Source organism: Proteiniphilum sp. (assembly GCF_040307845.1).
Taxonomy (GTDB): Bacteria; Bacteroidota; Bacteroidia; order Bacteroidales; family Dysgonomonadaceae; genus Proteiniphilum.
Window position 1 is genome coordinate 1 of record NZ_JAWRIS010000012.1, and the last position, 57671, is coordinate 57671.

Consider the following 57671-nt stretch of genomic DNA (forward strand, 5'->3'; position numbering starts at 1 on the left):
CGGTCTTTCTGAACATAATCGGTTGCGCTTATTTTCCCTACAAGATACGATTTTTTTTCCTGATAGCAATGGGTTTTTGAACCCCGCTCGTGATATTTTTAGTAAATAATCTGTCCGCGACTTTTTAAAGTGGACTCAATATTTATACGCGTTATGTTTCTGCAAATTTAAAGGGCTGTCCCAGAACCCATCCCCTTGTTTTAGAGAAGGGGACAAGGTCCACGAAACCTTGTCCCCTAAAACAAATGAAACAAAGAGTGAAAAATAATTTCATGTGACTTAAAACATTTATTTGTGATGCTATTTCCTTCTCTAAATGTAACACATGAAAATTTGCACCTCTTGTAAATGCAAAAGAACACAGTTTACATTTGGCTGATATACCAAAATTGAATATTTTTCTCCATTATTTAGATATTTATCGGTAAAAGGCTCTCGTGCCTGTTGCTCAATAAAACATCCGAATCGATATCTATGTATAGTTGGCTAGTTGAACATAGGCATAACGTACCATTCTCCAATTCACCAGATCGTTTGATCCTACTGTTTCTCCGTTGAATCGTAATTATTACAGTTTCAGCCTTACGGAAACGATACTTCTTGCAGAAAGTAAAACCGATGTGGTCAAACCATCACTTGAAAAGGTAGCTGAAACGGACACCATGTCTTTTTCTTTTGTCGTTTCTACCGCACTGCCCTCCTTCACTTTACTGGGAGAAATAATCCGGGCGTTGAATCCTTTTTCTTTCATATTCAGCATTACAACCGTCATTTCTCTTCCATCTTCATTGACATAGGCTGTTGCCAACACATCCGGATCGCCTGTTTCCACCTTCACCCGTGTCATATTCGAGGCATACTGGGCATAATGGGACAAGATATAACCATCTTTTGCTATACCTTTGTCGTTAACTGAGACCGTTGAACCCGGGTCATCAATCATACCGCATTGTCCGCCGGAACGTTTAAGATACCAATACACATACGCACTGCAATAAGCTTCCATGCTCATGTGTATCTCTTTCCCAAAATTGTCTTGTTGAAACTTCCAGATGGCATCCAGATCCTTCCCTTCGTCGTTATGATACATTTCGGTCATCCACCATGTTTTGCCGGCTGCAGCCAATTTCCTGTCATACAATCCGGATACATAGTTGTACCTGTCTCTGACATAGCCGTTTTCCAAATCAATAAAACCCTGATACAGATGCCCGGCCAAAATGTCCGTATTGTTGAATGCCTCGGGATCATTTAGAATCGGATCTGAATATTCCGGATGGAAACCACAAGCCTCAGGCGCCATTAACTTCACCCCTGTTGCCCTGATTTGGCTACCGTATCCTTTCAAATAACTAACTATTTCTTCCGGCCTCCAGAAAAAACCCAGATCCGGTTCATTCTGCATGGACACAGCATATAGATTCACTCCCTGCCCCTTCATATAATTGATATACTTTACCAAATGATCAGTATAGGCCTGATAGTTTTCCGTTTTTAGTCGTTTATATTCCCTGTCTCCATCTTTAATTGTTTCAGACAAATCTTCAGGAGATTCCCATGGTGTGGCAAAAATGATTGTACCGTTTAGCTGTGCTAACTTGGCGCCTTCAATATCTGCCGACCAATCGGCTTCATTCGGATAAACCATCAACCGAAGGACAGTATATCCCAATCCACCGGGCCCGTACATTTTATTCATCTCTGTTTCAGTTATCATCTGGATCCAGATCTTCGGATTATACATTCCTCCGAATCCAACCACATGTTGATACCTGACTGTTGGGTAGAGGGTTACTGACAATGGAGTATATGCCGCTTCTTGCTCGATTTCCAGCATAGAACGTTCACCATTTCTCTTATTTACCAGAAAAATCTCCTGCGTACGACTTTCCAACGTGGAATTCCCGCTATACCTGATTTTTATCTGTGCATAATCTTTTTCATTACCAGATCTTTCCCCATTCGTTTGGGAAATATAGGTAACCATACCGATATCAGTATCCATGACGATTTCCCACTGGGTAGCCGACCACTCTATCATGATGATCACCTCTCCGGCTGACTGTGAAACCTCCAATGAAGTGCGCAAAAACTTCGCGTAAGAGGTGTCATTATCTATCTTATCATCAGAGCAACTCCAACTGAGCAGCGTCAACGCTATCAAACCAGATTTCAAATATAGATTCTTCATGTTGAATTGTATCTCGTTTCTCAATTGCTGAATAGACAGGACCGGTCATTCACATATATAAGCAACAACCTCCTATCTATCCAGTTCTTTTAGTGATTAAATTAATTTCTCGAATTATTATACGCCCGATTCTCAGGCAGGCAATACTACTTCTTCAAGCCGTCAGCAAATCCTCCATAAGTGGGTTTACGATAGTTACTCAAGTTCCAGAGTCCGATAGGCTCATCTGCCCGCCATCCGCTCTCCTTAGGACTGTCTGTCGGACTCCAGTGTGTAATACCATAACGTTGATTGGCCGGAATGATTTCAAAATATTTTTCAATGACAAATTTATAGAAATCAGCCATTAGCAGGTGCTGCTCAAAAGTGACGTCGGCTGTCTTTACCGTATTACCGTTCTCATCTACAAGTCCCATGTCCAACTCAGTAACTTTGATCAGTTTCCCTGTTTCAGCCATCAGTTCAAACATCTTTACAATATGTGCTTCTTTGCTTTCCTGAATAGCCGGATTCATAAAGTATGAAATATGCATCTGCGTTCCAATACCATCAATGACGGTTATACCATCTGATTCCCAGCGTTCAATCCACTTGATAAGACTTTTCAGTTTGTGGTTATTGTCCCAGTCCGATTCCAGGTTGTAATCGTTGACAAACAGTTTTATACCTGCAGGGCCATGCCTACGAGCCGACTCAATGGCAACGCGTACGAAATCTTCACCCAGATAATCCTGCCAGTAGAAGTCGTTCACGGCTTCTGCTTCCGGAACATTATTGACAGAATGGAGGTCATAGATTCCGTCGCCGTCGCCGTCGACACCGGAAATCGCTTCATTGACCACGTCCCAATCCGTAACGTAACCGTCGCACGCTTCCATCATACCGGCAATCCAGTTATCCATTGCCCAGGTAAGCGTATCGGCTTTCTCTTCCGGGGTAAGGGGTATCTTGTTTCCCGATTCTTCAATTTCAAAATAGATGTCATCGAAATAATAGGTGTTGGCTTCACCAAAGACAGAGAGGTTAAAAGCGATGGTGCTCATCCCCCCTTGATCCGGATTAATAGTTCCGGAATTGGTATATTCCTGCCATTCAGTTGTAACGTTGGGACTTCCCACCATTGCCCAATGTATATACCCCCCCGGATCCCCGTGGGCTTGTGATTCTATCAGGGCCGGTTTGTCTGCCCTGACTTTCATGCTGAAACGATATGGATCTCCTGCCTGAAACACGTAAGGGACTTTCACAAAAAACTGGGTGTCCCAGGGATTCACGGGATTATCGCCGGATTGAACCACGATGGATCGTCCTATCCCATCCGCACCCGTGCCCGCAGCACCCAAGGAGGCCTCTTTGGGGCCGTCTGTTCTTTCTGTCGCAAAAAAACTGGATAAATCGTTTCCTTCTACATCACTATTGCTTACCAGATTGTTCCACCAACTGACAGACGCAGATTCTGTGTGGGTTACCTTTACCCATTTTATCTCATACGTACCCACATAGTCTCCCGATTGCAGCATAACAAAGCTATTCTCAGCAACACCATTCAACTCAGCAGACACTTCCTGCCATTCACTTGTAAATAAAACCTTTACACTTTGCTGGTTTCCCCAATCACCTAAGGCCATATTAATTTGACCGGCAGTAGAACCTTTGATAAGTAATGTCACCTTATGCTTAGACCCTATTTTAGTAGGAATATCACCGGCTACATGAAACTGTATATCCCAAAAATTAGGCTGTGCTTCCGTATTAGTCACCATCAATACTCCATCCTGTACTTCCGGATTAACAGGTCCGCCAACCCAGCCGGTAAATCCTTCAACTGAATAATCCTTAATTCTATCTACTACCTCAACAGTTGCATCCGGATCAAATTCAATCTCCCTGTCAGCTATAATACCGTTCAGGAATTTAAGATTCTGTTGGGCATGCCATACCAGCGTATGCCCGTAAATGGAGGTATTCGCAGCTTGGGCTGCTGCTACAAACTGTATCACCTTTGAAAAATCCATTGAACCGTCATCTCTCACCACAGATGCATATTTCATGGCATTCCCGGCAGTCACTTGGTCAAAATTTGAATTCATGAACCGGTACAATGCTCCCAGTTTTGCATATTCATCTGCACTTACCCCGGCGCCCAACTTGAAAACGGGATTGGCATCCCGGTCGATATAGGTTTTTAGGGCATCGTAGTTGTCGAGATATTCATACAGTGCGATGCTCTCAGGCTTTTCTACATTAAAAAGCTGAGTGGTATCATCGACACACGAGCTGGTTATAACCAACAAACATAAGATAACTCTTATAAAATTATTTGTATGTTTCATATTTAATCGTTTTTACTTGGGAAGCAATTTAGTCCTTTAATGCAGTGGTAAACCATTCTGCTTTCATCCCTCTATCGCGAACGACAAGTGTATCGATAGTAGAGTAGCTTACTTTCTGAAAATCTGGAGGAAGATTTAATTTCGGAAAAGATATTTCTACTTCATACTCTACCTCATAATTCATAAATATAGCATTCCGGTCTTTATTTCCCCAGCTATTCTTATCACCTTTTTTCATGAATTCTCCTTTTCCGGATGCTGAGATGTTGAATATACGAACGCTATCATTAACGGAATATTCTGTAACCGGAGCCATTACCGTGCATTTTTGATTATCGTCGAAATTTAATTTAAGAGTAAAGCCCAGATCATGTCCCAACTTGCTGTAGTAGTCCATCGGAAATTCTATTTCTTTCAACGAGAGTGTGGTCAACTTGACTACTTCATCTTTTTCTATATATTCCTGATGACGTACGGACGTTTGTGTTGTTCCGTCTTTTTGTATAACATCCTTCCCTCTACGCAGATAGTTTGCATCATATTGGTTGATATATTTCACCGCATAAAGTATATAATCTTTAGGCTGTGTATCCCAATCTGACGATACGCTGCGTCTGGGATTATCAACAAGAGGAGTACCGGAAAGAATGGAGTCTGCATTGACCACTCCCGTTATTATGACGGGAATTACATAATTGGCAACCAATGATTTGGGATCATTGAAAAATGCTTCGGTCAATTGAACCGTTACACCTCCCAGGATGCTTCCCTTTTCAATCATTATTTTATCGGAAGAAAGGGAATAGTAATTGGAAGGCATGGGAATGACATCTTCCCCGGTATCGTCAAATACCAGGTTGCTGCAAAGAGAATTGTCCACACGAATACTGATTTCAACATCCTTATTGTTTGCATACACTCCTCCCATGGTTGCCATGATCTGGCATTTATACTCATTATCCAGGTTAGTGTCGAATACATCTTCACCTAGGCAGATGGTACGGATGGGACTTTGATATGCAAAATAGACGGCGGAGTACTCATAATCGGGAAACTCCCAATCACCATTTTCACAGGAGGTAAACAACCCGGTTATAAATGCCGCCAAAAGTGTTATATAAAATATCTTTTTCATTTTTTATCCTATTAAATATTCTGATTTTTTTTACCATCCTTTATTTTGAAGCAGATTACTGAACTTGATTACTTCGCCATAAGGTACGGGCCCGTAATACATATGATCCTGGTAAGCGCGTCTCTCTACCTGGGGTAAAATGGTGTAATTGCCTCCGCTGATACTCATGCCTTTTGCTGGTTCGGTGATATCCTTTTTCCAACGTCGGATGTCCCAGAACCTGAATCCTTCAAAGCAGAGTTCCAAGCGCCTTTCATTATGGATCAGCTCCCGCATTTTATCTTTGTCGCTTTTTACTGATTCCAGATAAGGGTCGCTGTTATCGATGCCTATTCCCGCTCTCTGGCGGATTGCTTTGATCACGTCGTATGCCGAATAACTGTTTGTTCCTGTACCGGTAGGCCCCCATGCTTCGTTTGCAGCTTCTGCATATCCCAGAAAAATCTCCGTATAACGAATAAATGGTTTGTAATGATAGGCAGGGGTTTCTGACTCGGGATTCGCGTTGACGGATTGATTCAACAGCTTTTTCATATAATAACCGGTTCTTGTTGAGGTTTCAGTCCTGTTCAGCGCATTGTTGTTGCTCCCATCCGCAGCAGTGGTGATCACTGTATTTTGCGGACCCGCGGTACTTCCGTTGTAAATAATATACAATACGAGACGAGGATCCCTGTTGACATAGGGATTGTTGGGATCATACCCGCTGTTGGGGTCGGTAATGGGTAGTCCGTTTACCATAGGAAAAGCATCCACCAGATTCTGTGTCGGATTCACACGACCGCTTCCAAACAGGGTGGGAGGATAGTTATCACGTTCCAGTATGACATTATTCTCCTTGTTCCCACGCCAGAGCATTTCTTTTGGGTTTGTACCGGCTGGAAGGTTCTGAATGGCAGCACTGTTTACATACCATTTGTTACCTTCCGGATCAAGCTGTCCTACTGGATTGCTTCCCAGTCCATTCAGCACAACAGCCATCCTGTTGGCAGCCTCTTCCCATGTAACATCCGCCCCATCACTGTAAGCGGGACTGGCGGCAAGAAGGGCTGCCTGTGCACGCACGGCCTTGGCAATGCGGGCACTCATACGGTTTTTTGCATTGTCCCCGAAGACACGGGTATACTGGCCGGCGGTTACTCCCTTTGTGCGGTATTTTTCGGGGACCTGACTGTCATCGTCAATAACGCCATAATCTTCCGGTAGTAACAGCAAAGCCGAATCTACATCGACATTGAGGTGGTCGAGACACTCTTGAAAAGTATTACGCGGCAAATTAAAATCAGAATAAAGATCTTCCGGTTCAGTAATAATCGGAATTCCCAATAATTGCCCATCAGTCGCCCATCCTGCATGATGAAGCAGAAGATGATACATATAAAGCGCCCGCATTCCAAAAGCATCACCTTTCATACGGTCTTTAAACATATCGGCAACCAACGGATCTTCCGCCCAGTTCACCTCATCGGCGATGTCGATAAATAAGTTCAGATATTGCCAGGAAGCACGTAAATTCTGCCATCGGTCCATGGGGTTGTTGTTCGCCCTCCAAGATCCGGTAGCCATTAAACGGTAGCCGTTGTTGGGATCGTTTGACACGGCATCGTCGGTAGCCACGTCGCTAAAAGACCAGAATCCCACCGGATTACTGATGTATGCATGGCCCAGCAGTCCGGTTGCCCATGCCGGCATATTATATAAGTCATTTTTGTCCTTATGGTTTTCAATCGCAGGCTCGAATATGTCCTGACAACCTGTCTGCACAGATAGGAATAAAACAAATAGGGTGATTATGGATATTTTATTTTTATTCTTCATGATTGTATTCATTTTCTGAGTATGTCATTAAAAAGTACCTATTACACCGATATTGTAAAAGCGCGTCTGCGGAGCACTTCCCACATTCATTTCAAAGTGCTTGCGTTCTTTTGAGATGGTGAGTAAATTATAACCACTCATATAAACACTGATCCCTTTGATAAACGATCCCTGTAAGGTGGTTTCCGGAATATCGTACGTTAACTGAAGTTGTGACAAATTCAACCGATCTGTTTTATATAACCAAAAATCGGAATTACGAAAATTATTATCACCGCTCGTGGTCGTGAGCCGGGGATAGGTTGCCGTATCTTTGGTCTCTTCAGTCCAGCGGTTCCGTACAATCTCAGAATATTTGTTATCACTACGTGCCCAATAGTAGGAACTGTTTTTAAAGCCATGTCCGCCAAAGAATCCGTCGGCCATGGCGAAGAAAGTGAAGTTACACCATTTGGCTGTAAAGTTGAGCCCTAAACGGAAGGGAGTATCCCAACGACCCAAAAAAACTTCATCGTTGGAGTCGATGATATTGTCCCCGTTCTGATCCTTATACTTGATATCACCTGGTCTTGGTTCCCCGAATTTTTGCTCCGGTGAGTTATCAATGTCGGCCTGATCATTGAAGAATCCAAGACTTTGCAAACCCCACAATCCATTCACCGGACGACCAATTGCAGTTTGATAATCAAAATCGATATTTTCATCCCGTCTGGCAGCCTCACTCATGAAATACATCCCATTCACACCCAACGTCAGATCTACCTCATTGACTGTTTCGTTCAAATATATGCTGAAATCAAATCCGGTGCGATTATCTATATTGTAGTTGATATAGGGAATGATGGAAGATGTCGGATAACCCACCTGATTGAAATAGATGGGATAGAGGGAGTTTGGCCGTACAATATCACCATCCATCTTGCCTCTGAAATAGTTGATGTCAAACGTCAGTAAATTATCCCAGAGCGAACCACGCAGTCCTGCATTGATCTCTTTTCGCTTTACAAATCTCATATTCATATTGTTACCCCTCTGAAATTCAGTTGCCGACTCACCTCCAAGATCTCCCCATGAATACCATCCACCTCGTTGTAAAATAGATTTATAGAGATAGTAACCCATAGGATTGTCGTCTGTTGCGATATCCATATCCTGACTGATAATACCACCGGAAATGGTCAACATCAGGTCACCAAAAGCGGTATTTTCGAAGAAATCCTCTTTTACCGGGCGCCAGCCAAGTGTCAATGTAGGTGAGAAACCGAGCCGGTTTCCTTCGGGCAGTTTGGCGGAATAGGGCAACGCAGAACTGAAGTCCACATAATATTTTTGTTGAAAATTATAGGAAGCCTGCAGCCCCAGATTCACATTTGTCAATCGGTGATACTGGCCGCTCTCTTGTCTTTGCCACGCATTTGCCACAATCATTCCGAACAGATTATGGTCACTGTTGAAGGTATGGATGTAATCGAACTGTCCGGAAAAATTGTAAGTGTAGCGATAGGCCGAATTACTAATAATCTCGTCACCGGACTTTCTATCGGTTCCGTATTGCGTAATACTGGCAATCATGTCGCTACCCGCATAATTGGTCCAGACCGGTGAAAAAGTGGCATATTCATTAAAATAACCCTGGTCATAGGTCGATGCGTAGTCAATACCGTACTTCGCGCGGAAATGCAAGCCCCGGATGAGTGATTTCAGGTTGATGTCAAAACGGGTGTTAAACTGAAACTGGCGACTCACAAATCTATTGTCACCGGCAGCGTAAGCATCCGCGATTGGGTTGGTGGGATTCAATTGAGTTCCTCCTAGAAAGTATTTGCCGTCAATCAGGTAATTACTGGTGTTGATAGTAGTCCAGGAGGGGGTGTCATTTTCCTCCAGATAGCTGAGTGGAATCAATGGCGATACACGGTTGGGGCGCAGACTCGACGCGTTTCCCCACCAATCTACCCTGGCGCTGTATGAGTCATAGAACGTGACGTTGGCATCGGCCTGTACTTTAAGATATTCCCGTAGATCCATATCCACGTTCCCGCGTACAAAGAGCCGACTAATATAATTATCCTTGCTGTTGCCCACTTTCAACAATGAGTTTTCACGGGAATATCCGGTGGTGGTGTAATATCTCACACGTTGATTACCGCCTGTGATCTCTACAATCGCTTCCGACCGATTGTACATACTTCGCAGATAGTCTGAGGAATACATATTCAAGTCGGGATAGCGGTATGGATTCTCGCCAGAAGCATGCCGGTAGATATCCTCTATGCTGTAACTGGGATCCAGTCCGTCATTCAGACGTGCCTCATTGTAGAGGGTCATATATTCGGCTGAGCCCAGATATTTCGGATAGGATTTTGGCGTATGAATCCCGAAATTGGTACGGATACGAATGTTCGGCTCACCGGCTTTACCCCTTTTGGTTGTGATTTGGATCACTCCCTTGGCGGCACGGCTGCCATAAAGCACTACGGCTGCGGCTCCTTTCAGCACCGTAATATGCTCAATCTCGGTAGGCAGCACATTGTTGGCGTCACGTACCATTCCGTCGATGACCACCAGGTATTCATCCATGCCCCAGATATTTCCGTTCACTCCACCGATCACATTTTCCACAAAGTTCAGACTATAGGTGGTATATGCTTTATTTGTCAGCTCTTCCACATCTATTGCGGAAATACCCCCCAAGAGGTCTTGTTTATCTATAGCGCGAAATGCGATCTCCACTTTTTTGTGTAGCGTATCATTTTCCAATCTCAATGCATCTGTATATCCCAACTGGGCAACAGCCTGCAGTATACTGAAAACGAAAAAGATACAAGCTACGAAACCAATATATATTTGTTTCATCTTCGTCTTTTTTTAATTATCTATCTGTTACCAACCCGGATTTTGGTAAAACTCCGGATATATGCTGACATCATCTGTATTGAAGGGAAGCCAGTAATGTTTACTCGTGAGGTTACGCGTTGTAATCACCTCTTCTCTCCAGTTCAGAACAGTATTTTCTTTTGGATTTATTTTTGTATCAAGCGGAGTTGCACGGTTAAACTCCTGTTTGGTCTTGATGTTGAAGGGATATTCAGTCAACAGGAGCCAGCGGCGAAGGTCATTGAAGCGATGTCCCTCAAATGCGAGTTCAACCGCACGTTCCCTACGAAGTTCACTCATGAAGCCTTCCAGAGTGGCAGTGTATTTCTCAGCTAAGGAGGCTACGCCAGCACGTTCACGGATGCTGTTTAACGCATCTGTTGCATTTTTAGAGAAATTAGCTGCTTTACCCGAGGGTGAACCATATCCTTGTGCTGCTGCCTCCGCATACATCAGATATACATCAGCCAGACGCAACCATGTCAGATGGAAATGGGCTGCATAGCTATATCCGTAGGTATTGTCCCAGATATTGGCTCCTAGTGGGATAAATTTATAGTTTAAGTACCCGGTGCGGCTAACACTTCTGGGATCATTCGTGTAATTGCCGCCGGTATGAAGGTTGGCATACCGCCATACTTCATCATTCGGATTGGTGATGGTTCCGGAAACTACTTTTACGCCGTCATAGATAATATCATGGTAGAACCGGGGGTCCCTATCTTTCCATGGATGTGTGCTGTCAAATCCTGATTCCGGGTCATTGAGGGGCATTCCGTTTACCATACCATAATAGTTAACATAGTTTGCGGCAGGTGCCAACACGATACCGTCACCCTGGGCGATGGGAGATGGCTGGTACGAGTTCATCTGTCGCCAATATGAATCAGGACCGTAAGTTGGGCTCCGTATAATCGCTTCGCTACCACCCGGCATCAGCCACTCTTGCTGCATGGTATAGAAAAGGGAAGAGTAGTTCTCAAAATCAACCAGGGCGTATTGCGTTTCACCGTTCTCCACCATGCTCAACACCTTGCCAAAAACGTCGGCGGCTTTCTTGCATATCTCCGCATCATAAGTACGGGGACCGTTGATACCATTTGCCATCAGGGGGCTTCCTGCGTACAGATAGGTCTTTCCAAGCATAGATAGAGCCCATATTTTATTAGCTCTCAGAGCATTGTTTCCAGCTGTGCGACGCCCGATCTCCGTATCATCCCAGTTAACCGGCAGAAGATCAGCGGCCTTTTGGAAATCAGAAGCCATCTTCTCCGCATTTTCCCTGTATGTTTCACGCGGGAGTGTGAGGGGTTCATCGCTGGGGAGTACGCTTTCAATATAGGGCAGGCCGCCCCAGTATTGTGTAAGCTGAAAGTAGAACCAGGCACGCATGAAGTATAATTGTCCGGCAATGATGTCTCTTTCATCCTGGCTGGCATCGGTCATTTTTCCTTCTGCCAGAGCTTTCAGTCCCATATTGGCCACGCGTATGCCATACCAGGAACCGCCCCATACAGATTTGTTGAAACGGTCGCCCTCAGGACTCCAATTCCTATCCAGAAAACTGGCTCCGTTACCGATGTAGTCACGATAGTTTCCCCTGTCGATACTGAATCCCATGAGGTATTCACCGTTCCCGATAGTCACCACTTCATCTTCACCCCAGTTGAATGAGCTGACCCAAAAGTGTTTTGCCAGGTCGGGAGTCAGATGATACATTCTTTCCACAAATCCCTGAAAATTGGTAAAGTTCTTGTAGGCATCGTCCGGTGAAATCACCGAGTCGGGAGCCTTGTCCAGATAGTCTGTGCATGAGACGACACTTAAAAAAAGTGATGTTGCTAATGCGTATAGATAATAGATAAATTTTGTCTTCATCATATATTATGGTTATAACGAGATTCTCAATCCTAAATTAAAACGTTTCTGCGTTGGATAAGCGGTATTTCCCCCGGTATTTGATTCCCGGTCATCCGGCATATTTGTCCACAAAAACAGGTTGTTTCCGTTCACGAATACTTTCAGGCTGTTCAACCCTACTTTTTTCAGCCAATCCTCCTGACTGAACGTATACGAAAGTTCTGCATATTTCAAACGGAGGTACGAACCGTCAAAAAGGAAACGGGTTCCGCTTGTATAGCCGCTGGGTATGGTTCCCCATCTGGGAAGCGGAACATCGGCATGCATATTGTCTTTCGACCAGTAGGTTCCTTCCCGGAAGGCGGTATTCCTTACCCCGCCTAAGCTGGAGAGCCCCACATAACGGGTTACATTGTTTACCCCATAGAATTGCACGAAAAAGCTCCACCCTTTGTAATCCACCCCAAACTGGCTGTTTATAGTATTTTGCGGTACATTGGTAAAACCATATGGAATATTGTCGAAAGAGGTGATGATCCCATCGGCATCATAATCGAGAAGAATATAGTTGCCGGGGATGCGGGCATCGTCCGATTCGTCGTGCCCGGTGGATCCATAAAGTTCATCCCAGTTGTTGTAATATCCGTAATCTACGTGTGCATAGGTCTGGTCTATCGACTTGTTGGCCGATTTTTGGTACTCCGGCTTCAGCAAAGGGTCGTCAGCTTCGATGATTTTGTTGCGGGCATGAGTATAAAAAACATTTCCCCACAAGCGCCAGTCGCGGTTTAGCGGTTTGTTCCAGCGCAGTTCCAATTCATAACCTTGTGTTTCCACTTCTCCCAAGTTGGCTGTCGGCGCAGTAGTTCCATAATAAGAGGGTACAGAGCGCCTGTCTCCTGCCAGCAGGATATTCGTTCTTTTTTCCTTGAAAAAGTCAACCGAACCCGAAATCACTCCGCCGAACAGCGCATAGTCGGCGGCTATATCCAGTTTTGTGGCTACTTCCCATTGTACATTGGGGTTTCCTACTTGCGATTCATAGTACCACTGGTAAGGACTCTGTGTAGGGTCAATCCCGGTCAGCGCCTGGTTAAAAGCCCCACCGTAGCTCCATACGTCCATATAGAGCCAACGATTGGCAAACTCATCCCATCCAATCTTGTCATCACCAATCTGACCATATGAAGCCCTGAATTTCAGCATATCCAACCATTTCAGATCAAGACTTTTGATCAGTGGCTCTTCAGAGAACATCCATCCTATTGCTCCTGACTGAAAGAAGGCAAACCGATATTCGGGAGCAAATTTCTCCGAACCGTTGTACGCACCGTTATATTCAAACATATACCGTTTGGCATAATCGTATGTTGTACGAAACACCCAGTTTTCCCGATAAATTGGGAGATTATTTCCTCGGGAATACTGTTCCCGGCTAAAATTACCCATGGCGCCGACAGAGTGATCTCCAAAGGTGTTGGTATAATTGAGTTGGCCGGAATAGTTCAGTCTGCGATAGGTTTCGTCGTTGTTAACCGATCCTGCGTCAATGAACCAGGCAATATTGTTCTGGTAGTCAAATTTATTGTTTCCGTCTACTGTGACATCGGTGTATACCTGTCCTGTTTCGGGATCTATCCATTTGTGGGCATCCTGTTCCCAGTCGTGGGTGTCATTGATACCGCGGTTTACCTCCCGAAAGCTGTTGTCAAATGCAAGTCTTCCATGCAACGAGAGTCCTTTGAGCAGGAATCCGAGATCCTGTTCAAGGGTAAAATCGGTATTGAGACGGTCGTTGGTGGTGTAGCCTATACCGCTGACACTCAGATTTTCCATCGAGTTAGTGGATGCCTGTGTAGGATTGGGATGGTAGTAGCCAAATGATCCGTCACTATATTTGGGCCTGAAGGCATCGGGCGAGATACCGTAAAAGGCAGCCCATACGAGGTTCTCGTAGTCATTGTAATTTGTTCCCTTGGTGACAGCGTGTGAACCCGATAAATTAACCCGTAGCTGGGTTGTTTTCGTCAGAGTGAAATCCAGGTTACTTCGGACATTAAAGCGGTCATACCCAAACCCGGTTTTATAACCGCGATTATTTTCAAATGTTTTATATAAGTCTCCCTCATGTGTATAATCCAAACTGGTAAAATATTTTACGAAACGGGTACCTCCGGAAACGTTCACATTCGCATTATAGGAGGTTGTGTAATCCCTTAACAACTCATCTACCCAGTCTACATTGGGATAGCGTTCAAATTCCTCGAGGTTGGCCGGCCACCGGTATTTATTGATGACATCCTGTGGACGGTAATTAGCCCATTGTTCCGGCGCGTAACCCAATTCATTTTCGATAACCTGGTTGCGTAACATCAGGGCGTCATAAGAGTCCATCAATTCCGGCAGCTTTGAATAGGTTTTCAGGGTGGTACTTACATTGATATCTACATTAGCTTTTCCTTCTTCCCCCCTTTTAGTGGTAATCAAAATTACCCCGTTTGCGCCGCGCACACCAAAAACAGCAGTGGCAGATGCATCTTTCAGTACGGAAATGGTAGCTACTGAGTTGATATCAATACCGGTCATGGGGCGTTCAATGCCGTCAACCAATATTAAGGGACCACCTCCGTTCCATGAACTTACACCACGAATGGTAATTTCCGGATCCTCTTCACCCGGTTTACCGGTAGTGGTCATGGTGACTACACCCGGCAGGTTACCTGTTAGCGCCTGCCCCAAACTGCTCACCCCTCCTGTACGTTCCAGCACTTTGCTGTTGGTCTGGGCAATCGCACCTACCACACTTTCTTTTTTTTGTTGTCCGAAGCCAACTACTATCACTTCATCCAGAAGCTGCATATCATCTGTTAATGTGATGGTCATTTTCCGGCCGACAATAACCGGCACTTCACGCGTTACCATACCGATAAATGAAACAATGAGCGTTGACTGCTCATTAGGCACATTCAGTATAAATTCCCCGTCTACATCGGTTACAGTACCAATAGCTTCATTTCCCATTACCCGGATAGTAGCACCGATAATAGGTTCCTCATTACTATCAATCACTAATCCTCGTACATTTATTCCATTTTGTGCCCATATCGGCAGACTGCCGAAAAGAGACAAAAGGAGTATAAAAAGAGAAGGGATCCTTTTAGATTGTTTTAATACATTTTTCATTACTTCAATAGTTCGTTAAAGAATTAATTTTTACTAAGCACCAATAGTTGCAAATTCTATGCGTTCTCCATAATTTTTCCATTTCAAATAATTTAATTAGAGGAATATTCAGGCCTTTAGAATAACAGCAAAAATAGAGGGTGGCTATCGAAACCCGCCCCATATTTTAAATATTATATTCCATATTTTAGATATTTCTTTAAAAGAAGGTTATTTATGATGATATTGTTAGAATATATCAATGTCTAAAATAGAAATATTGCTCAGGATATCACCTTCGAATAAAACCACCCTTTGGTATCATTCAATTTACAGTTTCATATTTTGTCGCATACAGACCGATGGTTGTTCCGGTAAAACCTCCGGCGTTGGCAGTAGATAATACTCGTGCCGGGATATCCTTTGATAATAGTTCCCAACCATCCTGATCTGCATTATAATAGAAATCATAATGAGTGCCTTTGGAAACGACCTTCAATTCAATCGGCTGATTATTCTTTAAGATCATTGCGTTTTTCGCTAAGATATTCCTCCCTGATTTGTCAACCTGTTCTATAAAAACTTCTTTTGTATCCCCATGTCCTTGCACCGCGAAAAATATATGGTGGTTCTCATCTTTAAAAAGTAAAATTCCCGCTACATCCTGAGAATCTGAAGGATTAAAAAACATCCGTGTGGTTGAAACGAATTGATGATGTTGCATTCTGCGGGAAAGAAAAGCAGGCGTTTCCTTTTCGGAGACTTTTATTCCGGATCCTTTCAGGGAAAGATAACCCGGATTTTCTTTTAATGAATACAATTCGCTTGCAGGCGCTCTCAAAGTCAACCATTCCATACCAAGGGTAGAAGTCTCAAACGGATCACACCATTCGAAGTTGCCCGGATTAGCATCCTGACCAGGGACAACCCCTTCCCTTTTCAATATCATGGGAACTAATTCATCACCCGTGGTCATGTATGGGAATCCCTCATCACTCCATTTAACCGGCATGATAAATGTTTCACGGCCTAAATTCTCGTATACATTGTCAATCGGCCTGCAAGCGAGGAATACAGCCCACCAGTCACCTTCTTTTGCCTGGATAAGGTCGGCATGCCCCACACAGGTTATTGGATAGGGGCGGTCTCCGGGTAAATGCCTTTGTGTTAAGATGGGGTTTTTGTCCCATGGCACAAAATTTCCCATTGGGCTATCTCCCCGAAAGATGACTTCCCTATGCCCCGGCCCCGTGCCTCCTTCAGCTGCCATGAGGTAATAACTTCCATTGATGTTATACATATGTGGCCCTTCTATCCAGATAGGTTTCTCAGCCAGGTTAACCCCTCCGTTTACAAGCATTTTCCAAGGACCAATGGTCTTATCTGTCTCTGTGTCGAATTCTCGGATCCGGATTGAACGGTGCCCATCATATAATTCTTCGCCATCCATGCCATCATTGTTGACGATGTAGGCACGTCCGTCATTATCAAAGAAAAAAGAAGGATCGATCCCTCCAACCTCCGGCAAATAAACAGGATCCGACCATGTACCGAATGGATCTGTGGTTTTTACGAAAAAATTACCCGCGCCTACATTGGTCGTAATCATGTAATAGGTCTGGTTGTGGGGATTATAACTGATATCCGGAGCAAAAATACCCCCACTCACACCTTGCCCCTGAAAATTATCCAATTGAGAAGGGCGATCCAGCACATGACCAATCTGCTTCCAGTTCACCAGATCCTTACTGTGAAAAAGAGGAACTCCCGGAAAATAAGTAAAAGTAGATGTTACTAAAAAATAATTCTCTCCGTCTGTACAAATGCTAGGGTCGGAATACCATCCGGGCAGAATAGGGTTATAAAAATGAGTCTTGTCCGGTAATGGGTTGTTCTTATAATAATCATCTTCTCCTGTATATGTAAAATAATCGAAGAAAGCTACCGAATTACCTGTAGGAAAATCTTTCTGGTTCAATTTGTCTTTACATGAACATAGAAAAAGTGTCATCCACATAAAAATAATCGCTCTGAATAAAAAATTACCGGAATTCATAAATTAATAGACTTTTAAGCAGTTTGATAAAAAATGTATTAGTAAATCACAAAATTATACCGTATCGCCCTGTCTGTTTTCCCCTTTTTAGATATTTAATTCCCTATTTCAGATATAAATCCTGTTTTTGTCACACTGCACCTGTTGCATGGAATATGGAACAGGTTATCGATATCACGGTGCCCCTGTGTCGAAGTCAGGAAAAAGAGGAAGGATTGGAAGCAGGTAATAATTCGGATATGAGGATTATACCGGTAACAGACATTGTGTATTCCATGGACGTATACTGTCCTATATGCAGGTAACCGGAAAGCAGGGTGAAATAAAGCCTATTTTTATTTCACCCTGGCTGAAACCGGTAGAGGTTATGGTCAACGCCCAATAGTTGAAGGGCAAGCTCAATTTTTAAAATAACAGGTTGATTCTTTCAGACATAAATATTATTTTGATTTTTTGCCCCAGTATGTTGCATTCAAATTTTTTTCAGTTCCGGCATATACAAATGTCACACGGCGTGGAGTAGCTTCCCAATCGACTTCGCGTTCAACGCACACAATGACGTTGCCCAAAGTGAGTTGTTTTTTTGATGCATTATAGTTCCAGCTGCCTGTGAGTGCACCCGACATGGTGCCATTGGCATTGAGCGTTAACGCAGAAGCGCTGCTTTGTTGCCCATAAGCATACTCCAGTTTAATATGCTCCCATGTTCCTACAAGCGAGTCCTTGGTTATGGTGCCGTAATCGGGGACGGCTGCATACCGTTGTGGCAATGCTATTGGCCACAAGTTGTCGGGTTCATCCGGAGAGGCAGGACACCAGACAATGCGACGTACGTGTCCCATCATAATGGCATTGGAGTAGGCGTTGCCATTCACGTTGGCAGGCAATCGTCCTTGCGACACATAGAACCATTCGTCGCTATTTTCCTTTTGGAAAATGGCACAATGTGACAGGCCTACCCATCCGTAGCTAAGATTGAAATTGTAAGGGTGGGTTACGATGGGGTAACAGTCGCCGCGTCCGTTGGTAAAGCTGCGCCCGGTGATATCGAGGTATGGCCCTTCAATGTTTGTACTTCTAACAACACGCGTATTATAAGGTATGTCGAGGCCATCATAGGCCATGAACAGATAATAGTAACCATCCTTATAAATTATTTCAGGGGCTTCGCTGCCCTGCCAACGCGACGAAGCGGTGCGTGTACCTACTCTCGCGCCATAACGGGTTGTCAGTTCACTCACACTGCTGGCGTAAGGTTCACCAAGGTGGTTGAGAGGCTTGCCTGTGGTCGCATCCAGTTGCAGCAGTGCCAGGCCGCTATGCCACGAGCCATATATGAGGTAGTGTTTCCCTTCGGGCGTCACAATATAGGTGGGATCAATGGCATTGTAGTAGAAATAGGCATTCCAATCCGATAAACCGGAGCGGCTGTAATTTTTGCCCCGATCGGACGATGAAGATACCACGTAACCCTTATCGACCCATTCCGCCCCGGCGGGATCGGTCGATTCGCACATACCGATAAAGGCGCGTTCCGTCCAGCTCCCGTCAAAGTTAGCTGTGGTATTGGCCTTACCCGTCTTGATATAGTTATTGATCACTATGCTGTAATACATTCGCAAGATATCCTTTCCGCCCACATTGACCCGGCGCACTACCGGTGCCCAGTAGCCATAATTTATATCCTTTTCGGCAATGGCTTCGAGCCCCATGCGTGTGCGGATGGCATTGAGCGAGTCGGCCACCCAGGCGGGAGCATCATAAAAGGGGCCGCCTACCCAATCCCAATTCACCAGATCGGTGGATCGCTTCCCCTGAAAATGTCCATGTCCTTCATGTTCATTCCCATATGAGGCATCGGTGCAGTACATGTAGTAATACCCATTGTAATAAGCAACAGACGGGTCGTGGACGTTGGCCAGGTTCCATTGGCTCCGTTTCGACCATGAGGCTATCGGCGAATAGTCGTCGGCGTAGGTCGGAATGGTCCATTCAGTTTCTCCACCGGGTTCTTCCTCTTTTTCCTGTACGATCTCATCTTCCTTACACCCTGCCAATAATAGAGCCATTATGCCGATGAATAAAAACAAAAAATACTTTAGTCTCATACCTGTGCTTTTTAAGTGAATGAACTTCCTTATCAACTTATATAGAAACGTTGACAAGGAAGTCTTTGTTATGTGTGAATACTCATTATTTTACGCGAGGACGAATATTCCACCTGGATTTAAAGGCGATAGAATTATCTTCATTCTTGTTTGCCGAATTACCTTCGAGGTTAGGGTTGGCATCAAGAGTGCCTTGAAATATGGGGAAATATTCATGTCCCTTATAGTAATATTGGAATGATGAAGCGGTGGCGGTTTCAGCGGTGAGTTCTTCGGTCGACGCTTTGCCGTCGAGCTTATAATAGCCATGCTCAATCAGTTGGTCCAGACGATCCTGGCTGTAAAAAAATCCCCATCGGAGCAAGTCGATCCCCCGTCCGTTTTCGCACCCGAACTCTTTCGGACGCTCCACATTGGCGATTTGTTCGAAGAGAGCGTCAGCAGTGGGGAAATCGGAAAGTTGAAGGTCTTTGAGTGCCACGCGGCGACGTACTTCGTTGATATAATTAATCGCCGTTTGGGTGGGACCATTGATCTCATTCTCGCATTCTGCAGCACGCAGCAGGACATCGCTATAACGCATGAGTCGCAAGTTGACGCCACAATGCAATCCGTTGGTAATGGTACTGTAGATATTATTTCTCGCATTGGTGAACTTCGCGATGGAAATACCACCTTGTGCATTGTTCGACAGGGGAGTCCTGATGATTTCAGTTTGATATACAATGTTACAGCGCGGATCTCCATTCGGATAGGCTGCCGTTTTCAGGCCGGTATAGCTGTTGTATTCCTCTTCGTAAGTAACCAGTGTCCAGTATAAACGGGGATCGAGAAAGCCATCTGTGCAGGTTTCTTTTCTGAACAGGTTGTACAACCAGGGCGAGCCGGCCAGGTCGCCCCAACTGCCCAGCTCCTGGGAAGCGTAGTTGCTTTCCACGGCGTGCCCTTGGGTTGCCTGGGAACTGATGTTTACCGGGGTCCACTCTTCGTCCGTACCTCCTGTGCCATAATCCATGAACTGCACTTCGAAGAGGCTTTCCGGGTTATTCTCGTAGGCGGCTCCTTCCCTGAAATTGTCGCCAAAATCGGCTGTAAGCGCATAACGTCCGTATTTGCCGGCGATGATGTCTTTCAATATCTGATAGGCTTCCTCGAATTTATGACGGAACATGAGCGCGCGGGCCATATATCCGGCAGCGGCACCGCATGTGGCACGGCCTTGCGCCCATTCACCCCCTTTGTCGCGTGAGGGAAGCATTGCCATCGCCTGGGAAAGGTCGATCTCTATCTGGTCAAATATCTCGTCCTGGGTATTGTTGGACGCATACATGGTGTTGATGTCGGAGTAGGACGCGTAATCTGTGATCAGCGGCACGGTCTGATAATAGGTCGACAAGTGGTAATATGCCAGGCCTCTGAGGAAGAGGGCCTGTCCGGCGATCTGATTGCGGGATTCTTCCGACATCTTGACTCCATCCACTTTCGACAATACGAAGTTGGTGCGGTTTACCACATGATACCAGTCACGCCATATCCATTGGTCGCCTATCCCGATGGTACCCGGTGAATTGAGGTTATCGTACTCCAAATACCATTGTTGGGATGAATTCCAAACTTCATCGCCGCGTACAGCATCCATCGTGTAACCCACCCGTGCAAATGTGCCTTCAAGGCGAATACGGTTATAACATGCGATGACAGCCTCATTGAGCTCCGACTCCGAATCGCCAAAATCATAAGTTGTCTGATTGTTCGGGTTTACAACATTGAGTGCGTCGTTGCAGGCAGCTAAGCCCCCGATAAGCAACCATATTATAAAGATTATATTCAAATGTCTCATATCAATAGCGTATTTAAATTATTGATTTAGAATGAAAAGTTTACACCAAACATAAATGTCCGTGGAGTCGGGTACGAAGAATAGTTGTAACCAGGCGTAAATGTGCCTCCGGCAAAGTCCGCGTTGTACCCCGTGTAGTTGCTCAGTGTGGCCAGGTTTTGGGCCGACACATATAGACGGACACTGTTCACATAGTTATTGAACCATCTGTCAGAGAAGTTATAACCCAGTGAGATGTTGGCAATTTTCAAATAGGCTCCATTTTGCAGGAAACGCCCGCTGAACATGTCGTTGGTGATTGAACCGGTAGATTTGTATGCCACGCGGGGCACATTGGTATTTGTGTTCTCCGGTGTCCAGGCGTTCAACAGCGCAACGTTCTTATTGAGTATGCCATAAGAGCTGCGCAAGGTGACGTCTACAAAATCAACCACCTTAAAACCTGCAGCTCCATAAGTGGCTATGCTCAGGTCAAAACCTTTCCATTCAAGGCGCGCGTTCAACCCAAAATGAACCTTTGGTATACCACTACCCAGATAGGCTTGGTCTTCGTTGGTGATCTCGCCATCGTTGTTGAGATCGGCATAGGCCACGTCTCCCGGTTGTGCCCCGGGTTGGTTGATATACAGGCCCTCCGCATTGACACGGTTGTCAATCTCCGCCTGCGACTGGAAGATACCTTCGTACACATAACCATAGAATGAACCTACTTCACGGCCTACCTCCGTGCGGCTGTAGCCATCGGTGCGCGGTTCTCCTGAAACACCCAGTTTCGTCACCTTGTTCTTGAGGGTGGAGAAGTTGGCGGTAACATCATACTTAAAAGCATTCCGACGATTGCGATACGTAACCAGGAACTCAAGACCGGAGTTTTCCATTGTAGCCGCGTTCATTGTCACCGTTTCGTTGGTGGCGCCCGCATTGGCCGGCACTGCCACACTGTAAAGCAGGTCTTCCGAGGTTGACTTGTACCAGTCGAATGTGAACTCCAACTGGTTGTTGAACATACCCAGATCGAAGCCGAAATCGAGCATCTTCTTCTTCTCCCACCGGATAGCCGTATTCACATAGTTTGAGATAGCTGATCCGGTGACCTTATTATTTCCAAAGCTATAAGTGTAGTTTCCTCTCGCCATGATATCCATATACTGGTATTCGCCTATGTTTTCGTTACCAAGCTCACCGTAGCTGCCGCGAAGCTTTAACAGGTTGATTAACGATGGATTTACGTTGAAGAAGTTTTCACGTTCGATACGCCAACCTGCCGATACCGAAGGAAACCAACCCCAACGGTCATCTGAAGATAGACGACTTGAACCATCACGGCGAACGGTTGCCGACAGGAGGTATTTCTCATCGAAATCGTAATTGATACGGCCAATATAGGATGCCAGCACGTGCTCACTTTCATAGGTTCCGGCGGCAGTCTCCTCAGCATTATTCACTTGCAAATAATAGGGCTCAGGCAGGTTAACCCCCTTGCCTGTGAGCGTGTGGTAGCGTTCGCGCTGGAAAGTCTGACCCACGACCATATTGATGTGATTGCGTCCAAAATTGCCATCGTAGTTGAGCAGGTTTTCAACCAGCGCGTCGCTGTAATTACGATAGCCCTGCGACAGAGTCTCATTGCTCTTCGACAAATAGTTCGTCGTGCTCTGGATAAATGCAGGCACAAAGGTAAAATCCTTTGCATATGTCTTGCTATATGACAAGTTGAGCTTGTAATCAAGCTTGTGATTTTTGCTCTCACGGCCCATCATCTCAATAAGATCCACATTTGCCGAACCTGAAGCGACAATGCGGTCAACCACAGCGTTTCTTTTCAAAAGACTATTGGTGAGTAAAACGTTGGTCACACGCAAATCGCCATGCACATCTTCATAATAGGTGCCAAAACCATAAGAGTCATAGGTGTATTGTGAAGCACCGGCAATCTTGTCGTCAAGCACCCAGGTCGACTCATCATAGGCCTTGATGGATGGAGGTAAAAGCAGAGCCGACGCCATCACGGGGAATTGCGCGCCATATAGCCCCTGCACGTACTCGTTGGCGTTGCTGAGCGCCATATTATCCTGATCGCTGTGGCTATACACCACATTCGTTTGGAATTTGACGAACTTAACATCCATGGTATTGTTCAGGCGGGCCGTGTAACGTTCGAAGTTTGGGCCGGCGCCTACCATCGTCCCTTCCTGGTTATAGTAATCGAGGCCGATGTTGTACGTATTGTTGGCGCCACCTCCCGAAATGTTGATATTGTGATTCTGTCGAATACCGGATTTGAACGCCTCATCAAACCAATTGGTGTTCACCACACTGGGATCAACATACTTTTCACTTACGGGATTATAGCCGGCAGGAACATCCATGCCACTATTGCCGTATGCCATGTTGACGTACTCTCCATATTGGTAGGCGTCCATCACATCATATACGCCACTCCTCACCCGGTCAACGCCAAAATAACCGCTGTAATCTATCTTCGCCTTCTTGTCCTTGGCGCCTTGCTTTGTGGTGATGATCACTACGCCATTGGCGGCACGTGAACCGTAAATCGCCGCGGCGGAAGCATCCTTGAGCACCTGGAGTGTTTCGATATCATTGGGAGAGAAGTCGCGGATGGTTGTTCCCATGGGCACACCATCTACCACGTAAAGCGGGGCAGTGCTTCCAAACGAACCGACCCCCCGGATACGTACCATAGGATCGGCACCCGGTTGACCATCAGAAGTTATTTGCACACCGGCAACCTTTCCCTCAAGCATCGTGGAGATGTTTGAGTGCGATACTTTCTTCAGCTCATCCGTATTGACAACAGCCACTGAACCGGTAAGGTCGACCTTACGCTGCGTGCCGTAACCGATCACCACTACCTGGTCGAGTTCTGTTAAATCTGACACCAACATGATGGCTCCGAGTTCCGTTTTCCCTCCAACGGATATTTCAACATTTTTGTATCCCACAAAAGATACTACCAACATGGCATCCGAAGGTACGGAAAGAGAAAAATTGCCATCATAATCGGTAACGGTACCGATGGCAGTACCTTTCTGTTGCACGGTCGCACCCGGAAGCGGGTCCCCATATTCGTCAACAACTTTACCTTTCACCGTTATCTCGCCGGCTTGCGTTATCAGTACCTGTCCGGCATTGCCGTTACCTTCTGCATAGGTAACCGGCGTAAAAGCCAGTAATCCTATCAGTATAAAAAATAGATATTTCATATGATTAAAACTTTTATTTTTTCACAGTGATTATTCTACAATTACGACGTAAGCCCCCTCGATGACGAGCGCGCAATTCAAGTCACTACTGTCAACTGTAATGCCCTCATACTTCTGGAAATGGGTCTCGCCGTTCACGTAAGTGACATTATAAAGCACATCGGCGGTATTGTCCCCTTTGTTGGTGACGGTGATGACCACCCTGGAGCCGTTTATGCTTGATGCGAACGTATCAAAATTCCAGTCAGACGCAAGGGTAGCTGTATCATAACCGCTGCCCCATCCGAAGTGATCCATACGAACCACGGCATATTCAGTCTTGTCGGCTTTGCGGAGAAGGGTACATGGGCTGTGCCAATTATTAAGGTTGTTGGAGTAGCAATACATGGTCAGGGTCTTGCTCTCACCCGATGCAACGGCATAGTCCTCAGAGAATTCTTCCCACCACGGGGTAGAAAAGTCGTTATAACCCACCTGGGCTATCCCCTTGACAAGTGTTACCGGGCAAGTGGTCGTTACCGTGCTTGTGGCTCCGGTGTAAGAAATAACGGCACCTTGAGAACCTTCAACTGCCGGGATCTCATCGAACTCCAGCGTTGAGTTGGCCACGACACCGGTTGTACCGTCGGAATAGGTGGCTGTAACTACCAGACCCTTCGTGTTGAACAATATCGGGTCACTGCCAAAGAAATAATATTGGGTTATGTTTGGCATAGTAGTAATTTCCAGACTTATCACGGGATTAGTTACTTCCAGGGTATAGAAAGTTGATACAGCCGGACCATAAGCTCCTTGCTTCGTCTTGCTGTAAGAGACAATAACGGTCTTCTTTCCAAGGGTAGACATGTCAGGTATCACCGTAAACGATATCTCTCCGGCACCCACCTGCTCGGAAGATCCGTCGGCATAAGTGACCGTTGCCGTCGCATCACCCCAGAAATCCTCATCACCGAATTCAACAAATTCAGGAGTACCTGCCACCGTAATTGAAACCGGCGCGACATCTTCCACAACAGTAATTTTCGAAGGTGTGAGGTAAGCTTCCTTCATCTCAAAATAGCTGCCGTCACAAACTAAGAAAGCTACGATATCCTTAGCCGCGGAAACCGGTTGCTGGTAAGTCATTTCCAGTTCTGTTCCATTTGTTCCGATTGCCGTGGCCGTCACAAACACATTCCCGGTAGCCGAATGATCAATTTCCAGAGTAACTTTAGCTCCTTGCATGGTAATGCGGAAGTCATTCCAGATATCACCATTTCCATCGGTGTCGGGATAGTTGTGGGAAATCATGGCGGCATCCCAGGCATACCCCTCGTCAACCATTTTTCCACCCCATCCATAGGCATCGGAACGAAGGACAAAGTATTCCTTGTAGCCGCTGGCATCACGGTCTGCCACCTCGTTGGTGACGGCGAGATTCCAGTTGTTCCAGTTGTTGATGCCGGAAGAGTGGTTTACAAACTCCAAATGCAATCGTTTGTTTGAAGGAATGGTAAAGTAATCAGAGAATGCAGACCACCAGGCAGCACTGTTATCTTCAGCACCGATAATCGGCGTGGCAATGTCGACGTAGATAGTATCTCCTGTGGACTGTTTGGCCTTTTCGGCCGCAATTGAATCGATTCTGTTCTGTAGGTCTGAGGGTGCATTGATGGAGTAATTCTCCAATTTTTCGCACCTCACTAAGCCAAATGCTGCCAATAGTGCCAGTACTGCCACGTAGAAGGTGCTCCTCATTAATTTAGCTGTTTTCATACGATTAAAATTATTAATTATATTTTTCACTGATTTTCGATATCTATTTTTACATGATTAAAAAACAGACTTTGAATTGCTGCAAAGATTTGAATAATTATGTTAACAATGGTGGACAAAAAAATCAATAAGGTGGAGAAATGAGCACTCCCCTCCCCATAACCTCTCTTTTGTCCACCATCTATGTTCATTTCTCTACCTCCCTGTTATAAATTGTCATTTTATTTGTAGATAAATAATAATAGCAAATATTATGAAGAAAAATTATTGTCGACTGCGATCCTATTATTTTATTATTACAGTTTCCATATCACTGTTATTGTTCTCCTGCAAACAAAAGCAATCATTCACCGTGACGGAGAAAATGCCGAACCCGTGGGCCGATAACTATATCCCCGTCTCTTCCATGGAACATTATAAAGAATGGGGCGCATACAATGTGCATGATCCGGCGATTAAAAAATTTGGCGATTATTACTATATCTATTCCACCGACGCGATTTTTGCGGAAGATAAAAAAGTGGCTGCAGAAAAAAATGTCCCTCTTGGATATATCCAGGTCAGGAGGTCGAAAGACCTCGTCCATTGGGAATTTGTAGGATGGGCATTTCCTGAAATCCCGCAAGAGGCGGTTGACTGGGTACATGCCAATAATTCAGGACAGGGAGCTACCAACATCTGGGCGCCTTATGTAATGAAAAAGGGTGATACATACAGGCTTTACTTCAGCGTGTCGGCATTCGGTAAAAAGACCTCCTGGATTGGCCTTGCGGAGTCTGATTCACCCGAAGGGCCCTGGGAGCAAAAAGGAGCAGTGGTGAAAACCAACGACAATACCCCCATGAATGCCATCGATCCGAGTGTGATTGAAGATGTAGACAACGGAAAGATATGGATGCACTACGGCTCATTTTTCGGAGGGTTGTATTGCGTTGAGCTCGATCCGGAAACAGGATTGACCATGGAAAAAGACAATCTGGGCCATCTGATAGCCCGACGGGCCAATTACCGGAAAGATAACCTTGAAGCGCCGGAAATCATTTATAATCCCGAACTGAAGAAGTACTTTCTTTTTGTATCGTACGATCCTTTGATGACTACCTACAACATCCGCGTGGGGCGGTCAGACAAACCTGAAGGTCCCTTTTACGACTATTTCGGGAAAAATCTGAATGACACCGTCAATAACTATCCTATCATAATAGCACCCTATCAATTCAACAATCATCCCGGATGGGCAGGAACAGGTCATTGCGGGGTGGTTGTCACAGATGCCGGAAGATACTTCATGGCCCATCAGGGGCGTCTGTCGCCACACAATCATCTGATGGTACTGCATGTCAGGGAACTTTTTTTCACACCTGACGGATGGCCGGTTGCTTCCCCCCAAAGATTCGCGGGTAACGAAAAGCGAAAAGTGGACAGGGAAATGGTTACAGGCAACTGGGAGTTGATCCGGATCATGGAACCCAAATACGAACGACAGCTTGAGGCAGGCCAGATAATGTGGGGAGAGGGAAGTTTAAAAGAGGAAGAATGGAACTATTCATTCCTTCTACAACTGAAGGATGACGGGAGCACCAATGACAATGGCTCGTGGAGTCTCAACGAAAAAAATCAGTCTGTCACATTGAAAATCGGCCAGGAGACCATCCGTGATTTATTCATCTTTCCGGGACACGACTGGGAAAACCAGGCACGGACAATACTGCTTACCGGGCTGGATGACAGGGGCCGCTCGGTATGGGGTAAACGAATAGAATAAAAATCTTTATGTCACAAAGAGAAATAATATCCTTTCTGGAGCAACCGATCGTATTTCTCCTTGTTGAATTTGTAATAGAATGCACCACGCTTTGAGTTTGACTTATCTTTGTCATCCTGTTTTTCAAGGATATCCATTTCCAGTATTTTTTTTCGGAAATTGCGCTTATCGAGCGAATTCTGATAAATGGCTTCGTACAGGGATTGCAATTGGGGCAAGGTGAACTTTTCGGGGAGCAGGTTGAATCCTAATGGCTGTGTGGCTGCTTTTCTCCTCAGTATGGCAATGGTATCCTCCAGCATTTGATTATGATCGAAGATCAATTTGCCTACCTTATCCAGCTCCTCCCAACGGGCATTGTGTATTTTACACAGTTCATCATCGAATAACTCAAGGTTAATGAGGGCATAATAAGCAATCGAGACAACGCGTTCCCCTTCGTCACGGTGAATATTTCCATATGTGCCTACCTGTTCCATATATACATCTTTAATGCCGGTATATTCATATAATACGCGCGAGACTGTTTCTTCCAGATCTTCGTCCGATCGCAAAAATCCCCCCATCAGGGTATCCTGGTTTTTCAATGGTTCGAATTTACGTTTCGAGACTAATAAATACAATTTTCCCTTTGTGAAACCCAATATGATACAATCAACCGATAGTAAAAATTTCTCTTGTTCTATATAAAACGGTGCCATTCAGAATATTTTTTGCGCAAAGGTACAATATATTTCACCAATCTCCGGTATCGGAATAGATGTAATACCCTCTCAAATGTTCATTCTGCAAAAATCATCCCGATATAATAACCTTAGTATTAGGTTAAAATAAATATTATCCGTTTTATGTTTTTAAACATATAAAAATAAGTGTCTAATACTACACTTATTATTAATTTTGCCACAGTAATTACGGAAAACTGTTTTTAACGCCAACAATAGTATTTTATCGTCATGAAGAAATTATTGACTCTAATATTAATGACTTGCCTTTTTCAGCACATTTCTGCCAATGATTTCATTATAGTGAGCCCGGATAGGAATTTGCAGGTCATGATTTTTCTGAAAGAGGGAGCTTTGAATTACAATGTAAGCTATAAAGGAAAAGCCATTCTGGAAGATTCACCTTTGGGTATGGTCACCAACGTAAGCGATTTCAGTCGGGACCTGGTATTTGTAGAGAAAAAGGAACAGGTTGTCAACAAGACATATAATGAGCCTAAGATAAAGCAAAGCCATGTGGAATATCGGGCTAATGAAGTGGTCGCCACCTATCAGACACCACAAGGGGAAAAGATCACTATCACGTTTCATGTCGGCAACAATGATATCGCGTTCAAATACACGTTAGCACAGAACGGAGAGACAGCCCGATGCATCGTTGAAAAGGAGTTGACCGGATTCAAATTTCCGCAGCAGACAACCACGTTTCTCACGCCGCAGGCCACGCCGATGATCGGTTGGATGCGAACCAAACCCAGCTACGAGGAGGAATATGTACCCGACGAGCCGGTCGGTACACCTTCCAAATACGGTGTAGGATATACTTTCCCCGGATTATTCCATGTGGGTGATAACGGCTGGGCGCTGGTTTCAGAGACCGGTGTCGGGAGCCTATACTGCGGGTCAAAATTAAGCGAAGGCAGCAAAGAGGGTCTTTACACCATTGCCTTTCCTGAAGAAGGTGAAAACAACGGTATTGGCAGCGCTTTTCCGGCGATTCCCTTACCGGGAGAAACACCGTGGCGGACCATTACCGTGGGGGACAACCTGAAACCGATTGTGGAGACCACTATCGCATTCGATGTAGTGGAACCGTTGTATGCACCTTCAATGGATTACCAGTTCGGACGTTCTACCTGGAGCTGGTTACTTTGGCAAGATGGGAGTATCAATTATGAGGACCAGAAAACGTTTATTGACCTCTCTGCAGAATTAGGATATGAGTTGGTATTGATAGATAATTGGTGGGATAGCCGCATTGGTCGTGAAAAGATAAAAGAGTTGGCACAGTATGCCGCTTCTAAAAATGTGGGTATCTGCCTGTGGTATAACTCAAACGGTTCCTGGAGCGATGCGCCACAGGGACCGAAAAACCGCATGAACACTTCCGTATCACGGAAAAAAGAGATGGCTTGGCTGAAAAGCATTGGAGCGAAAGGGATAAAGGTGGATTTCTTTGGCGGTGACAAACAGGAGACCATGAAATTATATGAAGATATACTGTCGGATGCCAACGATTATGGCCTGGCAGTGATCTTCCACGGTTGTACACTTCCTCGCGGATGGGAACGGATGTATCCGAACTTTGCGGGAAGTGAGGCAGTACTTGCCTCCGAAAACCTGATCTTCACCCAACACGCCAATGGCACTGAAGCTTACAACGCCACATTACATCCGTTTATCCGGAACAGCGTGGCATCCATGGACTTTGGCCCCGTTTTGCTGAATAAGCGCCACAACCGGAATAACGACGGTGGAACCGAACGCAAGACCACAGAGATATTCCAGTTAGCTACCGCCGTACTGTTCCAGACCCCTGTGCAGAATTTCGGTATTACCCCAAATAACCTGACCGAATTTCCCTCGTTCGTTATTGATTTTATGAAAGATATCCCCACTCTATGGGATGAGACAGTGTTTATCGACGGCTATCCCGGAAAATATGTCGTGTTGGCTCGTCGTCATGGTAAACAATGGTACGTGGCAGCTATCAATGCCGAAAAAGAAACCAGGAGACTGAAAGTGAAACTACCCATGTTCTCCGACACAAAAGTTGATAAGTATTCCGATAAAAAAGACCGTTCCCCACAGCTGGAGCAGGTGAACATCAAGAAGACCGGGGAAATCATTTTGGAGATGGAACCCGGTGGCGGAGTGATTTTGAAAACAATAAGATAAACATAACGATAAAAATCAGAGATTTATGAAATCAAAAAGAACATTCCAAGTAGCACTGCTACTGCTTACCGTTAGTATATCTGTTTCGGCACAAAACCGGTTGATCATCGAGGCCGACCGTGGACAAAACACCATTAACAGGCATATCTACGGCCATTTCTCCGAACATCTGGGACGCTGTATTTACGGCGGCTATTGGGTAGGCGAAGAGTCATCTGTGCCCAACACCCGTGGTATCCGCAACGATGTGGTCCAGGCCTTGAAAGATATCAGCATTCCCAACCTGCGTTGGCCGGGCGGTTGCTTTGCCGATGAATATCACTGGATGGACGGTATCGGTCCGCGCGAAAATCGCCCTAAAATGATCAATACCCATTGGGGTGGCGTTGTGGAAGACAACAGCTTTGGAACACATGAATTCCTTGACTTGTGCGAACAACTCAACGCGGAACCTTATATCAGCGGTAATGTGGGCAGTGGTACCGTAGAGGAAATGTCGAAGTGGATCGAATATATCACCTTCGACGGAGAAAGCCCAATGACCAATCTGCGGAAGCAGAACGGACGTGAAAAACCCTGGAAAGTGAAATTCTGGGGCGTCGGTAACGAGAGCTGGGGTTGCGGAGGTAATATGACTCCCGACTATTATTCCGACCTGTATCGCCATTATGCCACTTATTGCCGTAATTATGGCGACAATCGCCTTTATAAAATTGCCTGTGGCGCCAATGAAGCGGACTATAACTGGACAGAGACTGTGATGAAAAACGCAGGCCGTCACATGCAGGGGTTGTCTCTGCATTACTACACTGTGCCCCGAAGCTGGAACGACAAAGGATCAGCTATCAATTTCGATGAAAAAGAATATTTCACCACTATCGAAAAAACATTGTTCATGGAAGAACTGGTCACCAAGCATTCTGCCATCATGGATCGCTACGACCCACAAAAAAGAGTGGGGATGATTATCGATGAATGGGGCACCTGGTATAATGTGGAGCCCGGCACCAACCCCGGGTTCCTTTACCAGCAAAACACCTTGCGCGATGCCATCGTGGCGGGTATCAATCTGAATATCTTCAACAACCACAGCGACCGGGTACAGATGGCCAATCTGGCACAGACGGTGAACGTGCTTCAGGCTGTGATACTTACCGACGAGGAGAAGATGATACTTACCCCTACCTATTGGGTGTTCCATCTCTATAAGGTCCATCAGGATGCGACGCTTCTGCCTATCTCCTTTATCGGCAACAAGTACCGTCAAGGTGACAGGGAGATAGACGCGGTAAGCGTTTCCGCTTCGAAAGACGCCAGCGGTAAAATTCATATCACGCTGGTAAATGCCGACCCGAATAATGAACAACGCATCGCTACCCAGTTAGCCGGTGCATCGGTGAAGAAGGTGAGCGGCAAAATGGTCACTTCTGCCAAAATCAATGATTACAATAGCTTTGAACAACCGTCCAAGGTAACAGTGAGCGACTTCAAAGGGGCTTCACTTTCCAATGGCGCCCTTTCGATAGTCTTGCCTCCGAAGTCGGTGGTGATGGTTGAACTACAGTAATGTATACAACTAAAGACGAAGACATTTAGATATTTTGTGGGGATCCATAGCTCGTAATGAGCGTAAAAAGAGTTGTTAGCGAAGCGACTTCAACTCTTTTAGCGAATACGAGTGACAATGGGTCACAAAATATCGCCAGTCGGAGGATTTAGTTGTATAGATACCTTTCGTGAAACTTAAAGAAAATTCAATTTTCAATCACTTATTACAATGAATATAGAAGAATTGAAACAGCAGGTATTCCAGGCTAATCTGGATCTGGTGAAACACGGTCTGGTGATCTTTACCTGGGGAAATGTAAGCGGTATTGACCGGGAAAAAGGCTTGGTGGTGATCAAACCCTCCGGAGTGTCGTACGACGACATGAAAGCGGAAGATATGGTAGTCGTGGACCTGGAGGGCAATATGGTGGAAGGCAACCTGAAACCTTCGTCAGATACGCCTACCCATCTGGAATTATACAAAGCATTCTCTTCCATAGGCGGGATAGTACATACCCATTCAACCTACGCTACCGCATGGGCACAGGCGGGATGCGATATTCCCAACATCGGCACTACCCATGCCGATTACTTCAGCGGGGATATCCCCTGCACACGAGATATGACCGAAGCAGAGGTGAAAGGCGAGTATGAAAAAGAGACCGGTACCGTCATTATCGAACGTTTCAGTGAACTCAATCCTGCCCATGTCCCCGGTGTGTTGGTGAAAAACCACGGTCCTTTCTCATGGGGAAAAGATCCGCATGAGGCAGTTCATAATGCCGTGGTAATGGAACAGGTGGCAAAAATGGCTTTCATCGCCTATCAGGTCAACCCGAACCTCACCATGAACGATTTGCTCATCCAAAAGCATTTTTTCAGGAAACATGGTCCCGGCGCGTATTACGGACAGAAATAATGTTTCAGAATTAAAAATTAAAAATTAAGAATTAAGAACTTATAATTTATAACTCATAAACGTTCAATATTATGCAATTCAAAGATCAGGAAGTATGGTTTGTCACAGGAGCGCAACTCCTGTATGGAGGCGATGCGGTAGTAACCGTAAACGCCCATTCGGAAGAAATGGTCAAGGGACTGAATGATGCGGGGCTGCTCCCCGTAAAGGTGGTTTATAAAGGAACGGCCAATTCAGCGCCCGAAGTGGAAAAAGTATTCAAGGAAGCCAATACCGACGCGAAATGCATCGGTGTGATCACCTGGATGCACACCTTCTCTCCCGCCAAAATGTGGATCAGGGGGCTGATGAATTACAAAAAACCGTTGCTGCACCTGCATACCCAATTCAACAAGGAGATACCTTGGAACGAGATCGACATGGATTTCATGAACCTGAACCAATCCGCGCACGGCGACCGTGAGTTCGGACATATCACAAGCCGTTTACGTATGCCCCGAAAAGTAGTGGTCGGGCATTGGAAGGAAGAGGAAACGCAGCAGAAAATCGCATCATGGATGCGTGTTTGTGCCGGCTGGGCAGATGCACAAGGGATGTTGATCATTCGTTTTGGCGATAATATGAACAATGTTGCCGTAACGGATGGTGATAAGGTAGAAGCGGAAATCCGTCTGGGATACCATGTCGACAATGCACCTATCGCCACATTGGTTCCGTATGTGGAAGCGGTTACCGATGCTGAAATAGACGCACTTGTCGCTGAATATGGGCAACTCTACGATTTTGCTGAAGACTGTAAAAAAGGTGCAGAGAAACATCAGTTTGTGCGTGATGCCGCAGCACAGGAAATAGGTTTGCGCCGTTTCCTCCAGGACAAGGGAGCCAAAGGCTTTACCACCAGCTTCAACGAGCTGGAAGGCATGAAACAGTTGATGGGATTCGCTTCTCAACGTTTGATGGCCGAAGGTTACGGATTTGGCGCGGAAGGCGACTGGAAAACCGCAGCCCTTGTACGTACCATGTGGGTAATGGGTCAGGGGTTACCCGGTGGACAATCGTTCCTTGAAGATTACACCTTGAATTTCGATGGGGCAAACAGTGCCATACTGCAATCCCACATGCTGGAGATCAATCCTGATATTACAGGAACAAAACCGCGCATTGAAGTCCACTTCCTTGGAATAGGCGATGCCCGCACCTGTGCCCGTCTGGTATTCCAGGCACATGAAGGCGAAGGGATAGCCGCCACCATCGTGGATATGGGCAACCGTTTCCGTATGATCGTCAATGAAGTAGAAGTAAAGAAACCCCAAGAGCTACCTAAATTACCGGTGGCCTGCGCTTTATGGAAACCAATGCCCGATCTGGAGATTGGAGCAGGTGCGTGGATACTGGCAGGAGGAACCCACCACACCAGTTTTTCTTTTTCGGTGACTACCGAGATGTTGGAAGATTACGCTGAAATTGCGGACATCGAATTGCTGATCATCGACAAGGATACCACTATCCGTAATTTCCGTCAGGAGCTACGCAATAACGAAGTCTATTATATGCTAAACAAAGCATTGAAATAATTATCCAATGTGCCAATAAATCAATATGCCAATTAAGAGTACATGTATTCATTGGCACATTGGCATATTGCCATATTAATACATTGAAAACATGAAATACGTTATAGGATTAGATTACGGTACCGACTCATGTCGTGCCATAATCGCTGACGCGCTGAGCGGTAAAGAAATATCCACCGCCGTGAAATATTATCCGCGTTGGAAAGAAGGGAAATATTGTGATCCGAAAACCAACCGTTATCGCCAGCATCCGCTCGACTATACCGAGGTGTTGGAAGAAAGCATCCGGGAAGCTTTGGCGAAAGCTCCCGCAGGAACAGCGGAAAGTGTGGTGGGGATGGCTTTCGATACCACAGGATCCACTCCTGTGCTGATCGACAAAGACGGAAATCCATTGGCTTTACGGCCTGAGTTCGCCGAAAACCCCAATGCGATGTTCGTACTCTGGAAAGACCATACATCCATCAGGGAAGCGGCTGAAATAAACGAACTGGCAAAGAAATGGGAAATCGATTATACCGCTTATGAAGGAGGGATCTATTCATCCGAATGGGTATGGGCCAAAATGCTGCATATCCTTCGTGAAGACGGGCAGATACGGAAAGCGGCCTATTCATGGGCTGAACACTGTGACTGGATGCCTGCCTTGATTACCGGGAATTCCAAACCCGAAACTATGCCGAGAAGTCGTTGTGCCGCAGGACATAAAGCGATGTGGCATACTTCGTGGGACGGTCTGCCTTCCGAAGAATTCCTCACCACGCTGGATCCGCTGCTTGCCGGCTTCCGCTCCCGTTTGTATAGGGAAACCCACCCAAGCAATACAAAAGTGGGATATCTGACTCCCGAATGGGCTGAACGGTTGGGGTTGACGACCAAAGTGGCCGTGGCCGTGGGCGCGTTCGACTGCCACATGGGCGCTGTGGGAGCACAAATCAAACCGGGGGATTTTGTACGGGTGATCGGTACATCTACCTGCGATATTATGGCTGTGCCTTATGAAGAGATCGGCGACAAGCTGATACCGGGCATCTGCGGACAGGTGGACGGTTCGGTGATTCCCGGGATGATCGGACTGGAAGCCGGACAATCGGGCTTCGGTGATATTTACGCCTGGTTCAAACGGGTGTTGGAATGGCCCCTTACACAGCTCGTTTCGAAATCGAACCTGCTGGATATGGAAAACAAAGAGAAGCTGATTACGGAAATTACAGAAGCGATCATCCCAGAGCTAACGAAAGAAGCTGAAAAAATTCCGGTTAGAGAAAGTACCCTTATCGCCACCGACTGGATGAACGGACGTCGTACACCCGACGCCAACCAACTGCTGACCGGATCCATTTGCGGACTGACATTGGGAAGCACCGCCCCTCTAATTTTCAGGGCACTGGCAGAAGCTACGGCTTACGGTTCCAAAGCGATTGTCGACCGTTTTCAGGAAAGTGGAATCGAGATCAAGGAAGTGATCGGTATAGGCGGCATCTCGTTGAAATCGCCTTTCGTGATGCAAACATTATCCGATGTGCTAGGAATGCCGATCAAAGTGGCAAAGACCGAGCAGGCATGCGCCTTCGGAGCCGCCATGTTCGCTGCCGTCGTGGCAGGTGTGCATGAGAAAGTGGAGGATGCCCAGGATGCCATGGGGCAGGGATTTGCTTTTAAATACCATCCCAACGGCGAAAATCACGCTGCATACATGGAGTTATACAAGAAGTACCAACAGATTGGTGAATTCACAGAAAAAACAACTATCTAAACAATCATTGTATGAATTGGAATGCACATGAATTTATTTGGCTGGACTGGATAATTATCTTTGTTGGCGTTGCGGCCGTAGCATGGGCCGTATGGCGTTCCATACAAAAAGATAAACGTTTGCAACAGGGTCCCGACAGTGAAGACTATCTGTTTGGAAAAGGAGAACCATGGTATATTATCGGCGCGGCGATCTTTGCTGCCAATATCGGTTCGGAACACCTGGTGGGACTTGCCGGCACCGGCGCAAAGGCAGGAGTAGGTATGGCCCACTGGGAAATGCAGGGATGGATGATACTCATCCTGGGGTGGCTTTTCGTGCCCTTCTACCAATTATTGAATATCAAGATGGGGAAAATCATTACCATGCCCGATTTCCTGAAATACCGCTATACGCCTGCCACCGGCTCCTGGCTCTCTATCATCACGTTGATCGCTTACGTGCTGACCAAAGTGAGTGTCACGGCATTCACCGGCGGCATCTTTATGGAGAGTCTTCTCGGACTACCTTTCTGGTACGGAGCGATCGGTTTGATTGTGTTGACAGGTATCTTTACCGTCCTGGGAGGCATGAAGGGAGTGATGACGCTGTCGGCGATTCAAACACCTATACTAATCCTCGGCTCATTTCTTGTGTTATTTCTGGGATTATCGGCACTCGGAGGCGGCAGTATCGCCGAAGGGTGGACCGCAATGCTGGAGCATGCCAAAACACTGAATGTGGGTGAGGATGGCGTTGCCTATGGTACCCACCATATGTTCCACTTCAACACGGGAGACCCGTTATATGATGATTATCCCGGGTTCTGGGTGTTTATCGGAGCATCCATCATCGGTTTCTGGTATTGGTGTACCGACCAGCATATCGTTCAACGTGTGTTGGGACAACGCAAAGGTGAATCACCCGACGTGGTAATGAAACGCGCACGCAGAGGAACCATTGCTGCCGGTTACTTCAAGTTATTGCCGGTATTCATGTTTTTGATACCGGGTATGGTTGCCGCCGCATTGGCCGCCCGTCCCGAGAGCGGTTTCGCTTTGAACGATCCCGACACCGCCTTTGGCTCCATGGTGAAGTTTGTACTGCCTGCCGGAGTAAAGGGTATTGTCACCATCGGTTTTATATCGGCGCTGGTCGCATCCCTGGCGGCTTTCTTCAATTCCTGTGCCACGCTCTTTACAGAAGACTTCTACAAGCCGATGTTCAAAAACAAAAGTGAAGCCACTTATGTGCTGGTAGGCCGTGTCGCGACAATCGTGGTTGTGATCCTGGGTATTATCTGGATACCCATCATGATGAGCCTTGGCAGCCTCTACGATTATCTGCAAGGAATTCAATCGCTACTCGCTCCGGCGATGGTGGCTGTATTCGCACTCGGGATATTTTCCAAGAGGATCACTCCAAAAGCGGGTGAGGCCGGGATGATAGTAGGCTTTATCATCGGTATGATACGCCTGTTGACCAATATCTTTACCAATACAGGTAAAGATGTGATGACAGGATGGTTCTGGGAAAACACCACATGGTTCTGGCAAACCAACTGGCTTATCTTCGAGGTGTGGCTGCTTGTCTTTATCATGGTGATGATGGTTATAGTATCCTTCTTCACTCCCAAGCCTACAGCCAAGCAGATTGAAGCCATCACCTTTACCGGCGATTACAAGGCGCTTATCAGAAAGAGCTGGAACAAATGGGATGTGATCGCTTCCCTCGGCGTAGTGGCGCTTTGTGCATTGTTCTATATCTATTTCTGGTAAAATTATTTCTAATTTCTGAATTTGGAGTATATGCAACTAAAGCATCCGACTGACGATATTTTGTGACCCATCTTAGATCGCTTTCACTAAAAGAGTAGAAGTCGCTTCGCTAACTACTCTTTTTACGCTCATAGCGATCCATGGGTCCCCACAAAATATCTAAAAGTCTCCGCTTTAGTTGCATATATAATTTAAGAAAATCAAATTATTTATAAACTATTGTGCAATGATGGCAATTGAGAAAAAAAGTAAAGTAGTGAAAATATTTTTTTCCCTGACCATACTCATATTCAATACTCTTTTCCTAAAAGCCAATGAACCCGATTCGGCCTATCTTTTCGCCTATGGGGATGAAAACGGAGGTGGTTTGCATTTTGCATGGAGTATCGACCAGGAGAACTGGCATGCTATCGGCAATAATCACCCCTTTCTGAGATCCGACTACGGCAGGTGGGGATCGCAAAAAAAAATGTACGATCCATTCCTGCTCCGGGCACCTGATGGACAATGGCACTCGGTCTGGAGCCTGAACAATGAGGATGGAGCCATCGCCCATGCCGTCTCTTCCGACCTGGTATATTGGAAGCCGCAATCTTATCCGGTATTAATGCCGCATGGGAACTGCCTGAGACCAGAGATTTCTTATAATTCTCAGAAAAAAGAATTCTGTATCCTCTGGTTCAGCGATAAAGCCGATCAGGGACTGTTTCATAGTTTTACCGGCGATTTCAAGCATTATTCACCTGCGGTAAAAAAAGATCAATACAAAAGTGACGGAAAGAATGTTTCCTCCGGCAGAATAGATGTTCCCATCGCGGGGAAGAGTCAGACCGGTACGCTCCATCGTGTCTCATGGACTGTCATCGACGGTCTTATCCAGGCGCAAAGGACGGCCGCTTATAAGCAGATGCTGAATGCGGAAAGAGTGGAGATAGATCCCGGCCAGTTCAAGGAACCCGTCACTATTTCCATTACACCGGACATCCAAAGAAAGAAATCGATCAGTGACCTGTTGATCGGTATCTTCTATGAGGATATTAACTATGGGGCCGACGGAGGTTTATATGCCGAACTGATTCAAAACCGTGGTTTCGAATATGCCTTGAGTGATAAGGAAGGCCGGGATAAGAATTGGAACAATCGTACCGCCTGGTCAGTAATCAATGCGGACACTTTTTTAATCGATACAGTCTCCCCTATCCACGCCAACAATAGGCATTATGCTGTCTTACAGATTGAGAAAACCGGAACGGCACTCGTTAATGAAGGATTTAACGGCATTTCGGTGAAGGCAGGAGAAAAATATGATCTCTCCCTGTTTGCCCGCAGTCCCGAGAAAACAAAAGGCCGGATTGTAGTACGGCTTACCGGAAAAAACGGGGAAATATATGGTGAAGCCACTACACCTGTAATCGGTACTGAATGGAAGAAACAGGAAGCCGTGATTACGGCAACCCGTACCGCAGACGACGCCCGCCTCGAAGTGATACCGCAACAGACAGGCCGGGTGGACCTGGATATGGTCTCCCTTTTCCCGCAGAAAACATTCAAAGGTCGCAAAAACGGGTTAAGGGCCGATCTGGCGGAAGCGCTGGCCAACCTGAAACCCCGCTTCATGCGTTTCCCGGGTGGGTGCGTGGCGCATGGCGACGGAATCGGAAATATCTACCGTTGGGAGAATACCATCGGGCCGTTGGAAGCACGGAAACCGCAACGTAATCTCTGGGGATATCATCAGTCGTTCGGACTGGGTTATTTTGAATATTTCCAGTTCTGCGAAGATATCGGCGCCGAACCCATCCCGGTGGTAGCAGCCGGCGTTCCCTGCCAGAACTCCGCACACCACGGATGTATGATCGGCGGGCAGCAAGGCGGCATTCCTTTGGAAGGGATGGATGAATATATCCAATCTGTTCTTAACCTGATCGAATATGCCAACGGCGATGCAAAATCGGAATGGGGTCGGAAAAGGGCAGAAGTAGGTCATCCCAAGCCTTTCAACCTGAAATATATCGGCGTAGGGAATGAAGATCTGATCTCTGATGTGTTTGTGGAGAGGTTTACAATGATATACAATGCCATAAAGGCTCAATATCCGGAAATAACCGTGATCGGCACAGCCGGTCCCTTTAGCGAAGGGTCGGATTATGTGGAAGGCTGGAATCTGGCTACCGAACTGGGTGTTACCCTGATCGACGAACATTATTACCAGCCGCCCGGATGGTATCTTAACAATCAGGATTATTACGACAGGTACGACCGCTCGAAAGCCAAAGTCTATCTGGGAGAGTACGCGACACATGTCCCGGGCCGACATAACAACCTTGAAACGGCACTCTGCGAAGCATTGCACCTGATCAATATTGAACGGAACGGAGATATAGTGGAGATGACCTCCTATGCTCCATTGCTGGCAAAAGAAGGATTCACGCAATGGAATCCCGATCTCATCTATTTCAACAACACGGAGGTGAAACTGACCGTCGGCTATTATGTGCAGAAATTGTTCGGACACCATTCCGGAAATGAATACATACCCGGTAATATCGACTGTTCGGATAATCGGGAAGATATCAGAAAACGGGTTGCGTCTTCTTTTGTAATAGATACCCGGACCAATGATTTGATCATCAAACTGGTGAATTTATTGCCTGTCCCCATTTCTTCTTCCATCGACCTGTCGGACATAAAGATAGCCGACAGCCAGTCACACTTGACAGTAATGAAAGGTAAACCGGACGATAAAACTGTCAGACCCGAAGAATCAAAACTGAACGTTTCCGGGCAACTCGAATATGAATTGCCGGCTTATTCTTTTTCGATAATTCGTATAAAGACGAATATATAGATTATCAAACAGAAATGTATTTCTTGCCGATAAAAGATAAATCATTGAATGACTAATTTGTTACTCATATCTGCAAGATTTTTCTACCGTCTGCATCCTCAATTAATTATAACTTTGTAATATGGATAAACAAAAACTAACACTACTACTCTCTTTCGTTTACTTACTCGGCACCCTGATTTCCTGTAAACCAGCCAAATCCGGACCCAAGGAAAAAGAGATGGCAGCCTACCTGCTTGTCTATTTCACCGATCCTACCCACAGCCTTTTTATGGCGTTAAGTCCCGATGGATACACATTTACGGATGTGAACAACGGCCATCCGGTGATTGGAGGCGACACTATCGCCACACAAAAGGGCATTCGTGATCCCCATATTACAAGAGGTCCCGACGGTGCATTCTATCTGGCAATGACCGACCTGCATATCTTTGCTCAACGAGAGGGCTATCGTACAACACAATGGGAACGCGACGGGGATCTCCACGGGTGGGGCAATAACCGCGGTTTTGTACTGATGAAATCATACGACCTGATCAACTGGACACGTAGCAGTGTATTGGTAGAGGAACAGTTCCCGCATCTGAACGTTTCCTGCGCATGGGCGCCACAAACCATCTACGACGCAGTAGAAGGGAAGATGATGCTTTATTTTACCATGCGGCTCGATGGCGGCAAGACAAAAATGTATTACGCTTATACCGATGATGATTTTACAAAACTCGTTTCGGAACCGAAGTTAATTTTTGAGTATCCCGATCCGGAAATTCAAGTGCTGGATGCTGATATAACCGCCTTGCCTGACGGACGGTTCGTCATGACCTATGTCGCCCAGGAAGGGCCGGCAGGAATTAAGATGGCCGTTTCGGATAAAATCAACAGCGGCTATGTCTATCAACCCGATCAGATCGATTTTGAACCGGCTTCCTGCGAAGCACCGAATGTATGGAAACGTATTGGCGAAGATAAATGGGTGTTGATGTATGATATATTCAGCATCAATCCGCATAATTTCGGATTTGCCGAAACATCCGATTTCGTGAACTTCACTCATCTGGGACATTTTAATGAAGGGCAAATGAAAACGACCAACTTCAGTTCGCCCAAGCATGGTGCGGTGATCCAGGTTTCCAAAGAGGAAGCACAAAGGCTGGCTGCCCATTGGGATTTGCAAATAGAGTTTTGATAAAAATATTAATTTAAGTTTTGCAAGTCGTATGATTGCAACTAAAGCTTCCGTCTGACGATATTTTGTGCCCCATTACAGCTCTTGTTCACTAAAAGAGTAGAGCTATTTCGTTCAAACAACTACTCTTTTTACGCTCACTTCGAACTATGGGGTCCTACAAAATATATAAACGCCTTCGATTTAGCTACATACATTTCAATTTAAATGCAAAACTTGAGATATCAACTATAACAATAGAAAAACAGGATGAATAGAAAAAAGCTCAACTGGATACTACTTTGTTTTATCTGCTTCTCTTTTGCGAATGCTCAGATAAATCCGCAGATAGAATATTTCAGGTTACAGGATGTAAGACTTTTGGAAAGTCCTTTCAGGCAAGCAGAAGAATTAAATAAGCAATACTTGCTGGAGATGGATGCAGACCGTCTCCTGGCACCTTTTCAGAGGGAGGCCGGCCTGCCCCAGAAAGCCGAGAGCTATACCAACTGGGAAAATACCGGACTCGACGGACATATCGGAGGGCATTACCTTTCGGGATTGTCGTTGATGTATGCGTCTACCGGAGACGAACAGATCAAAAGCAGATTGGATTACATGATCGCTGCACTAAAACGGTGCCAGGACGCCAACGGTAACGGATATATCGGTGGCGTGCCCGGTGGAAAAGCGATATGGGAAGAAGTCGCTTCCGGAAATATCCGTGCCGGCGGTTTCGACCTGAACGGGAAATGGGTGCCGCTATACAATATCCACAAGACCTACGCCGGATTGAGGGATGCATGGCTGATCGCCGGAAATGAAGAGGCAAAGGAGATGCTGATAAAAATGACTGATTGGGCAATCAAACTTGTTTCCAACTTATCGGAAGAGCAATTACAGGATATGCTTCGCAGCGAACACGGCGGATTGAACGAAACCTTTGCCGATGTGGCAGCCATTACGGGTGATAAAAAATACCTCGAACTGGCACACAAATTCTCCCACCAACTGATACTGGAACCGTTGCTCCATCATCAGGACAAACTGACCGGGATGCACGCCAATACCCAGATACCAAAGGTATTGGGCTTCAAGCGCATTGCAGACCTCGAAGGCAACGAATCGTGGGAAGAGGCAGCCCGTTTCTTCTGGGAAACGGTGGTGGAAAACCGGTCGGTATCGATCGGGGGAAACAGCGTTTCCGAACATTTCAACCCGGTAGACGATTTTTCACGGATGATCAGCAGCATCGAAGGTCCTGAAACCTGCAACACCTATAACATGTTGCGGTTGACTAAAATGTTGTATCAGACCTCGAAAGACAAGAAATATGTGGACTATTACGAACGTGCTCTTTACAATCATATCCTCTCTACCCAACATCCACATACGGGCGGTTATGTCTATTTCACGCAGATGCGCCCCGGACATTACAGAGTCTATTCACAGCCGCATACCAGTATGTGGTGCTGTGTGGGATCGGGGATGGAAAATCACTCGAAATATGGTGAGATGATCTACGCTCGTGCGGACAACGAACTGTATGTCAATCTTTTTATTCCATCCTCATTACAGTGGGAACAGCAGGATACGGAGATCATTCAGGAAAATAACTTTCCCTATGAAGCCTCTACCGAGATTACCGTGAATCCCCGCAAACGGAAGCAGTTTACACTGTTATTACGTTATCCTGAATGGGTAAATGAAGGAAGTGTAAAAATTAAAGTGAACGGGAAGTCATATCCCGTAGAGAATAAAAATGGATATATTCCTGTCGACAGAAAATGGAAAAAAGGCGATAAAGTGGTGATGGAGATGCCCATGGCGCTGAAAGCTGAACAACTACCGGACGGATCCGGCTACTATTCGTTCCTGTATGGTCCGATAGTACTTGCTGCAAAAGCCGGCACTGAAGACCTGGCAGGTTTGTTCGCCGATGACAGCAGAGGCGGCCATATCGCACACGGAAAACAGATTCCGATGAAAAATATGCCACTGTTAGTGGGAGAGCCCGATAAGTTGACCTCTTACCTCTCTCCTGTGCCCGGTAAGCCGCTGACCTTCCATTTGAGTAACCTTTACCCGGAACAGTACGCAAAGGGTATGGAGCTGGTTCCCTTCTTCAGCCTGCATGAGTCCCGCTATATCGTGTACTGGCCGCAGGCCACCGAAGAAGAAGCGGAGAATATCCGGCTTAAGCAGGAAAAGCAGGAAGCCGAACGATTGAAACTGGATGCGGTAACGATAGACAGAGTAGTATGCGGGGAACAGCAACCCGAATCGGATCATTTTATCGCATCTGAGAATTCTGGAGCGGGCGTTTTTGAAGATACCCGCTGGCGTGAAGCAAACGGATGGTTCAGTTATAAACTGAAAAACAACGATCGGAAAGCCCGTCACCTCTATGTGGCATATTTCGACAAGGATCGTTCCCGTAATTTTGAGATACTTGTCAATGATGTACGGATAAAAGGTCTTTCATTCACGGGAAATAAGGGAGATGAGGTACAGAAGTTGATTATTCCCATTCCGGAGAGTATTTCCCAAAGTGAGACCCTTACGGTAAAATTCCTGGCAATGCCGGAAAGCATGACCGGAAAGATAGCAGAGGTCCGTGCACTCTCTCAATCTGTCGGAGAGCCTGAATATGTTGCCTATCTGTTTGCCTATTTTACCGGTAACAGGGTGGAAGAAGAAGCCGTGAGGTATGCCGTCAGCAGCAATGGCTATAATTATTATACGCTGAACAACAACCAACCGGTGATCGACTCGAAAAAGATCAGTTCAACCGGAGGCGTGCGTGATCCCCATATCTTGCGGGGGGAAGACGGCAAGACTTTTTATATGGTGCTGACCGATATGACTTCCTCCAAAGGGTGGGACTCCAATCGTGCGATGGTACTGCTCAAGTCGTCCGACCTGATCAACTGGACATCAAACATCGTCAATATTCAGAAAAAGTACGAAGGACAGGAGGAGCTGAAACGGGTATGGGCACCACAAACCATCTACGATCCCGAAGCCGGGAAATACATGGTATACTGGTCGATGAAACACGGCGACGGAACCGATATCATTTACTATGCCTATGCCAATGACGATTTCACGGACCTGGAGGGAGAACCCCGGCCGCTGTTCCTGCCTGAGAACGGGAAGTCGTGTATCGATGGGGATATCGTGCTGAAAGACGGAATGTTCTATATGTTCTACAAGACCGAAGGGCATGGCAATGGTATCAAGCTGGCGACTACCCGTTCACTTACCTCCGGGCAATGGACAGAATATGACGATTATAAGCAGCAGACGCCGGAAGCGGTGGAAGGATCGAGCGTATTCAAACTGATCGGTTCCGACAAATATATATTGATGTACGACGTCTATATGAAAGGAACCTACCAGTTCACCGAGAGTACCGACCTGGTGAATTTCCGGGTGATCGATCATGAGATATCCATGGACTTCCATCCCCGGCATGGATCGGTTATCCCTATCACACAAAAAGAACTGGATGCCCTGATTGCAAAATATTTAAACAAATGAATAAAATCCCACTAATTCTCATCGGCCTACTGGCCATATTGACAAGCAGTTGTAATAACAACGCGAAGGGGACGTTCGAAGCAGGACAGAACACCTTCCTCCTGAACGGTGAACCTTTCGTGGTAAAAGCGGCGGAACTCCATTATCCGCGTATTCCCCGTGAATATTGGGAACATCGTATCCAAATGACCAAGGCGTTAGGGATGAATACGATCTGCCTTTATATCTTCTGGAATATCCATGAACAGGAAGAAGGGCAATTCGATTTCTCCGGGAATAATGATGTGGCTGCTTTCTGCCGGCTGGCCCGGAAACACGGGATGTATGTGATCGTACGTCCGGGTCCCTATGTCTGTGCCGAATGGGAGATGGGCGGACTACCCTGGTGGTTATTGAAAAAAAACGATATCAAGCTTAGAGATAACGATCCTTACTTTCTGGAGCGCACCCGGATGTTTATGAAGGAAGTCAGCAAACAACTGGCGGATCAGCAAATCACAAGAGGTGGCAACATTATCATGTTCCAGGTAGAAAATGAATACGGCGCATATGGTACCAACAAGGAGTACGTAGCCAATATCCGCGATATTGTGAAAGAGGCAGGATTGGATGAAGTGCCTCTTTTCCAGTGTGACTGGAATTCCAACTTCGAGAATAATGCGCTCGACGACCTGCTATGGACGATCAATTTTGGTACCGGAGCAAATATCGAAAAACAGTTTAGTCGTTTGAAAGAATTGCGTCCCGAAAGTCCGTTGATGTGCAGCGAATTCTGGTCCGGCTGGTTCGACCATTGGGGCGCCAAGCACGAAACGCGTAGCGCACAAGCGCTGGTGGCGGGATTGAAGGAAATGTTGGATCAGAATATTTCATTCAGCCTGTACATGACGCACGGCGGAACCAGTTTCGGACACTGGGGCGGCGCCAATTTCCCCAATTTCTCGCCTACCACTACTTCCTATGACTATGACGCACCCATCAACGAACAGGGCAGGGCGACACCGAAATATTACGAAGTACGCAAGTTACTGGAACAGTATCTTCCCGAGGGAGAACAGTTGCCTCCCGTTCCGGATTCGATACCGACCATCTCAATCCCCGAATTCCAATTGACAGAAAACGCTGTTTTGTTCGATAATCTTCCGGAGCCGGTATTGAGTGAAGATGTAAGGTCGATGGAGTATTTCAACCAGGGATGGGGAAGTATCCTTTACCGCACCCAACTGAAAGAATCAGCGGTGCGCCAGACATTGGTCATCACGGAAGCTCACGACTGGACACAGGTCTTTCTCAACGGTGAGCGCATCGCCACACTCAGCCGGTTGAAAGGAGAAGGAACCGCCGTATTGCCGCCCGTAAAAGAAGGTGATGTACTCGATATTCTTGTGGAAGCGATGGGACGCATGAACTTCGGCAAGGGGATATACGACTGGAAAGGAATCACCGAAAAGGTGGAGCTTATTACTGAAAACGGGGCAACCGAATTGAAAGGATGGGAAGTATACAACATCCCGGTGGATTATGCTTTTGCAAAAAGCAAAACTTTTCGGGAAGAACCCAACAGTGCCGGACATCCCGCCTATTATCGTGCCACTTTCACGCTGGATAAAACCGGTGATACTTTCCTTGATATGACCAACTGGAATAAAGGAATGGTCTGGGTGAACGGCCATGCTATCGGACGTTACTGGCATATCGGTCCCCAGCAGGCGTTGTATGTGCCGGGGTGTTGGCTGAAGAAAGGGGAGAACGAGGTAATCGTGTTGGACATGGCCTCTCCGGAAAAAGCGACGCTGGCCGGGTTGTGTGAACCTATCCTTGACCAACTCTCACTACAAGGCTCCGCCTATGCGCACCGGAAAGCGGGAGAAGAGTTGAATCTCACCGGTGAGCAGCCCTACTATACCGGTTCGTTTAAACCCGGGAACGGGTGGCAACATGTGAAATTCGGGAAACAGGAGCCAATCCGTTATTTCTGCCTTGAATCGCTCAATTCACACGGAGGAGACAACTACGCCGCCATCGCGGAGCTGGAACTGCTGGGAGAAGACGGGAAACCTGTTTCCCGCCAGCACTGGAAAGTGGTGTATGCGGACAGCGAAGAGACCAATGAGGCCAATAATATCGCATCCAACGTATTCGATCTTCAGGAATCAACCATCTGGCATACCGATTATTCCTCCCTTAATCCCGACCATCCTCACCATATCGTCATCGACCTGGGTGAAGACAAAGTCATCAGCGGATTTTCATACCTGCCCCGCCCTGAATCGGGAAAACCGGGTATGATCAAGGATTACAAAGTATATGTGAAGAAAACACCTTTTACATTAACTCAATAACATGTTGAATATGAAGAAACATTTGTTCATCGTTCTTTTATCGTGCATATATATCGGTAGTATATCCGCACAACAAACTATCGATTTGGTTATCAATACAAAGAAACCGGGTGCGGAGATACAGCCCACCATGTATGGGTTATTCTTCGAGGATATCAACTTCGGGGCCGATGGCGGATTGTATGCCGAACTGGTCAAGAACCGTTCTTTCGAATTTCCCCAATCATTGATGGGGTGGAACACTTTCGGCCAGGTGGAAGTACGTACCGACGACGCTCCCTTTGAGCGTAATCCTCATTATGTGCGGCTGAACAATTCCGGACACGGCCATAAACATACCGGACTGGAAAACGAGGGATTCCGCGGGATCGGTGTAAAGAAAGAGGCTACCTACCGTTTCTCAGTCTGGGCACGCTCCGGAAACACTGCCGGACAAAAGATCAGGATCGAATTGATCGATGCGAACAACGATCCCTTTGAACGGAAAGAGGTGGCGATCGACTCCAAGGAATGGAAGAAGTACGAAGTGATACTGACATCACCAAAGGAAGAAGCGAAGGCCTCGCTGCGCATCTTCCTTGCATCCGAAGGACCGGTCGATCTGGAACATATCTCCCTTTTCCCTACCGATACATGGAAGAGCCGGGAGAATGGCCTGCGCAAGGATTTAGTGGAAGCGCTCAATGAACTGAATCCCGGCTTGTTCCGTTTCCCCGGTGGATGTATCGTGGAAGGAACCGACCTGGAAACACGCTACGACTGGAAAAAATCTGTCGGCCCGGTGGAGAACCGTCCGTTGAACGAAAACCGCTGGCACTATACCTTTGCCCACCGGTTATTTCCCGATTATTTCCAGACTTATGGAATGGGATTTTATGAGTTGTTCCTGCTCTCCGAAGACATGGGAGCCGAACCGCTGCCGGTAGTGAACGTGGGATTATCCTGCCAGTACCAGAACGAAGGAGAACATTGCCATGTACCGGTAGGAGAATTGCAGGATTATATCCAGGATGCGTTGGATCTTATCGAATTTGCCAATGGATCCACTTCCACTACATGGGGTAAGGTAAGGGCGGAAATGGGTCATCCGGAACCCTTCAACCTGAAATTTATCGGCGTGGGCAATGAGCAGTGGGGACCTGAATATCCAGCCCGGTTGGAGAAATTCATCGATGCCATCCGTGGCCAATATCCCGGAATAAAGATCATCGGAAGTTCGGGCCCGCAAGCCGAAGGCGAGGACTTCGATTATCTGTGGCCCGAGATGAAGCGATTGAAAGTCGATTTGGTAGACGAACACTATTACCGCTCACCGGAATGGTTCCTGAAACAAGCCACACGCTATGACTCTTACGACCGTAAAGGACCGAAAGTATTCGCCGGTGAGTATGCCTGTCATCCTCAGAACAGGAAGAACAATTTCGAATCAGCTCTGTGCGAGTCGGCCTTTATGACAGGATTGGAACGCAATGCCGATATTGTACACATGGCTACTTACGCTCCTCTGTTGGCGCATGTGGATGCATGGCAGTGGCGTCCCGACCTGATCTGGTTCGACAACCTGCGTTGTGTACGCACGCCCAATTACTATGTCCAGAAACTATACGCCCACCATGCAGGCACAAATGTGTTGCCTCTTACGTGGGACAAAAAAGCCGTTACCGGACAGGACGGGTTATATGCTTCCGCCGTGATCGATACCGGCAAGAAAGAGATCATTGTGAAGGTAAGCAACGTCTCCAAAGAGAATAAAGATATCCGGATCAGCCTGGAGGGCCTGAACCGCAAGATGAAGATACAACCGGAAGCACAGACCATCCTGCTGAAAGGGGAAGCAGATATGGAGAACACATTGGATAATCCCGATTCCATTGCTCCTGTCAGTTCCTCCGTTCCTCTCAATGGGACGGTATTGCAAACGACAGCACAACCCGGTTCATTCAATGTGTACAGGATTTTCTATACAAACTAAGCTCTACCACTTCTTATCCAGATTCCGTTTCAATGCCTGCAGGAATTCCGGGGTAGTGAGGTAGGTATTGCGTGACGCGTCATTGCCGTAGACAAGGAGTGCCAGGTCTTTGGTCATTTCACCGCCTTCCACAATCTCGATACACACCTGTTCCAACGTCTCACAGAAGTCGATAAGCGGTTGATTGCCATCGAGCCTGCCCCGATGCGCCAATCCCCGTGTCCAGGCAAAGATAGAAGCGATGGGATTGGTACTGGTCTCCTTACCCTGCTGATGCTGGCGGTAGTGGCGTGTCACGGTACCGTGCGCCGCCTCGGCTTCCACCGTCTTGCCGTCGGGAGTGACCAATACCGACGACATCATTCCCAGCGAGCCGAAGCCCTGCGCCACCGTATCCGATTGTACATCGCCATCGTAATTCTTGCACGCCCATACAAATCCGCCGCTCCACTTCATGGCCGAAGCCACCATATCGTCAATCAGGCGATGTTCATAAGTGATGCCGGCCTTCTCAAATTCGGCCTTGAATTCATTCTCATACACCTCCTGGAAAATATCCTTAAACCGTCCGTCATAGGCTTTCAGGATCGTATTCTTGGTAGACATGTAGAGCGGGTATTTTTTTGTCAGCGCCATCTGGAAAGAGGAACGGGCAAAGCCGTAGATAGACTCGTCGGTATTGTACATCGCCATCGCGACCCCGTCACCCTTGAAATCATATACTTCCCAACTCTGTGTTTCACCTTTTTCATTGGTAAAGGTCAGCCGGAGTGTACCTTTTCCCCTGATCACCTTATCGGTGGCACGATACTGGTCTCCGAAGGCATGACGACCGATGATGATGGGTTCGGTCCATCCCTGTACATAACGGGGAATATTGCTGCAAATGATCGGTTCCCGGAATACGGTCCCTCCCACTATATTACGGATGGTGCCGTTGGGCGATTTCCACATCTGCTTCAAGCCGAATTCCTTCACACGAGCCTCATCCGGTGTGATGGTAGCACACTTTATACCTACATTGTATTTTTTGATGGCCTCGGCTGCTTCTACCGTCACCTGGTCATCCGTCGCGTCGCGATGCTGTATGCTGAGGTCATAATATTTGATATCCAGGTCGAGATAGGGTAAGATCAGTTGCTCCTTGATAAAGGACCAGATGATACGGGTCATTTCATCGCCATCCAACTCAACGACAGGATTGTTTACTTTTATCTTTTGCATGTAACAGGATTATCGTTCATTCATAGGGACAAAGGGTTGTTTCTCACGTACATTTTTGTATGCAGGACGAATCAGCCGCTTGCTGGCGAAATTCATCTCTTCGATCCGGTGGGCCGACCAACCTACAATACGTGCCATCGCAAAGAGCGGTGTAAACACTTCCGGCGGTAATCCGATAGCGTCGTATACAAATCCTGAATAGAAGTCCACGTTGATACAAGTCCGTGCTTTGGCCGTACTCTTTTTGAAGCCGAGGAATACTTCCACAGCACGTTCCTCTATCAATTCCATAAAGGCGAACTCCTCTCCACGGCCTTTTTCTTTTGCCAGGTCACTTGCCATCTCTTTCAATAATATGGCACGGGGATCGCTGATTGTATATACCGCATGCCCGATACCATAGATAAGGCCGGTACGGTCGTACACTTCTTTTCTCAATATTCTGTTCAGATAATCGTCCACCTGTTGCTGGCTCGTCCAATCCTTTACATTTTGCTTCATGTCATCCAGCATACCCTGCACCTTGATATTGGCTCCTCCATGGAGAGGACCTTTCAAGGAACCGATACCCGCAGCAATAGCAGAATAGGTATCAGTCTCTGTAGAGCTGGTAACACGCACCGAGAAAGTGGAGTTATTTCCTCCACCGTGCTCGGCATGGAGGATCAACGCCAAATCGAGAATTTTCACATCGAGTTCGGTATAGTTGTTGTGCCCCTTCATCATGAAAAGGAAGTTTTCAGCCACCGACCGGTCTTCATAAGGATGCCGGATATGCAATGAACGCCCCATCTGGTCATGCCGCAGCACTTGATAAGCATAGGCTATGATGGTAGGGAATTTGGCAATCAGGTTGATGGATTGTTTGATGAGATTTTCAGGAGAGATATCATCCGGATTCTCATCGTATGTGTAAAGCTCCAGTACGCTCCTGGCGAGAATATTCATAATATTCCCCCCTTTCAATGCCATAATATTCATTGTCGCCCTATGGTTTAACGACATCGTCTGGGCAATCATTTGCTCCACAGCTTTGAGCTCCTCTTTGTTGGGTAACCGGCCCGAAAGAAGGAGGAAAGTAGTTTCCTCGAATCCCAGTCGACTTTCCTGCTGAACTCCTTTAACCAGGTCTTCCACGTCCATTCCCCGATAAAAAAGTTTACCCGGGACAGGACTCAAAGTGCCGTCCGGCTGACGCTCATACCCTACGACATCCCCTACACGGGTAAGTCCGGCAAGCACACCCGAATGGTCTTCATTACGAAGGCCGCGCTTCACCCCCATCTTAGTGAAAAGATCCTTGTCTATATTGCTTGTGAAGGCAACGGAATCCGACAATATTTTCCTCAATTGTTCATTATCCATAGTGATTCTATTATATTTATTATTCAGTTATTCTTCTAAAGGGTGAAAAAGGACTGGTATTCCTGTCTTTTTAACATCGGCCCCTCTGTTTTTGTTTACAAAAGCAAACTATTTTTCCTGTCTACCTCCTTATAAGTTTTCAACCACCTTACGGGAAAAATCGGATGTTGATAATGGTTTCCCGTTTTCCATAAACCGTGCCAGATCGGAAGTCGCATAGCCGTTTTCAAAAAGTGTCTCCAAGGCGGTCGTAATGAGATCACCGGCTTCCTGCCATCCCAGATACTCCAGCATCATTACTGCTGATAGCAGCAGGGAACAGGGATTTGCCTTGTTTTTCCCTACAATATCGGGAGCGGTGCCATGGGTAGCCTCAAAAATAGCATGCCCCGTATAATAGTTGATATTGGCACCGGGGGCAATACCAATGCCTCCTACCATAGCTGCCAACTGGTCGGAGATATAGTCACCGTTCAGGTTAAGGGTCGCGATCACTGAATATTCTTCCGGCTTAAGGAGCGTATTCTGTAGAAACGCATCGGCAATCACATCCTTGATAAAGACCTTCCCCGACTCAATAGCGTCATTATAAGCCTCTACCGCTTTTTCCAGACCTTGTTCTGCTTTTATCCTGTTGAAAATATGTTCTGTAAATGTCTGATCAGGGAACTCCCGCTCAGCAAGGGCATAACCCCATTTCTTGAAACCTCCCTCGGTAAATTTCATGATGTTCCCCTTATGTACCAGGGTTACGGAAGGTAACCGGTGTTCCAGGGCATATTCAATTGCCGCTCTCACCAACCGTTCCGTTCCTTCCACTGAAACGGGTTTTACGCCCAGCGAGGTAGTCTCCGGAAAACGGATTTTCCCTACCCCCATCTCTTCCTGCAGGAATTTCAATACCTTTTTTAATTCCGGAGTCCCGGCAGCCCACTCGATACCGGCATAGATATCCTCGGTATTTTCGCGGAAAATAGTGACATGCACCTTCTCAGGATGCAACAATGGTGTAGCCACACCTTTGAACCATCGCACGGGACGAAGGCAGACATAAAGGTCCAGCTCCTGGCGCAGCGCCACATTCAGGGAACGTATCCCCTCTCCTACCGGCGTAGTAAGCGGGCCTTTTATTCCTACCAGGCAACGTCGGAAAGTATCCATCGTTTCGTTGGGCAACCAACTTCCTACTTCATTATAAGCTTTTTCACCGGCCAGTACTTCTTTCCACTCTATTTTTCGTTTTCCTTCGAATGCCTTGTCAACAGCATTGTCCACAATTTTCTGTACATGAAGGGAAATTTCTTTTCCTATCCCGTCACCCTCAATAAAAGGGATAACGGGATGGTCGGGTACCACAAGCCGGTCGTTTTCTCGGGTTATATATTGCATACAATTAAAAATTAGATTCAAGAGCCAAGAATCAAGACCCAAGACATTTTAATCATATTCTTGTGTGTGAACTATTCTCATGCTCGTTTTATAATTTTATTGATTCATGGCATTCAGGGCGCTGCCTGCCTTGAACCACTCAATTTGCTGTTGGTTATAGGTATGGGCTACTTCAACTCTATCTTTTGTCCCATCCGCATGAAGTAGTTCCACGATGAGGTTCCTACCGGGAGTAAAATCCTTTAAGCCCTTCACACTGATCTTATCCCTTTCCTGCACCTTATCATAGTCTTCCTTGTCGACAAAGGTAAGCGCCAGCATGCCCTGCTTCTTCAGGTTGGTCTCATGAATACGGGCAAACGATTTGACCAGGATCACCTTCACGTTGAGGTGACGCGGCTCCATGGCGGCATGCTCACGGCTCGAACCTTCCCCATAATTTTCTTCGGCCACAACCACAGAGCCGACTCCTTCAGACTTAAATTTCCGGGCCAGCGCCGGTACGGGTGAATACTCCATGCTTCCGGGATCAAGTACCGAATTGGTCTCATCATTGAAAGCATTCACCGCGCCAATCAGCATGTTGTCCGAGATATTGTCGAGATGCCCACGGAAGCGGAGCCATGGTCCGGCCATGGATATATGATCGGTGGTACACTTTCCTTTTACTTTGATAAGTAATGGCAATCCTGCATAGTCCTCACCATTCCAGGCAGGGAAAGGTTCCAGTTTTTGTAAGCGGTTCGAATTGGGATCGATAGATACCTGCACGTTGCTCCCATCCCGGGAAGGTGCCAGATATCCCGCATCTTTCACATCATATCCTCCGGGCGGCATTTCGAAACCGGTCGGTTCAACCAACTTCACCCACTCCCCTCTTTCATTTTGAAGGGTGTCGGTCAACGGGTTGAAACAGAGGTCACCGGCAATGGTCAACGCCGCCACTAATTCGGGGGATGTCACAAATGCATGGGTATTGGGATTACCGTCATTCCGTTTTGCAAAATTACGGTTAAACGAAGTTACGATGGAATTGGGACGGTCCTTTACCTCATCTTCCCGCTTCCACTGACCAATACAGGGACCGCAGGCATTGGCTATAATGGTGGCACCCGCCTCTTCGAAGACTTCCAGTATACCGTCACGCTCAGCCGTGTACCGGATCTGCTCCGAACCGGGATTGATCAGGAACTGTGCTTTCACGGGCACATCATCATTACGCGCCTGTTTCACTATGGAAACCGCCCGGGTAAGATCTTCATACGATGAATTGGTACAGGAGCCAATCAATCCCACTTCCATCCTTTGCGGATAGTTATTCTCTTTCACAGCTCTGCCGAATTCCGAAATAGTATATGCCGCATCGGGAGTAAACGGTCCGTTGATGTGCGGCTCCAGAAGAGAAAGATCTATTTCTATCAACTGGTCATAATATTTTAGGGGGTCCGCAACCACCTCGGGATCGGGCTGCAGATACTCCATCACCCTACGGGCTTCGTCGGCCACCTCTTTTCTTCCGGTACCTTCCAGATAGGCGGCCGATTTTTCGTCGAACGGGAAGATCGAAGTGGTAGCTCCCACTTCGGCACCCATATTACAAATGGTTCCCTTCCCCGTGGCAGAGAGCGATTCAGCTCCCTCGCCAAAATATTCGATAATGGCATTGGTTCCCCCTTTCACGGTAAGAATACCCGCCACTTTTAGTATCACATCCTTAGGTGCCGTCCATCCCGACAGCTTCCCGGTCAGTTTCACACCGATCAGTTTCGGCATTTTCAATTCCCATGGCAAACCGGCCATCACATCCACTGCATCGGCACCACCCACACCAATGGCTATCATACCCAGCCCTCCTGCGTTGGGTGTATGCGAGTCGGTACCCACCATCATTCCACCGGGAAAAGCGTAATTCTCAAATACTACCTGGTGAATGATTCCCGCACCCGGTTTCCAGAAGCCGATCCCATATTTATTAGAGACATCGCGGAGGAAATCATAGACTTCCCTATTGGTCATATTGGCTGTCTCGAGGTCAGTTTCAGCATTCTTATATGCCTGGATCAAATGGTCGCAATGGACAGTAGAAGGTACCGCCGCACTGGTACGCCCCGAATTCATCAATTGAAGCAGTGCCATCTGCGCGGTAGCATCCTGCATCGCCACCCGGTCAGGGGCAAAGTCCACATAATCGGTGGCACGTTGATAATTTTTTACCGGAACCCCGGGCCAAAGATGGGAGAAAAGTATCTTTTCTGTCAAAGTCAAAGGACGTTGTAAAACCTCTTTTGCATGCCGGATCTTTTCAGGAAGATGATCATACACCTTTCGAATCATGTCAATATCAAAAACCATAAGGAATGCGTATTAAATATATTGTTTTTTTAAATTCAATTTAACTGCTATGCACCGCCATTCAACTTTTTAACACGTACCATTCCGTAAATGTTCGGCTAATTCAGAGAAAGTTATCGCGGTTATACCATAGATAAAATCTATACCTCGAGGTGAGGCATCAAGATGAAAAATTGAATGCTGAATACTTTAACCGCTTATTAACGTTTAAGACATGAGTAAGTTCAAAAAAACTTTTCCTTATCTGGAAAATAATCTTAACTTTGTCCTCAAATTGGATGTAAGAGAAAAGGACATTTTACCATTGTTTCATGATCGAACACGAAGGAATTATTGAGAAAATCAACGACCATCAAGTGACCGTACGTATCCTACAACAATCGGCTTGCAGTGCGTGTCATGCCAAAGGTGTCTGCATGGCCGCAGACTCGAAAGAGAAGTTGGTCGAGGTAGTCGACTTTTCCGGCCGGTTTCGCAAAAACGAACGGGTCATCATCGAGGGGAAAGAGTCGATGGGCCACAAGGCTGTTTTCTGGGCGTTTGTTCTTCCGCTGATTATACTCATCTTAACGCTTATTCTCTCCCTATCGTTGTGGAACTTCAGTGAAATTGAAGCAGCGATAAGTGCCATGGTTGCTCTTATCCCCTATTATTTGATCCTTTATCTCCTGAGAAAAAAAATGGCAAACTCGTTTCAATTCACTATAAAAAAGTGGGAAATCTGCGAGTAAGTGAGGGCAAAGTAAGTTTACTTAAATTTGCCGAGCGATAGCAGATTGCGCGAAGCGAAAGGTGGAATGGTGAAAAGGTGAAATGGTGGAAAGGTGAAAAAGTGGAATGGGAGACTTTCAATCCCCAATTTTTAGTTCTTAGTTCTTAGTTTTTAGTTT

29 protein-coding genes and 1 pseudogene are annotated in these 57671 nt (G+C 46.4%); 13 read left to right on the forward strand and 17 right to left on the reverse strand.

The features are described from left to right. Window positions 1-568 precede the first annotated feature (568 nt). The 12 genes from ABV001_RS02315 to ABV001_RS02370 all read right to left on the reverse strand — a co-directional run bounded on the left by ABV001_RS02315 (window position 569) and on the right by ABV001_RS02370 (window position 26359). Window positions 569-2191 (reverse strand): glycoside hydrolase, encoded by a 1623-nt coding sequence (locus ABV001_RS02315; protein ID WP_352421327.1) that lies wholly within the window; start codon window positions 2189-2191, stop codon window positions 569-571. A 146-nt stretch (window positions 2192-2337) separates the two neighbouring features. Further along, window positions 2338-4524 carry an endo-1,4-beta-xylanase gene (locus ABV001_RS02320; RefSeq protein WP_352421328.1) on the reverse strand — a complete coding sequence of 729 codons (2187 nt, stop codon included), beginning with the start codon at window positions 4522-4524 and terminating at the stop codon, window positions 2338-2340. A 28-nt stretch (window positions 4525-4552) separates the two neighbouring features. Beyond that, window positions 4553-5659, reverse strand: coding sequence for a DUF5627 domain-containing protein (locus ABV001_RS02325; RefSeq protein WP_352421329.1), 1107 nt, complete (start codon window positions 5657-5659; stop codon window positions 4553-4555). Between the two features lie 30 nt (window positions 5660-5689). Beyond that, complete coding sequence (locus ABV001_RS02330) at window positions 5690-7477, reverse strand: RagB/SusD family nutrient uptake outer membrane protein (protein ID WP_352421330.1); 1788 nt, start codon at window positions 7475-7477, stop codon at window positions 5690-5692. A 27-nt stretch (window positions 7478-7504) separates the two neighbouring features. After that, a complete protein-coding gene (locus ABV001_RS02335; RefSeq protein ID WP_352421331.1) occupies window positions 7505-10333 on the reverse strand; it encodes a SusC/RagA family TonB-linked outer membrane protein in 2829 nt (942 codons plus the stop codon). A gap of 27 nt (window positions 10334-10360) precedes the next feature. Beyond that, complete coding sequence (locus ABV001_RS02340) at window positions 10361-12232, reverse strand: RagB/SusD family nutrient uptake outer membrane protein (protein ID WP_352421372.1); 1872 nt, start codon at window positions 12230-12232, stop codon at window positions 10361-10363. Window positions 12233-12244: 12 nt separating this feature from the next. Beyond that, on the reverse strand, window positions 12245-15397 hold the full coding sequence (locus tag ABV001_RS02345; protein WP_352421332.1) for a SusC/RagA family TonB-linked outer membrane protein: 3153 nt from the start codon (window positions 15395-15397) through the stop codon (window positions 12245-12247). A gap of 304 nt (window positions 15398-15701) precedes the next feature. After that, the gene (locus ABV001_RS02350) at window positions 15702-17387 is read right to left on the reverse strand and encodes a glycoside hydrolase family 43 protein (RefSeq protein WP_502929825.1); all 1686 of its coding nucleotides are present in this window, start codon (window positions 17385-17387) and stop codon (window positions 15702-15704) included. Between the two features lie 485 nt (window positions 17388-17872). Continuing rightward, window positions 17873-19540, reverse strand: coding sequence for an arabinan endo-1,5-alpha-L-arabinosidase (locus ABV001_RS02355; RefSeq protein WP_352421334.1), 1668 nt, complete (start codon window positions 19538-19540; stop codon window positions 17873-17875). An 85-nt stretch (window positions 19541-19625) separates the two neighbouring features. Next, window positions 19626-21380 (reverse strand): RagB/SusD family nutrient uptake outer membrane protein, encoded by a 1755-nt coding sequence (locus ABV001_RS02360; protein ID WP_352421335.1) that lies wholly within the window; start codon window positions 21378-21380, stop codon window positions 19626-19628. Window positions 21381-21406: 26 nt separating this feature from the next. Beyond that, a complete protein-coding gene (locus ABV001_RS02365) occupies window positions 21407-24604 on the reverse strand; it encodes a SusC/RagA family TonB-linked outer membrane protein (protein ID WP_352421336.1) in 3198 nt (1065 codons plus the stop codon). Window positions 24605-24634: 30 nt separating this feature from the next. Then, window positions 24635-26359 carry a hypothetical protein gene (locus ABV001_RS02370; protein WP_352421337.1) on the reverse strand — a complete coding sequence of 575 codons (1725 nt, stop codon included), beginning with the start codon at window positions 26357-26359 and terminating at the stop codon, window positions 24635-24637. Between the two features lie 253 nt (window positions 26360-26612). Between ABV001_RS02370 and ABV001_RS02375 the strand changes: the two genes are divergently transcribed. Next, a complete protein-coding gene (locus ABV001_RS02375; RefSeq protein WP_502929822.1) occupies window positions 26613-28124 on the forward strand; it encodes an arabinan endo-1,5-alpha-L-arabinosidase in 1512 nt (503 codons plus the stop codon). 11 nt (window positions 28125-28135) lie between these two features. Here the strand turns inward: ABV001_RS02375 and ABV001_RS02380 are convergent, their stop codons facing one another. After that, window positions 28136-28825 (reverse strand): NUDIX hydrolase, encoded by a 690-nt coding sequence (locus tag ABV001_RS02380; protein ID WP_352421338.1) that lies wholly within the window; start codon window positions 28823-28825, stop codon window positions 28136-28138. A gap of 255 nt (window positions 28826-29080) precedes the next feature. Here ABV001_RS02380 and ABV001_RS02385 point away from each other — a divergent pair, with 255 nt between their 5' ends. From ABV001_RS02385 to ABV001_RS02435, 11 genes and pseudogenes are all read left to right on the forward strand, one after another. Next, window positions 29081-31027: a glycoside hydrolase family 97 protein gene (locus ABV001_RS02385; protein ID WP_502929823.1), complete on the forward strand. Its 1947-nt coding sequence runs from the start codon at window positions 29081-29083 to the stop codon at window positions 31025-31027. Between the two features lie 25 nt (window positions 31028-31052). After that, entirely contained in the window at window positions 31053-32594 is a 1542-nt protein-coding gene (locus tag ABV001_RS02390) for an alpha-N-arabinofuranosidase (protein ID WP_352421340.1), read from the forward strand. A gap of 210 nt (window positions 32595-32804) precedes the next feature. Next, window positions 32805-33494 (forward strand): L-ribulose-5-phosphate 4-epimerase, encoded by a 690-nt coding sequence (gene araD, locus ABV001_RS02395; RefSeq protein ID WP_352421341.1) that lies wholly within the window; start codon window positions 32805-32807, stop codon window positions 33492-33494. 71 nt (window positions 33495-33565) lie between these two features. Beyond that, window positions 33566-35068 carry an L-arabinose isomerase gene (gene araA, locus ABV001_RS02400; protein WP_352421342.1) on the forward strand — a complete coding sequence of 501 codons (1503 nt, stop codon included), beginning with the start codon at window positions 33566-33568 and terminating at the stop codon, window positions 35066-35068. Window positions 35069-35159: 91 nt separating this feature from the next. Next, a complete protein-coding gene (locus ABV001_RS02405; RefSeq protein WP_352421343.1) occupies window positions 35160-36824 on the forward strand; it encodes a ribulokinase in 1665 nt (554 codons plus the stop codon). Between the two features lie 11 nt (window positions 36825-36835). Continuing rightward, the gene (locus ABV001_RS02410; RefSeq protein WP_352421344.1) at window positions 36836-38581 is read left to right on the forward strand and encodes a sodium:solute symporter; all 1746 of its coding nucleotides are present in this window, start codon (window positions 36836-36838) and stop codon (window positions 38579-38581) included. 226 nt (window positions 38582-38807) lie between these two features. Continuing rightward, the gene (locus tag ABV001_RS02415) at window positions 38808-41429 is read left to right on the forward strand and encodes an alpha-L-arabinofuranosidase family protein (RefSeq protein WP_352421345.1); all 2622 of its coding nucleotides are present in this window, start codon (window positions 38808-38810) and stop codon (window positions 41427-41429) included. A 205-nt stretch (window positions 41430-41634) separates the two neighbouring features. After that, a pseudogene (locus tag ABV001_RS02420) lies at window positions 41635-42615 on the forward strand (glycoside hydrolase family 43 protein); the annotation flags it as partial. 249 nt (window positions 42616-42864) lie between these two features. Beyond that, on the forward strand, window positions 42865-46137 hold the full coding sequence (locus tag ABV001_RS02425; protein ID WP_352421346.1) for a beta-L-arabinofuranosidase domain-containing protein: 3273 nt from the start codon (window positions 42865-42867) through the stop codon (window positions 46135-46137). Continuing rightward, window positions 46134-48479, forward strand: a complete 2346-nt coding sequence (locus tag ABV001_RS02430) for a beta-galactosidase (RefSeq protein ID WP_352421347.1) — start codon at window positions 46134-46136, stop codon at window positions 48477-48479. The genes ABV001_RS02425 and ABV001_RS02430 overlap by 4 nt, the downstream gene beginning before the upstream one ends. Window positions 48480-48489: 10 nt before the next feature. Next, window positions 48490-50451, forward strand: coding sequence for an alpha-L-arabinofuranosidase family protein (locus tag ABV001_RS02435; protein ID WP_352421348.1), 1962 nt, complete (start codon window positions 48490-48492; stop codon window positions 50449-50451). A gap of 3 nt (window positions 50452-50454) precedes the next feature. Here ABV001_RS02435 and ABV001_RS02440 read toward each other — a convergent pair whose 3' ends face one another. The 4 genes from ABV001_RS02440 to ABV001_RS02455 form a co-directional block, all read right to left on the reverse strand. Next, entirely contained in the window at window positions 50455-51675 is a 1221-nt protein-coding gene (locus ABV001_RS02440; RefSeq protein ID WP_352421349.1) for an NADP-dependent isocitrate dehydrogenase, read from the reverse strand. A gap of 9 nt (window positions 51676-51684) precedes the next feature. After that, on the reverse strand, window positions 51685-53040 hold the full coding sequence (locus tag ABV001_RS02445; RefSeq protein ID WP_352421350.1) for a citrate synthase: 1356 nt from the start codon (window positions 53038-53040) through the stop codon (window positions 51685-51687). Between the two features lie 129 nt (window positions 53041-53169). Continuing rightward, window positions 53170-54429 carry an NADP-dependent isocitrate dehydrogenase gene (icd, locus tag ABV001_RS02450; RefSeq protein ID WP_352421351.1) on the reverse strand — a complete coding sequence of 420 codons (1260 nt, stop codon included), beginning with the start codon at window positions 54427-54429 and terminating at the stop codon, window positions 53170-53172. A 96-nt stretch (window positions 54430-54525) separates the two neighbouring features. Next, complete coding sequence (locus ABV001_RS02455; protein WP_352421352.1) at window positions 54526-56781, reverse strand: aconitate hydratase; 2256 nt, start codon at window positions 56779-56781, stop codon at window positions 54526-54528. A gap of 311 nt (window positions 56782-57092) precedes the next feature. Here ABV001_RS02455 and ABV001_RS02460 point away from each other — a divergent pair, with 311 nt between their 5' ends. Next, window positions 57093-57512, forward strand: coding sequence for a SoxR reducing system RseC family protein (locus tag ABV001_RS02460; protein WP_323422933.1), 420 nt, complete (start codon window positions 57093-57095; stop codon window positions 57510-57512). Window positions 57513-57671: the final 159 nt, after the last annotated feature.

Excerpts from the sequence above, each read along its gene's own strand:
- ABV001_RS02410 (WP_352421344.1), top strand. The coding sequence starts at position 36,836 with ATGAATTGGAATGCACATGAATTTATTTGGCTGGACTGGATAATTATC.
- icd (WP_352421351.1), bottom strand. The coding sequence starts at position 54,429 with ATGCAATATATAACCCGAGAAAACGACCGGCTTGTGGTACCCGACCAT.
- ABV001_RS02350 (WP_502929825.1), bottom strand. The coding sequence starts at position 17,387 with ATGACACTTTTTCTATGTTCATGTAAAGACAAATTGAACCAGAAAGAT.
- ABV001_RS02430 (WP_352421347.1), top strand. The coding sequence starts at position 46,134 with ATGAATAAAATCCCACTAATTCTCATCGGCCTACTGGCCATATTGACA.
- ABV001_RS02390 (WP_352421340.1), top strand. The coding sequence starts at position 31,053 with ATGAAATCAAAAAGAACATTCCAAGTAGCACTGCTACTGCTTACCGTT.
- ABV001_RS02375 (WP_502929822.1), top strand. The coding sequence starts at position 26,613 with ATGAAGAAAAATTATTGTCGACTGCGATCCTATTATTTTATTATTACA.
- araA (WP_352421342.1), top strand. The coding sequence starts at position 33,566 with ATGCAATTCAAAGATCAGGAAGTATGGTTTGTCACAGGAGCGCAACTC.
- ABV001_RS02360 (WP_352421335.1), bottom strand. The coding sequence starts at position 21,380 with ATGAGACATTTGAATATAATCTTTATAATATGGTTGCTTATCGGGGGC.
- ABV001_RS02440 (WP_352421349.1), bottom strand. The coding sequence starts at position 51,675 with ATGCAAAAGATAAAAGTAAACAATCCTGTCGTTGAGTTGGATGGCGAT.
- ABV001_RS02415 (WP_352421345.1), top strand. The coding sequence starts at position 38,808 with ATGATGGCAATTGAGAAAAAAAGTAAAGTAGTGAAAATATTTTTTTCC.
- ABV001_RS02340 (WP_352421372.1), bottom strand. The coding sequence starts at position 12,232 with ATGAAGACAAAATTTATCTATTATCTATACGCATTAGCAACATCACTT.
- ABV001_RS02385 (WP_502929823.1), top strand. The coding sequence starts at position 29,081 with ATGAAGAAATTATTGACTCTAATATTAATGACTTGCCTTTTTCAGCAC.
- araD (WP_352421341.1), top strand. The coding sequence starts at position 32,805 with ATGAATATAGAAGAATTGAAACAGCAGGTATTCCAGGCTAATCTGGAT.
- ABV001_RS02460 (WP_323422933.1), top strand. The coding sequence starts at position 57,093 with ATGATCGAACACGAAGGAATTATTGAGAAAATCAACGACCATCAAGTG.
- ABV001_RS02355 (WP_352421334.1), bottom strand. The coding sequence starts at position 19,540 with ATGAGACTAAAGTATTTTTTGTTTTTATTCATCGGCATAATGGCTCTA.
- ABV001_RS02455 (WP_352421352.1), bottom strand. The coding sequence starts at position 56,781 with ATGGTTTTTGATATTGACATGATTCGAAAGGTGTATGATCATCTTCCT.
- ABV001_RS02365 (WP_352421336.1), bottom strand. The coding sequence starts at position 24,604 with ATGAAATATCTATTTTTTATACTGATAGGATTACTGGCTTTTACGCCG.
- ABV001_RS02435 (WP_352421348.1), top strand. The coding sequence starts at position 48,490 with ATGAAGAAACATTTGTTCATCGTTCTTTTATCGTGCATATATATCGGT.
- ABV001_RS02330 (WP_352421330.1), bottom strand. The coding sequence starts at position 7,477 with ATGAAGAATAAAAATAAAATATCCATAATCACCCTATTTGTTTTATTC.
- ABV001_RS02320 (WP_352421328.1), bottom strand. The coding sequence starts at position 4,524 with ATGAAACATACAAATAATTTTATAAGAGTTATCTTATGTTTGTTGGTT.
- ABV001_RS02325 (WP_352421329.1), bottom strand. The coding sequence starts at position 5,659 with ATGAAAAAGATATTTTATATAACACTTTTGGCGGCATTTATAACCGGG.
- ABV001_RS02405 (WP_352421343.1), top strand. The coding sequence starts at position 35,160 with ATGAAATACGTTATAGGATTAGATTACGGTACCGACTCATGTCGTGCC.
- ABV001_RS02315 (WP_352421327.1), bottom strand. The coding sequence starts at position 2,191 with ATGAAGAATCTATATTTGAAATCTGGTTTGATAGCGTTGACGCTGCTC.
- ABV001_RS02345 (WP_352421332.1), bottom strand. The coding sequence starts at position 15,397 with ATGAAAAATGTATTAAAACAATCTAAAAGGATCCCTTCTCTTTTTATA.
- ABV001_RS02335 (WP_352421331.1), bottom strand. The coding sequence starts at position 10,333 with ATGAAACAAATATATATTGGTTTCGTAGCTTGTATCTTTTTCGTTTTC.
- ABV001_RS02425 (WP_352421346.1), top strand. The coding sequence starts at position 42,865 with ATGAATAGAAAAAAGCTCAACTGGATACTACTTTGTTTTATCTGCTTC.
- ABV001_RS02445 (WP_352421350.1), bottom strand. The coding sequence starts at position 53,040 with ATGGATAATGAACAATTGAGGAAAATATTGTCGGATTCCGTTGCCTTC.
- ABV001_RS02370 (WP_352421337.1), bottom strand. The coding sequence starts at position 26,359 with ATGAAAACAGCTAAATTAATGAGGAGCACCTTCTACGTGGCAGTACTG.
- ABV001_RS02380 (WP_352421338.1), bottom strand. The coding sequence starts at position 28,825 with ATGGCACCGTTTTATATAGAACAAGAGAAATTTTTACTATCGGTTGAT.